We start from the raw sequence: 55,927 nt of genomic DNA on the forward strand, positions 1-55,927 counted from the left end.
GCTCGCTGCTGCCGGTGCCGGGCGGCGAGATCGCAGCCGGGTTCTCGGCCGATCTGCCGAGCGCCAAGGGGCCGGTCGCGATGCCGGCACCGCGTCTCGACGAGCGCTTCAGCTTCTGGGGCGAGGGCTTCGGGGCGCATGCCAACACCGACGGCGACGGCAATGCCGCCTCGCTCTCGCGCCGCACCGGCGGGGCAATCCTCGGCGCCGACCTGAAGCTCTACGACAGCGGCCTGAGCTCGTTGCGGGTCGGCATCGCCGGCGGCTACACCCGCTCGGATTTCGACGCCGATACGAGGCTGTCCTCGGGCCGGCTCGAGAGCGGCCATGTCCTGCTCTATGCCGGGGCGCGCCATGGCAACTGGCGGCTCGACGGCGGCGTCGGCTATTCCTTCGGCGAGACCAATCTGACCCGCCAGGTCCTGATCCGCGGCTTTGGCAACACGCTGCGCTCGGAGCGCGACACCGACGTGCTGCAGGCCTTCGCCGAACTCGGCTACGCCTTCCGCTTCCAGGGTTTTGCGCTCGAGCCCTTCGCCCAGATCGCCTTGCTGCGGGTCTCCTCCGGCTCGGCGATCGAGCAGGGCGGGGCGGCGGCGCTGCGGGTTTCTTCGCAGGATCAGTCGCTCGGCTTCACCACGCTCGGCCTTAGGGCCGAGGCGCAGCTCGGGGCGATGCCGCTGTTCGCGCGCGGCCTCGTCGGCTGGCGCTACGGCTTCGGCGATCTCACCCCGCAGGCAGGCACCGCCTTCGTCGCCGGCATCACCCCGGCCCGGGTCTATGCCGCCCAGATCGACCGCAACGCCCTCGTCGCCGAGGCGGGACTCGACTGGCGGATCAGCAAGGCGACGACGGTCGGCATCGCCTACTCCGCCGCGATCGGCGAACGCACCAGGGACCACGCCCTCAAGGGGCGGCTCGAGGTCAGGTTTTAGGGAGACCGGCGCTCAGCCGCCGAGGCGGTACTTCGCGAACCCCTCGCCGGCATCGCCCACGGCCTGCGCCTTCAGCCCCTCCGGCTTTCGGCTCGCGGCGGCCGGGGAGGTCGGGAATGTGACGTTGACGTTGGCCGGCAGCGGCACGAGCGACCAGTTGCCGTCGGCGGTCGGGTCGATCGTCTTCTTGTCGAGGATGTAGCGCACCACCACGTCGCGGTTGAGGTCCGGCGCTTCCAGCACGATTGTCGTCCTGGTCCCCGGGAAATTGCCGCCGCCCGAGGCGCGGTAATTATTGGTGACGACGAGAAACTGTGCCTTCTCGTCGACCGGTTTGCCCTGAAAGGCGAGGTCGACGATGCGCCGCGCGTCCGGCGCGACCAGCTTGCCGTCGAGGTCGTAGCGCGAGGGTTGCGTCACGTCGATTCGGTAGCTGACGCCGTCGATCACGTCGAAATTGAAGGCCGGGAAGCCCGTATTGATCAGCGGCTGTTCTTCGGACTTCGCGACGTCGATGCGGTTGAAGATGCCGGCCGAGCGCTCCAGCCATTCGTGAAGCTGCGCACCCGTGACTTTCACCACCTGCACCGTGTTCGGGTAGAGATAGATGTCGGCGACGTTCTTGATCGCCAGGGGCCCGGCCGGGATGTCGGTGAAGAAGCCCGGACCGCCGCGCCCGCCGGATTTGAAGGGGGCGGCGGCAGAGAGGATCGGCAGATCCTTGTACTGCGTCTGCGCCATCAGCGGCCTGGCATAGGCGATCTGGGCATCGGCGACGATCTGCACTGAAGGATCGTCGGCGACCAAAGCGAAGAAGCTGGTGATCGGCGCCGAGGTCGCGCCCACCGGCTCGCGCATATAGTCCAGCGTCGCCTCGTGATCAGCCTTTACCGTGGCGAGGATCGCGGGCTCCGCCTGCGCCTTCGGCACGATCTTGCGGTCGGGCGTGCGCTCGAAGATTGGCTTCGGATCGACCCTGAAATCCGTGATCTTCCAGCCGCCCTCGCGCTTCTCCAGTTCGAGGTCGAGAATGCCGATATGCGAGCCCCAGAAGCCGGGCTGGCAGGCGGGCTTGCCATGCAGCGAGCCCTTCTTGTTGTCGACCCCGGCAATGCCGTCGAAGGCCTTCGCCCCGGGGAAGACCAGATGCTGGTGTCCGGTCAGGATGACGTCGATGCCGTCGAGCTTCGCAAGATGCAGCGCCGCGTTCTCTTCGCCGCCTCGGCGCTCGCCACCGGCGATGCCGGAATGGCAGAGCGCGATCGTCAGGTCCGGATGGGCGAGCGCGACCTCCGGCAGGTATTTCTGCGCGGCTTCGACGATGTCGGTCGCGGTCACCTTGCGATCGAGATGGGCCTTGTCCCATTGCATGATCTGCGGCGGCACGAAGCCAATCACCGCGATGTTGAGGACATGCCTGGTGCCGGCCTCGTCCTCAAAACTCTGCTCGAAGATGCGCCAGGGCTCGATCAGCGTGCCGCCGCCGACCTTGTCGACATTGGCACAGACGATCGGGAATTCGGCGCGCGCGAGGCCGTGCTCGAGGAAGTCGAGCCCGTAATTGAATTCGTGGTTGCCGAGCGTGCCGCACTGATAGGGCAGGGCGTTCATTGCGGCGATCATCGGATGGGTCTCGCCCGCCTTCAGCCCCTTCTTGTAGGCGACATAGTCGCCAAGCGAGGAGCCCTGCAGGAAATCGCCATTGTCGAAGAGCAGGCTGTTCCTGGCTTCCGCCTGCGCCGCCTTGATCAGGTTCGCGGTCTTGGCAAGACCGACCGTGTCGTCCGGCGCGTCGCGGAAATAGTCGTAAGGTACGACATTGACGTGCAGATCGGTGGTTTCAAGCAGCCGGAGCTTCAGGCGCGCCGGGGCCTGCGCCGCGAGCGGGGCGGGCAGGGTGGCCGAGGCGGCGATCGCCGCTCCAGCCTTGAGCGTGTCGCGGCGGCTGAAACGGGGGGCGCGGTCCATCGTCGGTTCCTGAAGCGAGGTGCTGCGACAGACGCTAGCACCATGGCAGGACCGTGACATCGCAGAAGATGACTGTGCAGCGAGCCAGCTGACGGAGCCCCGGGGGAACCCTTCTCCCGTGTGGGAGAGGGGGTCGCGTGGCGGTTCTCTCTGTCTTATGAAATGGCTCTCTTCAGCGGCTCACGCCCTCCATCCGCACGCGGCCATCCGCGCCTTCGGTCCAGGCGGCGATCGCCCCGTCGGCCAGGCGCTTCGCCTTGACCACAAAGGGCTCGCCCGCGATCAGCGGGGCGAGGCCGCGATAGTCGAGCCGGATCGGCTCGCCGCCGGAGAGCGTCGCGATGATGTTCATGATCAGCGTCGCCTGGATCGGGCCGTGCACGACGAGGCCGGCATAACCCTCGACCCCGGTGACATAGGGCTCATCGTAATGGATGCGGTGGCCGTTGAAGGTCAGCGCCGAATAGCGGAACAGCAGCACCGGCGAGGCTTCGACCGTCCAGGTCAGTTCGGCAGGGCGAGGTTCGGCCGGCGCGGGGCTTGCCGGTTCCGCGCCCGACTGCGCGGCTTCGCGATAGACGATGTTGTGGCGCTCGCGCAGGGCCAGGCCTCGCGGCGTGACGAGCTCATGGTCGACGGCGACGAAGCAGAGCGGCCCGCTGCGTCCCTCCTTGTAGGCGATGTCGGCGATACGCGAGCGGCGGGTGACATCGTCGCCGGTCTGCAAGGGGGCGATCGTCTCGATCGTCCCGCCGGCCCACATCCTCCGCGGCAGGGGGATCGGCGGCAGGAAACCGCCCTTGGCCGGGTGCCCGTCCTCCCCGAGCGCGGCCATCGGCGCGATTGGCGGGGCGAGGCACCAGTGCAGGGCGAGCGGCGCCTCGCCTTGCCGGTACGGCGCCAGATGAGGGGCAAACGTCGCCGCATAACTCGCGACGAGCCGCGGCGTGACGAGGTCGGAAGCCTCTTCCGTCTTGCCGATCCAGGATTTGAGCTGGTCGATGTTCATGATGCTCCCTGCAAGGAAGGGCGCGGGGAACCCTCTCCTGGAAGGAGAGGGCAGGGTGAGGTGTAGGCCCTGTGACCAGTTCCGCGAGCGCTCACCGCGCGGCTGGGTTCAAGCCAACGTTTCCAGTCCGAACACCTCACCCCTGCCCCTCTCCTTCCAGGAGAGGGGTTCCCCGCGGGTGAGGGTCGATGTCGTTGTCTTCAATACGACCGCGGCATACCGAGCACATGCTCAGCAAGATAGGACAGGATGAGGTTGGTCGAGATCGGCGCGACCTGATAGAGCCGCGTTTCCCGGAACTTGCGCTCGACATCGTATTCTTCGGCGAAGCCGAAGCCGCCATGGGTCTGGATGCAGGCATTGGCCGCCTCGAAGGAGGCGTCGGCCGCGAGCATCTTGGCCATGTTCGCCTCGGCGCCCGGGTTCTCGCCAGCCTCGTAGAGGGAGATCGCCTCGCGCACCATCAGCTCGGCGGCGCGCATATTGGCGTAGGCTTTCGCGATCGGGAACTGGATGCCCTGGTTCTGGCCGATCGGCCGGCCGAAGACCTGCCGCTCCTTCGCGTAGGCCGACGCCTTCTCGATGAACCATTTCGCGTCGCCGACGCATTCGGCGGCGATCAGGATACGCTCGGCATTCATGCCCGAGAGGATGTAGCGGAAGCCCTTGCCTTCCTCGCCGACGAGGTTCTCCGCCGGCACGCGGACATTGTCGAAGAAGACCTCGGTTGTCGCGTGGTTCATCATCGTCCGGATCGGCCGGATGGTGAGGCCGGCCTTCAGCGCTTCGCGCATGTCGAGGATGAAGACCGAGAGCCCGTCGGTGCGTTTTTGCACCTGATCGCGCGGCGTCGTCCGCGCCAGCAGCAGCATCAGGTCGGATTGAGTCGCCCGGCTCGTCCAAATCTTCTGGCCATTGACGACGTAGTGGTCGCCGTCGCGCCTTGCGGTGGTGCGCAGGGCCGTGGTGTCGGTGCCGCTTGTCGGCTCGGTGACGCCGAAGGCCTGCAGCCTGAGTTCGCCCGAAGCGATCTTCGGCAGGTATTGCTGCTTCTGGGCGTCGGAGCCATGGCGCAAAAGCGTGCCCATCACATACATCTGGGCATGGCAGGCGGCGCCGTTGCAGCCTTGGCGCTGGATCTCCTCCATGATCACCGCAGCAGCCGACAGGGGGAGGCCGGCGCCGCCATAAGCCTCCGGGATCAGCGCCGAGAGGAAGCCGCTCTGCGTCAGCGCGGTCACGAACTCCGTGGGATAGGCCATCTCGCGGTCGAGCCTGCGCCAGTACTCGCCGGGGAAATCGGCACATAGCCTGGCGACGGCGTCGCGGATTTCGCTGTGGTCGTGCTGCGTCATCGGATCAACTCAGGCCGTGCGCGCTGCCTTGGGCGCGAATTCCCGGCGCAGCGCCGCTTCGTGCTCACCGAGCGCCGGCACGCGCCGCATCACGGTGCGCTTGCCGTCGACGATCGCGGGCGGCGCCAGCACCTCGACCGGCCCGTTCTGCGTCTCGACCGGCAGCGCCGTCGCGGCGGGATGGCTGATCAGGTCGCCAACATGCGAGACGGTGCCATAGGCGATGCGCGCCCTGTCGAGCGCGGCGGTCGTCTCGGCGAAGCTGCGCGGCGCGAGGATGACCTGGATCGCCGCGTCGAGTGCGGCGCGGTTGCGGACGCGCAGGACATTGCTTGCAAAGCGCGGGTCGTCGGCGAGGGCATCGTCGCGCAGCACGTCGCGGGCGAGGATGCGCCATTCCGGCTCGCTCTGCACCGCCAGCAGCACCTCGGCATCGGCCAGCCGGAAGACGCCATAGGGCGCGATCGAGGGATGGGCGAGGCCGAGCTTCGGCGGCTCGATCCCGCCATAGCGCCGGGTGAGATAAGGCACGTTCATCAGGTCGGCGATGGTGTCGAACAGCGAGAGCTGGATCTGCGAGCCCTGGCCGGTGCGCGCCCGCCGGAGCAGCGCCTCCAGGATCGCGGCATAGGCGGCGTTGCCGGTGGCGATGTCGGCGATCGAGACGCCGATCCGCATCGGCCCCGAGCTCTCGCTGCCGGTGATCGCCGAGAGGCCCGCCTCGGCCTGGATCAGGAGGTCATAGGCCTTGCGGTTGTAGTGCGGCGTACCCGGCGCATAGCCGGAAATGTCGCAGGTGATCAGCTTTGGATAGCGCTGGCGCAGCTCGGCCGAGCCGATGCCGAGCCGGCCGGTAGCGCCGGGTGCGAGGTTCTGGATGAAGACATCGGCCTCGGACAGCATCGTCTCGACCAAAGCGAGGTCGTTCGGGTCCTTGAGGTCGACCCGGCAGGATTCCTTGCCGCGGTTGATCCAGACGAAATAGGAGGACAGGCCTTCGGCGTAGTCGTCATAGCCGCGCGAGAAATCGCCCTCGGCCCGTTCGAGCTTGATGATGCGTGCTCCGGCATCGGCGAGGCGGCAACTGGCGATCGGCGCCGCCACCGCCTGTTCCAGGGCCACCACCAGGATTCCTTCGAGAGCATCCGCCATCTTGATTTGGTCCGCCTTCCGTTTCGGGCGAGACGCGCCGTTCGGCAGGGCGAAGTCAAATAGTCTTTTGCGATGGGGGCCATAGCGCTGCCGGCTCGCGGCGCGGGCGAGGGACTATAGAAAATCGCTATGGGCTTCATCGCTTTATCCTACTTGTGACCTCAGCGCGCCTATGCGCCCCTTCCGCCATGGTTCAGGCGCCGCAAAAGAGCGCCATGCCCGTTCTGCGGACATCAGGGAGGAGATCATGGTGAGGATGAAACTGGCGGCGGCGGGTGCCGTCCTGGCTGGCGTGCTGGCGTCGCTGCCGGCGCTGGCGCAGGACAAGCCGAAAGAGCTCGTGGTCGGCATCGCGACCTTCCTGTCCGGCCCGGCCTCGGTGTTCGGCGTGCCCGGCAGGAACGCCGCCGACCTCTTGATCGAGGAACTCAACGCCAAGGGCGGCATTCTCGGCGTGCCGGTGAAGCCGGTCTATGTCGACGAGGGCGCTGGCACCAACCAGCTTCTCTCCGAATATCGCCGTGTCGTGCAGGAGCAGGGCGCGCAGGTCATGCTGGGTGCGATCTCGTCGGGCTCCTGCAACGCGCTCGCGCCGGTCGCGGAAGATCTCAAGGTCGTCAACGTGATGTGGGACTGCGGCACGCAGACCATCTTCGAGGACGGCAAGTGGAAATACTCCGTCCGCACGCAAGGGCATGCCGGCGCCGAGATGATGGCGACGCTGCTCTACCTGATGAAGGTCAAGCCCGACTTCAAGTCGATCGCAGTGGTCAACCAGGACTACGCCTGGGGCCGCGAATCCTGGGCGCTGTTCCAGGCCGGGCTGAAGGCGCTGAAGCCCGATGTGAAGGTCGTCGCCGAGCTCTTCCCGAAATTCGGCGCGCCTGATTTCTCGACCGAGATCACGCGGCTCTCGGCGCTGCGGCCGGACGTCGTGCTCTCGACCTCCTGGGGCGGCGACCTCGACACCTTCGTCCAGCAGGCGGCGGCGCGCGGCCTCCTGAAGCAGTCGACCTTCGTACTGCCGCTGGCCGAAAGCTCGCTGGAGCGGCTCGGCAACGTACTGCCGGAAGGCGTCATCGTCGGCGCCCGCGGCGACCATTACTGGCTGCACCCGAAGACCAAGAACACCCCGGAGATGCAGGCCTTCGTCAAGAAGTACAAGGACAAGACCGGCGTCTATCCGATCTACCCGACCTTCCACATGCAGCAGGCCCTGACCGGCCTTGCCAAGGCCTATGAGAAGGCCGGGGCGTCGACCGGCGGCAAATGGCCGAGCAAGGAGCAGGTCATCGCCGCCTTCGAGGGTCTGGAGTTCAAGTCGCTGACCGGCACGATCACCATCCGCGCGGACCATCAGGGGCTGGAGGACCAGATGCTCGGAACGACCAAGCGCGTGCCCGAATACCCGTTCGCGGTCTACGACAAGATGGCGCTCTATCCCGGCAAGCTGGTGACGACGCCGGTCGGCGAGAAGTCGCTCGACTGGTTCGCCAAGGCAACCCAGGCCCTAGTCAACGACAAGTCGATCGAGACCTTCGACTACGCGAAGTGAGGCGGTTCCTCACCCTGGCCGTCCCGGACGCGCGGCAAAGCCGCGACGATCCGGGACCCATGCCCGATCATCGATTGGAGACCCCAGGCAGGGATCCCGGGTCTCCCTCCGGTCGCTCGGGATGACGGGGAGGGGCTTGGTTGAATCAGCCTCTCAGGCACTTGAATCAGTTTCTGAAGAACGGTCTGCATGCCCATTGAAATGCTTCTTCTCGCCGCGCTGGACGGCCTGGCCTATGGCTCGCTGATCTTCCTGGTCGCGGTCGGACTCTCGCTGATCTTCGGCGTGCTCGGCATCATCAACGTCGCCCATGGCTCGTTCTACGCGATCGGCGCCTATGTCGCCGCCGCCGGAGTCCTCGCCATGGGGGCGATGGGCCTGCCCGCCTGGCTCGCCTTTCCCTTCCTGCTGGTCGCCGCGGCGCTGGTCGGCACCGTGGTCGGCGGCCTCGTCGAGATCGTCCTGCTGCGCCGGGTCTACGGCAAGGAGGAGGTGCTGCAGCTGATCGTCACCTTCGCCGTCTTCATGATCCTGGAGGACGCGCAGAAGGTGGTGTTCGGGGTGCAGCCCTATTTCGCCAATGCGCCGATGAACTGGCTCGGCACGGTCGAGGTCTTCGGCATCTTCTACACCAAGTACCAGCTCATCCTGATGCCGCTGGTCGCGCTCGCGGTGCTCGTCGGCCTGCGCTTCTTCCTGCGCCGGACGCGCTTTGGCCGCGCCATCGTCGCGGTGACGCAGGACCGCGAGGCCGCGACGGCAATGGGCATCGACGCGGCCCGCGTCTACCTGATCACCTTCATCATCGGCGCCTCGCTGGCGGCGCTCGGCGGCGCTCTCGCCTCCGCCACCACCTCGCTAACCCCCGGCATCGGGGCTGGCACGCTGGTGCTCTCCTTCGCGGTCGCCGCGACAGCCGGGCTCGGGCGCATCGAGGGCGCGGCGGTCGCGGCTCTGCTGATCGGCCTCGGGCGCTCCGTCGCGGTCTATTTCGCGCCGGAGTTCGACGTGCTGATCCCCTATCTCATCATGATGCTGGTGCTGCTGGTGCGTCCGCAGGGCCTGTTCTCGACCGTGCAGACGAGGAAGGTGTGATGGCGCGCCAGCTCGTCCTCGGCCTCGCGCTGCTCATCGCACTCGCCGTCTTCCCGCTGTTCTCGCCCTGGTCGACGGTGATCCTGACCGTCGCGCTCTGCGAGGGGCTGGCGGCGCTCGGCATCATGGTGCTGCTGCGCGCCGGCCAGGTCTCCTTCGGCCACGGCCTGTTCTTCTCGTTCAGCGCTTATGCTGTCGCTTTCATGGCGGCGGCCCGGCTCGGCCATGAGGCATTGATCCTGATCCCGGTCGCGACCGCGGCATCGGGCCTGCTCGCCGCGCTAGTCGGCCTGTTCATCGTCCGCTACCGGGCGATCTTCTTCGGCATGCTCAACCTCGCTATCTCGATGGTGTTCTTTTCGCTTCTGGAGAAGCTCTTCCCGATCACCGGCGGCGCCGACGGCAAGCGCGTGCCGCGCCCGACGCTCGCGGGGATGGAGTTTGGCCGCGAGCAGTTCGAGCTCTGGATCTTCTACATCACGCTCGGGCTCTGCCTCGTCGCGGCACTCTTCGTCGCCCGTTATCTGGTCTCCCCCGGCGGCAAGGCGCTGGAGGCGATCAAGTCGAACGAGACGCGGCTCGAATATCTCGGCGTATCCCCGCGCAGGGTGCTGTTCGGCGCCTATCTGCTCTCGGGCCTGCTTGCCGGCCTCGGCGGCGCCGTCATCGCACTGGTCTCCGGGCATGTCACGCCGGAGCTGGCCTATTGGGTGCGCTCCGGCGAGTTCGTCTTCATCGCCATTCTCGGCGGCATAGGCGGCGTCGCCGGGCCCTTCCTCGGGGCGCTGATGTTCCAGATCATCCGCGGCTATGCGGCGGTCTACGCACCCGAGACCTGGCATGCCGTGCTCGGCGTCATGCTGCTCGTCATCATCTTCTTCGCGCCTGCCGGACTCTATGGCATCGCCACCGGCTCGCGCCGCAAGGAGGGCGGGCGATGAGCATCATCCTCGAGGCGAACGACCTCAATCTGCGCTTCGGCGGGGTGCAGGCGGCGAACGGCGCATCGCTCAAGGTCTCGGCCAATGAGCGTATCGCCATCATCGGCCCCAACGGCGCCGGCAAGACCACCTTCATCAATCTCTGCACCGGCTATCTCAAGCCGCAATCCGGCCGCGTCGTCTTCGCCGGGCAGGACATCACGGCGCTCTCGCCGCGCGCCATCACCAGGCTCGGCATCGGCCGTTCCTTCCAGATCCCGCAGCTCTTTCTCGACAACACGGTGATCGACAACCTGCTCCTCGCGCTCTCCGCCCGCGAGGGCTCCTGGTCGCCCTTCCTGGTGATGGAGCGCCATCCGAAGGCTCAGGAGATGTGGGAGCTGCTCGACATGGTCGGGCTGAAGGCGATCGGCGGGCGCATCGTGCGCGAATTGCCGGAGGGCATGCGCAAGCTCGTCGACATCGCCGTCGCGCTGGCGCTCGAGCCGAAGCTGATCTTCATGGACGAGCCGACCAGCGGCGTCTCCTCGACCGAGAAATTCGAGGTCATGGACACGCTGACGCGCGCCCTCGATGCGCGCGCCACCACGGCGATCTTCGTCGAGCACGATATGGACGTGGTCGCCCGCTATGCCAGCCGCGTCGCTGTCTGGTCCAGCGGCAGGATCGCGCTCGAAGGCTCGCCCGAGGAGATCCTGAACCATCCCGAAGTGCGCGAGACCGTGATCGGAGTGGGAGTCTGATCATGCTGGAGATCAAAGGACTTTCGGCCGAGATCGAGGGCGTGCAGGTGCTGCGCCGTGCGAACCTGTCGCTGGCCGAGGGGGCGACCGTCGCCCTGATCGGCCGCAATGGCGCGGGCAAGACCAGCCTGCTGCGCGCCATCATGGGCTTCATGAAGGTGACGGAGGGCGCGATCAGCTTCGATGGGCGCCCGCTCGACAGCGTCAAGGCGCATCTGCGCCCGCGCCTCGGAATCGGCTACGCGCCGGAGGACCGGCGGCTGTTCTCGAGCTTCAGCATCGAGGAGAATATTCGCCTCCCGGCCGAGGTGATGAAGCTGCCCGCGGCCGAGATCGCACGTCGGCTGGAGGGCATCTATGCCGTGCTGCCGGAGCTCGCCGAGCTACGTCACCGGCCGGCGGCGGGCCTCTCCGGCGGCCAGGGCAAGATGGCGGCGCTGGCGCGGGCCCTGATGGTCGGCAGTCGTGTGATCCTGCTGGACGAGCCCTTCCAGGGGCTGGCGCCGGTTCTCGCGAACCGCTATGCGGCGGCGCTGCGGACCTTGCGCGACAGCCATCCCGACATCGCCCTGCTGATCACCGAATCCAATCCGAGCCTGCTGCGTAATTTCGCCGAGAAGGCCTATGCTATCGAGCGTGGCGAGGTCAGCGAGGCTGCGCTTGCCGCGAGCTCGCTCGCTGCGGCCGGGCTGCATTGAGGGCCGGGCGCAAGTTCCTTTCCCGAGCCGGGCAGGGCGGGCGAGGGAGGCGACCTTTTACTGCCCGCAGCGATTCGTCGTGCGGCAAGCGCAAGGCGTCCGATCGCATGACCGACTATCCCTATCCCTGACGATCCCTCACAAGGGGCGCCACAGGTCGGGGCTCGCCTCACAGGACATGCCTCGCAGGACTTGGAAGGATTTTGCATGACCCAGCATTTCATCAACGGCCGCTATGTGGCCGGCCGCTCCGGCGAGACCATGGCCGTGCTCGCCCCGGCGACGGGCGAGGAATTCACCCGCATCGCCTGCGGCAACGCGCAGGATATCGACGATGCGGTGAAGGCGGCGCAGGCCGCCTATGAGGGTGCCTGGGGCAAGCTCACCGCCGCCGAGCGCGGCCGGCTGATCTCCAAGCTCGCCCTCAAGGTCCAGGACCATTTCGAGGAGCTGGCGAAGATCGAGGCGCGCGACACCGGCAAGCCGATGGCGCAGGCCAGGGCGGATATCGAGGCGACCGCGCGCTATTTCGAGTTCTATGGCGGCGCCGCCGACAAGGTGCACGGCCACATCATCCCATTCCTCAACGGCTACAGCGTCAACGTCGTCCATGAGCCCTATGGCGTCACCGGCCATATCCTGCCCTGGAACTATCCCGCGCAGATGATTGGCCGCTCGCTGACCGCTTCGCTGGCCATGGGCAATGCGGTCGTGCTGAAGCCGGCCGAGGATGCCTGCCAGAGCGCGCTGCGGCTCGCCGAACTCGCCTCGGAAGTCGGCTTCCCCGATGGCGCGATCAACATCGTCACCGGCCGCGGCCATGAGGCGGGCGAGGCGCTCTGCCGCAATCCCGGCGTCGGCTTCATCTCCTTCACCGGCTCGCCGCAGGTCGGCCAGATCATCCAGAAGGCCTGCGCCGACAATTTCATCACCTGCACGCTCGAGCTCGGCGGCAAGTCTCCGCAGATCATCTTCGACGACGCCGATTTCGACGCCGCGATCCCGACCGTCTGCAAGGCTATCGTCCAGAACACCGGGCAGACCTGCTCGGCCGGCAGCCGCGTGCTCGTCCAGAAGAATGTCTATGACGACTTCATCGGCGCCGTCGCGAAGGAGTTCACCAAGCTGCGCGCCGGCACGCCGGAGATGGACCTCGATTGCGGCCCGGTGATCAACGCCAAGCAGCGCGGCCGGGTCCAGAGCTTCATCGACCAGGCCCGCGAGCAGGGCATCCCGGTCCTCGCCGAGGGCGCAATCGCCCAGGGCGTGCCCAATGGCGGCTTCTATGTGACGCCGACCCTGTTCGGCCAGGTGCCGCGCGGCAACCGGCTGGAGCAGGAGGAGGTGTTCGGCCCGGTGCTCGCCGCCTTCTCCTTCGAGGACGAGGAGGATGCGGTCCGGCTCGCCAACTCCACGGAGTATGGCCTCGTCGCCGGCGTCTGGACCGGCAATGGCGGGCGCCAGCAGCGTGTCGCCAAGCGCGTCCGGGCCGGCCAGGTCTTCATCAACGGCTATGGCGCCGGCGGCGGTATCGAGCTGCCCTTCGGCGGCACCGGCAAGAGCGGCCATGGCCGCGAGAAGGGCTTCATGGCGCTCGAGGAGTTCGCGGTGACCAAGACCATCGTGCACAAGCACGGCTGAGCCCGGCCCTTGATCTCCCCGGCGCAGGATCCCCCGAAATCGGGTCTTGCGCCGGCATGCCGGCCGCGTATCCAATGACCGACATGGGCACCCGGCCGGCTGGCGACACCGTCGACATTCTCGCAGCGCTGCTGGCGCCCCTGCAGGATCGCCGCATCGTCGATATCGGCTGCGGGCGGGGCCATCTCTTGCATGCGCTGGCCGAGCGTGGCGCTCGCATGGCCGGCGTCGATCCCGACGAGGCGGCGCTGGAAGCGGCGCGCGCGCTCGTGCCCAAGGCGCAGCTCCACAAGGCCGGCGCGCTGCATCTGCCCTGGGGCGATGCCTCCATGCATGTGGCGATCTTCCTCAACAGCCTGCATCACGTGCCGGTTCTGGAGATGCTGCCGGCGCTGGAGGAGGCCGCCCGCGTCGTCGGCAAGGGCGGCACCGTCATCGTCGTCGAGCCGCTTTCGGAAGGTACCTTCTTCGATGCGCTGCGCCTGATCGAGGACGAGACCGAGGTTCGCCAGGCGGCCCAGGATGCAATCGTCAGGGCGATGCGTCGCGGCGTCGTCAGCGAGCAGCGCCGCATCGAATTCGATCGGATCGAGGCCTTCCCCGATCTCGCCGCCTTCGTCGCGCGTGCGGTCGCCGCCGATCCGGCGCGCCTGGAGCAGGCGGTGGCGGCGCGCGACAAGCTGCAGGCGCGTTTCGAGACCCTGTCGGAGCGCGACGGGCGCGGCTATCTCCTGCATCAGCCGATCCGGTTGCATCATCTCAAAGTGCCCGTCGGGCCGCGGCCGGTGGTCAATCCGGCTCTGTTCGGCTGAGGGGCCGGCTCAGCCTTTTGCTGTGCCGCCCGGTGCGCGCGGATCCTTGACCCGCCCGGGCCATTCCGCAGTGATGCCCGGCTGGACCGGCCGCTCCAGATAGGTCGAGAGCACGACATAGCTGCGCGTCGCGGTGACGCCGGGCACGTCGTAGATCTTCGCCAGCAGGCCTTCGAGCGCATGCGTGCTCTCGGTGCGGACCTTCAGCAGCATGCAGGTGTCGCCAGCGACCGAATGGATCTCCTCGACCTCGGGATGCGCCTCTATCGCCAGCAGCGTCGTCGTCTTGCCCCAGCCGGTGGTGTCGACATGGACGAAGGCGAGCAGCGTCTTGCCGGTGGCCTCCGGCTCGATCAGCGCCGCGATCCGCTTGATCGCGCCGGAACGCCGCAGCCGCTTCACCCGTTCATGCGCCGCCGGCGGCGACAGGCCCACGCGCTCGCCGAGTTCGGCGTAGCTCGCCGTCGCATCCTCGACGAGAACGCCTAACAGCTTTCGGTCCATCGCATCGAGCTCGCGCTTGGTGGTGCGGCCGCGCCGAACGCCATCTGTTTTTTCCAGCATTCGATATTCTCCGATTGAACCGGAATGCAGTTCGGTCATTTTGCCGAAATGGCGAATTCAGATCAAATCACCTCTCGGGTTCCGGCGGCGGCCTATGCGCTCTGTCTGTGCATCGGGCTGGTTGGCGCGAACTCCCTCGCGCTCGGCCCGATCGCCCCCCGGGTGGCGGAGAGCTTCGCCAGCGACGTGCCGGCGGTGATGACCGCCTCCGCCGCTTTCGGCATCGGCACGGCGGCGAGCGCGCTCCTGCTCGCCGGGCTGATCGACCGTTTCGGGCCGGGGCGGATGCTGCGCTATGCGCTGCTCGCTTTTCTCGCCGCGCTCGCGGCGAGCGGGGTGGCGCCCGCCCTGCCGGCCTTCGTCGGCGCGCAATTGCTGGCCGGGCTCGCGGCCGGCGTCGCGCTCCCCGCGATCTACACGCTCGCCGCGCTGGCATCGCCGCCCGGCCGCGAGAGCGACACGCTCGGCGTCGTCCTGTTCGGCTGGACGCTGAGCATGGTCGCGGGCGTCTCGCTCTCGGCGGTGATCGCCGATCTCTCCGGCTGGCGCACGGTCTACGGCATCGTCGTCATAGCAGGCCTAGCGGCCGTCGCCGGAACCTCGAATCTCACTGCTGGCGGCAGTGCGGCCGGCCGCGCTGCGCCATCGCCACTCTCCGCCTTGCATGTTCCCGGCATCGCGCCGCTGCTCCTCGCCTGCGCCGCCTTCATGGCCTCGTTCTACGGCGTCTACGCCTATGTCGGCGACCATCTGCACCGGGTGCTGGGTCTCCCCGTAAGCGCCGCCGGCCTGCTCGCCCTCTGCTACGGCCTCGGCTTCGGGGCGACCGCCTTTCTAGATCGTTGGATCGATCGCCTCGGCCCGGCCCGGCTGCTGCCGCTGTTCTTCGCGGTGGTCGGCTGCGTCTACCTGCTGATGAGCCTGGTCGCCGGGTCCTATCCCGCGCTGCTCGCCGTGGTGTTCTGCTGGGGCATGGCCAACCATGCGGCGCTGAACGTGCTGATCCTACGGCTAGCGGCGCTCGATCCCAGCCGCCGCGGCGCGATCATGGGCCTCAACAGCGGCGTGACATATCTCGCCCTCTTCGTCGGGACGACGGCCTTCGGGCCGCTCTATGCCCGTGCCGGTTTCGCGGCGCTTGGGCTGACGGCGGTCGCTCTGATGCTGACAGCGGCGCTCGCCACCGTGCTCACCTCTCGCACGGCAGCGGCAGGCAACCAGCCCGCTGAATAAGCCTCACATCTGGATGATGTGCCGGATCGTGCGGCCTTCGTGCAGCGCGTCGAAGCCCTCATTGATACCGTCGAGCGAGCTCGAACTGGTCCAGAGCTTGTCCACCGGCAGCCGGCCGCGCTGATAGAGGTCGATGAAGCGGGGAATGTCGCGCACCGGGATGCAGGAGCCGACATAGGAGCCCTTCAGCGTCCGCTCCTCGCCGACGAGCCGCACCGGCGCCAGCGACATCGTATGGGCGGGGTTGGCAAGGCCGGCAGTGGTGGTCGTGCCGCCGCGCCGGGTGATCTGGTAGGCGAGTTCGAGCGCCTTGACCGAACCGGCCATTTCGAGGCCGTGGTCGACGCCGCCCTTCGTGGCGGCGCGGATCGCCTCGACGACATCCGGCGCGCCGGCGTTGAAGGTGTCGGTGGCGCCGAGTTCGCGCGCGATCTTCAGCTTCTCGTCCGAGAGGTCGACGGCGATGACGCGGGCAGCACCACAGGCGGCGGCCCCGAGCAGAGCCGAAAGCCCGACGCCGCCGAGCCCGACCACGGCCACTGTTTCGCCGGCACGGACCTTGGCGGTGTTCACGGCGGCACCGACCCCGGTCAGCACGGCGCAGCCGAACAGCGCGGCGACTTCGTGGGGGATATCGGCCTCGATCTTGACCAGCGAGTGCCGCGACATCACCGCATGCTCGGCGAAGGCGGAGACGCCGACATGATGGTTCACCGGCTTGCCGTTCTGCGAGAGCCGGCGGCCGCCGGCCATCAGCTCGCCGACGCCATTGGCGGCATTGCCGGGCTCGCACAGGGCAGGGCGCCCCTCGCTGCAGGGCGCGCAATGGCCGCAGGACGGCACGAAGACCATGATGACCCGGTCGCCTTTCTTGAGGTCGGTGACGCCCGGGCCGACCTCCTCGACCTCGCCGGCGGCCTCATGGCCGAGCACCATCGGCACCGGGCGCGGCCGGTTACCGTCGATCACCGAGAGGTCGGAATGGCAGAGCCCGGCGGCCCGCACTTTGACCAGCACCTCGCCCATGCCGGGCGGGGCGAGCTCGACCTCCTCGATCCGGAGAGGCTTCGATTGCGCATAGGGGGCGGCGACGGGGCTGGCATGGAGGACGGCGGCACGGGTCTTCAAGGCGTATCCTCGCATCGAATGCTTCGTTGAGCTCAGCCCTCATCCTGAGGAGCGATCGCAGATCGCGTCTCGAAGGATGGACGAGTTGTCTCCAGAACCTCCTGGAGCATCCTTCGAGACGCCGCTGCGCGGCTCCTCAGGACGAGGGCTGAGGATGGTTGCGCGAGTGTTCGGCTTCGTCGGCATCCTGTCAAAGACGAAATGTCGATCAGCCATATAAGGCCGGTTGATCGCCGTCCTCGCCGAGCGTCGCGGCCCAGCTCTCATCGGTGACGAGGCCGCGCAGGATCTCCCAGGAGAGCTGGCCGATGGCGCGCGCCGCCGCCGGCATCGGCCGCTCGGTCGAATAGGCGAGATAGACCTTGCGATAGAGCGAGGGCCGCTCGATCGGCCAGGTCCGGAAGATGCCGGCCTTTTCCTGCGCCCTCACGGCCATGCGCGGCAGGATGCCGTAGCCGAGGCCGCGTTCGGCGAGGCGCTTGATCTGCGCATAGGATTCGATCTCGACGGCGGCGTGGACCGTGGCGTTGATGCCGGTGGCTGCTTCGTCGATCTGGTCGCGCAGGCCATGGCCAGGCCCCGGCAGGATCAGGTCGAGCCCCGCCGCCTCGGCCAGCGTCACCGGCTCCCCCGGCGGCGTTTCGAGCGCCGTCAGCGCCGGCACGCCGAACAGGCAGAGTTCCTCGGTCAGGACATGGTGGATGCCGAGCCCCTTGGGATCGGAGGTCGAATAGATCACGGCGAGGTCGACCTCGCCCTTGCGCAGCCAGTCGAGCACGAAGCCGCTCATCGCCTCGGCGATGCGGATGCGCACCGCCGGGTAGCGCTCCTTCGCAGCCTCGATCAGCGGCACGCTGAACTGTTCGCTGACGGTCCCCGGCAAGCCGATGCGGACCTCGCCGGTCGGGGCGACCGTCTCGCCGCGTACGCAGTCGCGCAGTTCCGCGAATTCGGCGAGGATGGTACGGGCCCGTTCCAGTAGACGCTCGCCCGCCTCCGTCGCCACGACCCCGCGCGTGCCCCGGTGCAGAAGCGCGACGCCGAGCTCGTCCTCCATATGCCGCAGATGCTGGCTCAGCGCCGGCTGCGCCACACGCAGCTTGGTCGCCGCCTTCGAGAAAGAGCCCTGTTCGACGATGGCCGTGAAATAGCGCAATTGGCGCAGATCCATCGCCGCTCCTGCTTCCCGATCTCTGATCAGCGCCCTGCCGGCCCGGCGGGCGGCGGCAGCTTTCGCTTATGCAGACTAGAGCGAAGGCTTATTGGCCGTCCACTGCCCGGGCGTGCAAGCTGCCCGTGCGGCAAGGCCGGGCGCCCGCCCAGACCCGGCGTCGCTCTCAACCAGGAGGAACGCCATGTCGAAGCTCATCACATCGCCGACCAGCCGCCGCGGCTTCCTCTCCGGGGCGGCGGCGCTCGCCGTGGGAGCAGGCCTGCCGGCTGCCGGGCCGGTGCTCGCCAAGGCGCCGCTCGCGGGCAGTCAGGCGCCGTACTTCTATCGCTTCATGCTGGGCCAGGCCGAGGTCAGCGTCGTCTCCGACGGGCCCCTGCCGCTCGGCGATCCCGGCACCAACTTCGCCGGCGTCCCCAAGGAGGACGTCTACAAGATGTTGGAGACGAACTTCCTGCCCAAGGACAATGTCGTGCTCGAGCAGAACATCCCGATCGTCAATTTCGGCGACAAGCTGGTGATGTTCGACACCGGCATGGGCTTTTCCAAGGCCTTCGGGCCGACGACGGGGCGGCTCTTGAAGAGCATGCAGGAGGCCGGCATCAATCCCGGCGACATCGACGCCATCGTCTGCAGCCACGCCCATATCGACCATATCGGCGGCATCTGCTCGGCCGAGGGCAAGACCCACTTCCCGAACGCCCAGATCTATCTCAGCCAGACCGATTTCGACTTCTGGACCGATGAGAGCAAGCTCGGCTCGCCGCTCAAGGCCTTCATCGAGCATGCGAGGGCCAATCTCCTGCCGGTGCGCGACCGCATCGTCTTCTTCAAGGACGGGCAGGAATTCCTGCCCGGCGTCCAGGCCATCGCCGCACCCGGCCATACCTTCGGCCACCACATCTTCGTGGTCTCCTCCGGCGGAAAGTCCTTCGCCTTCCTCGGGGATCTCACCCATCACGCCGTGCTGCTGCTGGAAAAGCCGCTGATGGAGTTCGCCTATGACAGCGACCCCAAGCAGGCGGCGCAGTCGCGCGTACGGCTGCTCGGCATGCTCGCCGAGAACAAGACGCCGGTGATGTCCTATCACTTCGCCTGGCCGGGCTTCGGCAATCTCGCCAAGGCCGGCGAAGGCTTCCGCTACTACCCGGCGCCGATGCAGATGCTGCGGGGCTGAGCGGAGCGAGCCGATCCGCTCAGGGCAGGGGAGCGTGCGCGAAGAGCGCACGCGCGCTTTCGCGTGGCCGGGGTAGCGGCGGTTCCGGCCATGCTGTGTTGTCGTCCTTGCCGTGCCTCTTGCGGTCGCCGGGCGAAACCTGATCGCGCATTTGTGCGACCGCACGGCGAGCCTGGACGGAGTAGTCCGAATGCCCCCCGCGGGAGCGGGGCTTTGCCATTCCCGCATGGTTAAGATGTGTTACCAAATTTCCCGATGCACCCGTTCGTCTCCCGTTGAGAGGCGGCCGCCGGCCGGTGCTGGCTGGTCCCGTCACTTCCTGCATGGAGTATCGTCATGCTCATGGGGGTCGACGGCTTTGCACTGACGCCGACCGCAAACTTCCTCGCTTATCCAAGGCTCCACGACGAATGCCGCTTTCCGCCGGGCTGGCAACTCGTGGCGCGCGGCGAGATGATCGAGGCATTGGTGCTGACGGCCGCCGTGCCCGATCACGCGCTGCGGACGATCCTGGCGCATATCGGCGATCCGCTGGTGCCGATCGTCAGTTTGGTTCCGGACGAACGGCAGGGCATCGATGCGGCCGGGCAGGGCGAGCAGTTCGCCTGGGAACGCGCCTATGCGATCCAGGCCAAGCTGCGCGAGCTGCCTGTCTCGATCCGCCACAGTTCCGAACCCGAGGACATCCTGCTTGCCAGGGTCTATTCGCGCGATCAGGGGCTTGTCCCGATCCATGATCCAGGCTTGCGAGACCTGGTGCGCTATCCAGTCGCCGGGGCGCTCGACAATGTCTCGGAGCTGGCGGCCGGTCTCGACAACAAGGGCTACCTGAGGCGCCGCTTCTTCGACCGGCTGTTCTGTTGCCCGCAATGCCGTTCCGCGCATTTGTCGGTGCGGGAGGAATGTCATTCCTGCCGCTCCGCCAACATCAGCGAAGAGGTCGTCGTTCACCATTTCCAGTGCGCGCACGAGGCACCGGAATCGCAGTTCCGCAGCCATGGCGGCTTCACCTGTCCGAAATGCGCCCGGCCATTGCGCCATATCGGGCTCGACTACGACAAGCCGGGCTCGATCACCCGCTGCTTCGAGTGCGGAGCGATCAATGACAAGCCTGCGGTCGGCTTCAAGTGCATCGACTGCGGTGCTCATCACGCGCCCGACCAGGTCCCGGCTCGGACCTGGTACGCCTACAGCCTGACCGCTGTCGGCCAGCGCCGGGTGCTGCGGGGCGCGGCCGATGAAAGCCTGCCGGCTCAGCCCGGGCTCGATCGCTTCCAGCTCCTGCTCGATCACACCAGGAAGGAGCAGCGGGAATTTGGCTCGCCCTATCAGGTCGCAAACGTCACCTTCACCAATCGAGAGCTGATCGCAGAGCAGGATTTGCGGCTCTGGGAACAGAGCCTGCAACTCGTCGGCGACACCCTGCACAGCGCACTGCGTGAGGTCGACGCCGTGCGTGAGCATGGCGAGGGCTTCCTCATCCTGATGCCCCGCACTGGTCCACACGATGCCGCGCGCGCGCTGCAGCTGGTCGCCGGCAGGATCAGGAGCGTCCTCAAGGTCGATCCGGGCTTTCGCTTCACGCTGGTCGATGACGTCGTGCTCGAAGGCCTCCGCAGCCGGCAGGGTTGAACATGATCGACCTCGACGCTCCCTTGGTGATGCTGGGGCAGTTCGACTGGGCCACCTGGTTTTCCATGTTCTGGTTCATGGTGCTCCTCGAGGTCCCGCGCTACACGCTGTCTGCCATCGCGGTCTTCGCCGCGAGCTTCGCCAAGGCCGCCGTGCCTACGCCGGCCGAACAGCGCCATCTCGACGGGCTGAAGCTCAGCATCGTCATCGCCGGCCACAATGAGGCGGATGCCATCGAGCGCTGCCTGCGATCGCTCGGCGAGCAGACGCGCAGGATCGACGAGATCATCTTCATCGATGACGGCTCGACCGACGGGATGCGCGAGATCATCCACAAGTACCGGCTCCTGGGTCAGATCGACATCGCCCTGTCCAATCAGGTGCGCAGCGGAAAATCGGCCTCGTGCAACCTCGGCTTCTCCCTGGCCAAGGGCGACATCATCATCAATCTCGACGCCGATTGCTCCTATGACTGCGACGCCATCGAGCGGCTGATCGAGCCCTTCATCGATCCCAGGGTCGGCGCCACGACCGGCTCGATCGGGGTGCGCAATTACGACTACTCCGCCGTCACCGCCTATCAGGCGATCGAGTACATCGTCTCGATCGGCATGGGTAAGCGCGCCCTCGACATGCTCGACATGGTCGTCTGCGCCTCGGGTGCCTTCGGCGCCTTTCGCCGCGAGGCGATCCATCAGGTCGGCCTGCTCGCGCCCGGCCCGGGCGAGGATTTCGACCTGACCCTGCGGCTGCGCCGTTGCGGCTGGAAGATCCGGTTCGCCGCCAATTCCTGGTGCTTCACCGATACCCCGGCGACCCTTGCCGCGCTGATACGCCAGCGCCGCCGCTGGGACCGCGACACCCTGCGCACGCGCCTGCGCAAGTTCCGCGACACGTTCCATGCCAGGCGGCGCCGGTTCGCGCTGCTGGAGACCTTCGAGCAGTGCGAATGGCTGGTGATGAACGGGCTCGTGACGCTGGTCTTCCCGATCTACGTCGCCTGGCTGTTCCTGTGCTTCGGCCTCGGCGCCCTGAACATCCTGATCGCGGTCGCGCTCGTCTATCTCGTCCTCGACGCCATCGGCTTCCTGATGGCTCTGACGATCTGCCGGCGCTACAGCGCCGGGATGGTCTGGACCATCGCCCCCTACATCCTGACCTTCGGCCTCTACAACGGCGTCTTCATGCGGTGCGTGCGGCTCCATGCCTATTGGGAGGAGTGGATCTATCGCGCCTCGGCGCGCGACTCCTATTCGCCATCCCGCGTCTCCCACCAAGCCCACTGGAAACGGTGACGCCATGATCACGCAGCTGAGAGACCATGAGCGCGCGGACAAGTTCCTCAACGACGTGCGCGCCAACCAGAAGGCGAGGCGCAACTACGGGCGCTATGTCTACATCGCGGCCGTGATCGCGACCTTCCTCTATCTCGGGGACGTCCTGGTCGGAAACCTGCTCTGGCTGAGGGCGGAAGGCCTGATCCTGTCCGATCATGTCATCGTGGCCTCGCCCTATGCGGTCCAGGTCACGAAGATGGCGGCGCAGCCCGGACAACTGGTGAAGCAGGGCGATGTCCTGGCCACGGTCAGCTCACCGCAGATCATGGAGGCCATGGCGACGCTGACCTCCAGGGCTGCCGAGACCACGGCCCGGCAGGCCGAACTCGCGATCAAGCTCGAAGTCGCCAATGCGGTGATGAAAACGGCCGAGGAGCGGCTCAAGGAGACCGAGGTGCAGTTGCGGAAGGTCAACAGCTCCCGCGCCGGGCTTGGCTTCGTCTCGGACGCCTTTGCCGCGAACGTCCAGAAGGACCGCTATGCCGCCATGCAGGAGAAGGTCTCGCGCGAGGCCGAGCGCCGCGGCGCGATCGAGCAGCTCGCCCAGCTCGACCTGTCGTTGGGCGAGGCCCGGCAAGCCCTGGAACAGCTGCGCCGGAGCTACAATGACGGCATCATCACCGCGCCCGCCGACGGAACCATCGGACCGAAGACAGCGGTCCAGGGCGACGTCCTGCGGCCGGGCGACAATTTGATGCAGCTCTATGTCGGCCATAAATTTGCGCTGGTCTATCTGGAGACCGGGACCTTGTACGAGGTCAAGGTCGGCGACCCCGTGAAGGTCGCCGACGGCTTCAAGCAGACGGACGGCACGATTTCCGAGATCCAGCCGATCACGGTCCCGCTCCCGGCGGAGTTCCAGCGCGCCTTTCGCCCGCCCTCGCGCGGGCAGGTCGCAAAAATCCGGCTCGACGCCGAAGCGACCTTCCCACTGGCATCGAAGGTCACGGTGGCTGGTCGGTCCTGGTGGTGATGAAAAGGGTTAGGCCGGCGCGGTCTTGGCGCGCTTTGCGTCTGCCCCGCGTCCGGGCGCCGGCCTGTATGCAGCCGGGCGGCCTTCCGGCGGGGCTGCGGCCTCCTTAGGCTCCCTCCCAACGACGCCCGGACGGGTCCGGGCCATCCACGGGAGGTTCCATGGCGCTCATCAGCAAGGTCGAGGCGGGCTTCTACCGCATCCCGCTCGAGGTAGCGGTCAGCGACAGCATGCATGGCGAAATGCTGGCCTTCGAGCTCAACACCGTCCGCATCACCGATGCCGACGGCGCGGTCGGCGTCGGCTACACCTATACCTGCGGCCGCAACGGCGCTGCCATCGACGCCATCCTGCGTCGCGAATTGCCGGAGCTGCTGATCGGCGAGGATGCCGACCGCATCGAGCATCTCTGGAACAAGATCTGGTGGGCGCAGCATTATGGTGGCCGCGGCGGGCCGACGGTGCTCGCGCTCTCGGCCGCCGACATCGCGCTCTGGGACCTGAAGGGCGTGCGTCTCGGCCAGCCCCTGTGGAAGCTGCTCGGCGGCAATGCCGACCGCGTCACCTGCTATGCCGGCGGCATCGATCTCGACTACCCGCTGGAAAAGCTGCTGGCCCAGACCGACGGCAACCTGAAGAAGGGCTTCCGGGCGATCAAGATGAAGGTCGGCCGCAAGCGCCTGTCGGAGGATGTCGAGCGCGTCGCGGCGATGCGCCGGCACCTCGGCGACGGCTTCCCGCTGATGGTCGACGCCAACATGAAGTGGAGCGTCGACGAGGCGATCCGCGCCGCCCGCGCCTTCCAGCCCTGTGAGCTGACCTGGCTGGAGGAGCCGATCATCCCCGACGATGTCGCCGGGCACGCCCGCATCGTCCGCGAGGGCGGCCTGCCGGTCGCCGCCGGCGAGAATCTGCGCACGCTCTGGGAGTTCAAGCAGCTCGTCGCCACCGGCGGCGTCACCTTCCCCGAGCCCGACGTCACCAATTGCGGCGGTGTCACCGCCTTCCAGAAGATCGTCCACCTTGCCGAGGCCTTCAACCTGCCGGTGACCTCGCACGGCGCCCACGACGTCACGGTGCACCTGCTCGCCGCGGCGCCGAACGGGGCCTTCCTCGAAGCGCACGGTTTTGGGCTCGACCGCTACATCGCCGAGCCCCTGCGCATCGAGGAGGGGTTCGCCATCGCTCCGTCGCGCCCGGGCCACGGCATCGCCTTCGACTGGCAGGGGCTGGAGGCGCTGCGGGCCTGAACGCGGCTTCAGCAGGTTCGGGTCGGCTTGTCCGGCCCGTCCATGCGCGCCTGGAAGGCCTCGCCCCAGGCGCGCATGCTCAGCAGCACCGGCTCGAGCGAGCGGCCGAACTCGGTGAGCTCGTATTCCACCTTCGGCGGCACTTCCGGATAGACGATCCGGCGCAGCACGCCGTCGTTTTCCAGCTCGCGCAGCTGCAAGGTGATCATCCGCTGCGTCGCCCGCGGCGTCAGCCGGCAGAGGGCGTTGAAGCGCAGCTTGCCGCGCAGCAGATGGAAGAGCAGCACCGGCTTCCACACGCCGCCGAGAACCGAGAGCGTCGCCTCGACCCCGCAGCCGGTACGGCCGGCGGGGCGCCGTCTCGGCCTCGTCTCCGCCGCTTGGGGCTCGATTTCAGTCTGGACACTTACATTCATGATATTACATGTTCTCTTTGTACGTACTTGTACAATGTAAACCATGGCAGCATTTGCCTGCTTTCGCAAACGAGCAGGAGCACGGCGATGAAGGCAGCATGGTACGAGCGCAAGGGCCCGGCACGCGAGGTTCTGCAACTGGGTGAGCGGCCTGATCCGGCGCCGGCACCGGGCGAGTTGCTGGTCAGGGTCCGCGCCAGCGGCATCAATCCGTCGGACTGGAAGGCGCGTGCCGGCTGGCTCGGCCGCGACCAGATGCCATTCCCGCTGATCATCCCGCATCAGGACGGTGCCGGCGAGGTCGTCGCAGCCGGCTCGCCGGAGCTGGAGCACCGTGTCGGCGAGCGGGTCTGGTTTTACGAGGCGGCGCTCGGCCGCCCCTTCGGCGGGGCGGCGGAATACGTCGCGCTGCCGGAGCGGCAGGTCCAGCCGTTGCCGGACAGCGTCTCCTTCGAGGAGGGCGCCAGCCTCGGCGTGCCGGCGATGACGGCGCATCGCTGCGTCTTCGCCGACGGGCCGGTCACCGGCAAGGTCGTCCTCGTCACCGGCGGTGCCGGCGCGGTCGGCCGCTATGCGATCCAGTTTGCCAAGCAGGGCGGAGCGCGGGTGATCGCCACGGTCAGCCGGGAGGAGCAGGCGCGCTCGGCCAAGGCGGCCGGCGCCGATCTCGTGCTCAATCGCCTGACGGATGACTTGGTCGCCGGCATTCGCGCCTTCGTCGGCACGGAACGTGGCGTTCACCGCATCGTCGATGTCGCCTTCGGCGCCAATCTCGACGTGACCATGCAGATGCTGGCGCCGCGGGGTGTCGTCGCGACCTATGCCTCGGACGCGATCCCGGATCCGGCCGTGCCGTTCTGGCCGCTGATCACGCTCGATGCGACGATCCGCTTCGTCCTCGTCTATGTCATGGACGAGACGGCGCATGATGCGGCAGCCGCCGCCATCGGCGAGGGACTGCGCCAGGGCTGGCTCAGCCATGAGGTCGCCGCGCGCTTCCCGCTGGAGCGCATCGCCGAAGCTCATGAACTGCTCGAAGGCGGCCGCCTCGTCGGCAAGGTGGTCGTGACGATCTAGTCCTCGCGAAGGGGGCGCGGCACCGTCACCGGCCGCGCCTCTCTCGCCTGTGCGGCGAGACGGACCGGCGCGTTGACGGCGCCGAAGCCGGAATAGCCGCCGCGGCGCTCGACGATCTCAAAGAAGAAGCGCTGCGCGAAGACATGGGTGTAGACCTGCAGGAACTCGGCCTCACCGTCACGGTCGTAGAGGATGTGGTGCTCGCGCAGGCGCTCGAGGAAGTCCGGATCGAGATCGTAGCGGGCTTCGAGGTCGTCGTAATAGTTCTCGGGAATGTCGAGGAAGGACAGGCCCGCCTCGCGCATCGTCGTCACCGCCGCGAAGATGTCGGGGGCCGAGAAGGCGATGTGCTGGACGCCGGAGCCGAAATGTTCGGAGACGAAGCGTGAGGACAGGGTCCGCGTCGCCTGCGAGCCGTTGAGGATGAAGCGCAGGCTGCCCTCGGCATTGACCAGCGGCCGGCTCTCCACCAGCCCGGCGGGGTCGGCGATGGCGAGCTGCGGAATCCGGTCCAGCGAAAACAGCGAGGTGTAGAACAGCAGCCAGGACAGCATCTCGTCATAGTCCATGGACTGAGAGATGTGGTCGACGCCGGCCAGCAGGGGAGGGCGGCCGCTGTCGTCTTCGACCGGCAGGAAGTCGTTCTCCCAGCTATGTGCTCGGTCGCCGGTGGGCTCGGTGAAATAGATCAGGCTGCCGCCGACGCCGCGGATCGCCGGGATTTCCATCTCGCCGGGGCCGACCGGCTGCTCGAAAGTCGGCACCTTCAGCGCCCGCGCCCGCGCCATCGTCGCCTCGACATCGGCGACCCGCAGCGCCAGCGCGCAGACGCCGGGCCCGTGCATGATCGCATGCGACTGGGCGAAGCCATCCTTCTCGGTATTGATGATCAGGTTGACGCCGCCCTGGCTCCAGCGCGTCACCGCCTTGCTGCGATGCGTTCCGCTCTGGCGGAAGCCGAGGGCGGTGAAGAGGGCGGCGAGTTCATGCGCCGGCTCCTCGTCGAGCGCGAACTCGATGAACTCGACGGCGAGGCAGGGGGCGCGATCAGGCATCTCGGACCGGGCCGGCGTCTCCAGCCGCGCGACCTTGTCGCCGAGCTGGATCAGCGAGCGTAGCCCGTCAGTGGCGAGGCGCCTCGTCGAGCCCGCGCGAAACTGGTCGTTGAAGATCTCCAGCGAGAGCGGGCCGGAATAGCCGGTGGCCTCGACTGCCTTGACGAAATCGACGACCGCCAGGTCGCCCTGGCCCGGAAAATTGCGGAAATGCCGGCTCCAGCTCAGCACGTCCATGTCGAGCTTCGGCGCATCGGCGAGCTGGACGAGGAAGATCCGGTCGCCCGGTATGCTGGCGATCGGCTCCAGCGGCGAACGGCGCGCCAGCGTATGGAAGGAATCGAGGATCAGCCCGATGCGCTCATGATTGGCGCGGCGCACGATCTCCCAGGCATCGCGGTAGTCGTTGACGTGCCGGCCCCAGGCCAGCGCCTCGTAGCCGACCCTGACGCCGTGCTTGGCGGCGAGCTCGCCGAGCTCGGCGAAATCGGCGGCTGCCCGGTCGATACCGCCCAGGGATTGCGGCGAGACATTCGAGCAGATCAGCATCAGCTCGGCGCCGAGCTCGTTCATCACCTCGAACTTGCGGGCGGCACGGGCGAAGGTCCGGGCCCGCAGCGGCTCCGGCATGCCCTCGAAATCGCGGAAGGGCTGGAAGGCGTAGATCTTCAGGCCGAGGTCGGAGACCATCCGCCCGACATCGCGCGGGCCGCCATCGAAGCTCAGGAAATCGTTCTCGAAGACCTCGATCCCCTCGAAGCCGGCGGCAGCGATCGCTGTCAGCTTCTCGGCGAGGTCGCCGCTGATCGAGACGGTGGCGATCGAGGTCGGGTTCATCGGTGTCCTCAGCTAGCCAGAAACAGTGCCGTGGTGCCTCTTGGTCGTCCCGGACAAGCCGCGTCAGCGGCGCCGATCCGGGACCCATGCCGGAACGGTCCAGGCATGGATCCCGGGTCTACGCTGCGCTCCGCCCGGGATGACCGGAAGGGGGAGCCAAACAGGCTGAGGTCCCATCACGCCGCGTCCGTCATCGCGCCGCCGAGGAAGAGTTGGCCGACGCGCGGATCGGCGAGGATTTCGGCGGCCGGGCCCTGCATCCTGGTCTGGCCGAGTTCGAGCACCAGGCCTTCGTCGGAAATTTCCAGTGCAGAGCGGGCGTTCTGCTCGACCATCAGGATGGTGACGCCCTTCGCGCGCAGGTCCTTCAGGATGCCGAAGGTCTCCTGCACCATCATCGGCGAGAGCCCGATCGAGGGCTCGTCAATCAGCACGAGCTGCGGGTCGAGCAGCAGGCCGCGGACGATCTCGAGCTGCTTCTGCTCGCCGCCCGAAAGGGTCGATGCCTGTTGGTCGGCCTTGCGCCGGAGCGCCGGGAAGCGGTCGAGCGCCGCCTCCAGCCGCTTCGGCATATCGGTGATGCCGGCGCCCGCCGCGACGCTGCCGAGCTCGATATTGTGGCGTACCGAGAGCTCGGGGAAGATGTTCCGCCCTTGCGGGACATAGCAGATCCCGGCCTCCAGCAGCTTGCGCTGGTTCCAGTTGGTGATGTCCCGCCCATCGAGCCGGATATGGCCCTCGCGCACCTTGAGCAGGCCGAATATCGCCTTGAACACGGTGGACTTGCCAGCGCCGTTCGGGCCGATCACGGTGGTGATCGCGGCGCGGCGAACCTTGAAGGTCGTGCCGTTGAGGATGGTCATGGCGCCATAGCCGCCTACCACGCCGTCGAGTTCGAGGATGGGGGATGTGGTCATGGCACCGCTCCTCAATGCCCGAGATAGGCTTCGATCACCGCCGGATTGGCCCTGACCTCGGCCGGCGTGCCTTCCGCCAGTACCTTGCCTTCGGCCAGCACGAGGACGCGCGTGCACAGCGACATCACGAAATCCATGTTGTGCTCGATGACGACGAAGGTGGAGCCTTGCTCGGCATTGATGGCCCGCAGGCGCTCCTTCAGGTCACCGAGCATGGTCAGGTTGACGCCGCCGGCCGGCTCGTCGAGCAGCACCAGCCGCGGCCCGGCCATGAAGGCCATGGCGGCGTCGAGCAGCTTCTGCTGGCCATAGGACAGCCCGCCGGCCTTGGCGTCGATCAGATGGCCGAGCTTGAAGAAGCTGATCATCCTGTCGGCGGCCTCGCCGAGCCCGGCATCGCGGGCGCCGAAGAAGCGCGACAGCATCGAGCCCTGATGCTCCTGCCCGGCGAGGATCAGGTTCTCGCGCACGGTGAGTTCGGGAAAGACCTGCAGCAGCTGGAAGGTGCGGCTGACGCCGAGCCGGTTGAGCTCGGAGGGGCGCATACTCGTGACCTCGCGGCCGTCGAGCTTCACCGTGCCTTCGGTCGGCTCGAGCTGGCCGAGGATGCAGTTGAACAGGGTCGACTTGCCGCAGCCATTGGGGCCGATGATGCCGAGGATCTCGCCTTCATTGACCGAGAACGAGACCCCGTTCACCGCCTTGATGCCGCCGAAGGCCTTATGGAGGTTGGTGACTTCGAGGACCTGTGTCATCGGCTGCCTCCCGCCTTGTTCCGGCCGGTGATCCAGGCCCAGCCGCGTTCGATCAGCCCGCTCATCCCCTGCGGGCAGGCGATCAGCAGCAGCATGACGATGGCGGCGAAGATGATCAGGTAGAGCGAGCCGGCAAAGCGCAGCCATTCCGGCAGCACGACGCCGAGCAGCGCGCCGATGAACGGCCCGAGCAGGTAGCCGGCGCCGCCCGCGACCACCATCAGTAGCAGGAAGAAGCTCTGCGACAGCGAGAAGGGCGAGGGGTCGATGAACTCGACCAGCGGCGCGTAGAGCGCGCCGGCAAAGCCGGCATAGGCCGAGCCGATGGCGAAGGCGAGCAGCGTGTACATCCGCGTGTCGATGCCGAGGCTCGCCGCCCGGATCGGGTTCTCGCGCAGCGCCGTGAAGGCACGGCCCCAGGGCGAGCGGATCATCCACCAGAGCAGCACCGCGAGCAGAAAGGTCACCACCACGACGAAGCGATGGAAGGCGAGCGCTCCGTCGAGCTTGAAGCCGAACAGCGAGGGCCGGGGGATGTTGGAGAGGCCGAAGACGCCGCCGGTCAGCCATTGCTCGTTGCGCATCACCAGCCAGACCAGGGTCGAGAAGGCCAGCGTCACGAAAGCGAGGTAATGCGCCTTGACCCTCAGCGCCGGGAAGCCGAGCAAGAGGCCGACCGCGAAGGTGACGATGCCGGAGATCGCGAAGGCGGCGTACCAGGAGATGCCGGTCTTGGTGGTCAGGAGCGCGGTGATATAGGCGCCGATGCCCATGAAGGCGGCCTGCGCCAGCGATTTCAGGCCGGCATAGCCGAGCGTCAGGTTGAGGCCCATCACGGCGATCGCCATCACCAGCCAGAGCGAGAGCACATAGGTGCCGTAGCGGCCCATGCCGGAAGGGGCGAACCACAGGATGACGGCGCCGATCACGAGGGCGATCAGAGGTCCGTCGGCGAAGCCGCCGAGGGCGGCCGAGCGGGCGGGCGCGGCCTGGACGGCGGCGCGGCTTGCGGGCGCGGTCATACGCGGCGCTCCTCTCTGCGTCCCATCAGGCCTTCCGGCTTGAGCAGGATGATGATGATGAGCAGGACGAGCGGCACGGCGAGCTTGTACTGGCTCGAGAAGTAGCCAGCCGCGAGGCTGTCGACGATGCCGACGATCAGGCCGCCGACGAGGGCGCCGCGCACCTGGTTGAAGCCGCCGACGATCGCCGCGATGAATGCGAACAGGCCGATCACCTCGCCATTCGAGAATTTCGCCAGATAGATCGGCGAGATCAGCACCGAGGCGACCACGGCGAGCGCCGCGTTGATCACGAAGGTCAGCAGCACCATGCGCTCGACGGGTATGCCGAGGATGCGGGCGACCGTCGGGTTCTGCGCCGTTGCCTGCATCTGGCGGCCGAGCCTGGTGCCGCCGACGAACCATTGCAGCGCGCCGATCACGGCGAAGGCGACCGCGATTATCGCGAGGTGCTGCAGCGAGATCGCCGCGCCGAAGATCGAGAGCGTGTCGGTCGGCACGAAAGAGGGGAAGTTCTGGGCCTCGGCCGAGAACCCGTCCTTGGCGCCTTCCTTCATGATGATCGAGAGCGCCATGGTGGCGATGGCGAGCGGCAGCACGCCATGGCGGATCATCGGGTCGACCACGGCGATCTTGAAGCCGACCCCGAAGATCAGGATGAAGGCCGCAATGCCGATGATCGCGGCGAGCCAGATCGGTGCGCCGAACAGTTTGATCGCGAGCAGCACCAGCACCGCCGGCAGCATCACGAACTCGCCCTGGGCGAAGTTGATCGTCTGCGAGGTCTGCCAGACCAGGGTGAAGCCGATGGCGGCGAGCGCGTAGATCGCGCCCGTCGCGACGCCGGCGATGAGATAGGCGATGAATTCGGCCATGGCGGTGTTCTCGCTCGGTTCGTTGAGCGTTGCGTTCAATCTGCTCGCGTCATCCCGGCCGCAGGCAAGCGGAGCGCCGGGATCCATGCAGCCGTGCCGCCCTTCGATCGATCCCGGGTCGAGCCTTGCTCGCCCGGGATGACGTCGAGGGTGGAACGGTCCTTACGGCTTGATCTTCGGCAGGGTCGCGTTGATCACCTGCTTGCCGTCGATGACTTCGGCGATGAAGCTGACGCGATCGAGGTCGCCATTGGGCTCGATCGTGGTCTCCATCAGGATGCCGGGCTCCTCGGAGGGCTTGATCGTGGCGCCGCGCAGCGTGTCGGCAAGGCCCTTCTTGTCGAACTTCTTCTGCTTCTCGGTCGCCCACTTGATCATGTAGACGCCCATATAGCCCTTCATGCCGTTATGGTCTGAGGCGTAGTTGTACTTGGTCTGGAACTTCTTGCCGAACTCCTGGAAGGCCGGGATCGGCGCGTCGATCGAGAGACCGACATGGCCCTTGGCGCCGTTGGCGGCGTCGCCGGCGAGCTCGATCACCTTGGCGCCGAGCAGCGTCGTCTCGCCGACCATCGGCTTGTTGACGCCCTGCTGCTTGGCGGCGCGCAGGAAGCGGGCGCTCTCCTCCTCGTTGAGATAGACGAAGACCGCGTCGGCATTGGCGTTCTTGATCTTGATCGCGTCGGCCGAGAAATCGGCCTGGCCCTGCTCGGTCGAGACGTCGGCGGCGACCTTGATGCCGGCCTTCTCGAGCTCGGGGATGATCGCGTCGCGGCCGCCCTTGCCGAAGTCGTTGTTGACCCAGACCACGGCGACGGAGTTCGCCTTGACCGTGTTCTTGAGATAGTTGGCGATCTTCGGCATCGCCGCCGCCTGGCTGAGCGAGGTGCGGAACAGGTACTGATTGCCCTGCTTGGTCAGGCCGGCCGCCTCGCCGCCGACGATCTGGGCGATCTCGGCGCGCTGGGCGATCTGCATCGAGGCGCCGATCGGGCCGGAGAAGACCGGGCCGAGCACGGCATAGGTGCCCTCGTCGATCGCGCGCTGCACGGCGGCGCGGGTGTTCCCCGGATTGGTCTGGGTATCGTAGTGGATGATCTCGATCTGCTTGCCGAGCAGGCCGCCCTTGGCGTTGATCTCGGCCACGGCGAGGTCGATGCCGTTCTTGAAGTTGGTGCCGGCCGTCGCGCCCGCGCCCGAGAGCTCGACGACGTTGATCAGCTTGACCTTGTCCTGCGCCGAGGCGGGCAGGGCGATGCCGGCGCTGAGCGCGGCGGCGATGATCCAATGCGACTTCATGGTCTTACGTCTCCTCCAACCGTTTCGTTTCTTTGTTTCTTGTCGTCCCGGTCGTACCGGTCCGTCTTCTTATGCCGCACGTTCGCCGGTGCGCTCCGCCATGGCGGCATCGAACGCACTGCTCATCGCGGTTTCCGATGCTTCCGCGCCGGTGAACAGCGTGAAGGCGTCGAGAGCCTGGTTGATGGCGAGCTCACGCCCGCTCATCACCGTTGCGCCAATGCTTTGCACAGCCTTCATGAGCGGTGTCCAGAGCGGATGGTAGACGGAATCGGCGATCCATTGCGCTGGCTGCAAAACGCTGGCCGGAACTGGCATTTCGCGGTTCGGCGCCATGCCGAGCGGGGTGCCGTTGACGATGCCGGCTGCGCCCTCCGCCGCAGCGGCCGCGCTGGTCGCGATCTCGATTCGGGCGCGGCCGGTGAGCGCCTGCGCCAGCGCCTCACATTTGCCGCGGTCGATGTCGTAGAGCCGCAAGGCCTGGACGCCGCTGCCGGACAGCGCGAAGGCGATCGCCTTGCCGACGCCGCCGGCGCCGATGATCGCGACCGGCCTGTCGCCATCCCGGCGGCCGAGCCTGCGATAGGCTGTGGCAAAGCCGCTCGCATCGGTGTTGTGGCCGGTGAGGCGCCCATCGGTAACGACGATAGTGTTGACCGCGCCCATCGCCGCGGCGTCCGGCGAGAGCGCGTCGAGCAGCGGCACCACCGCTTCCTTGTAGGGGTAGGTGACGTTGATGCCGGAGAAGCCGAGCCGGCGGACGCCGTCGAGCATGGCGGCGAGATCGCCCGAGCCGGCGCCTTCGACCTCGATCAGATGATAATGCGCCTCGAAGCCGGCCGCACGGGCGGCCGCCTCCTGCATCGCCGGTGTCGCCGAATGGGCGATCGGGTAGCCGATCAGCCCGAGCAGGACCCGCTTGGCTTTCCTGGCGTTGACGCTTGCCGGCATGTCCGTCCCTTCCGGGCGCGCCCGTCTCTGCAGGCGGCGCGATGGCGAAAGATAAGCCGATGTCGCGCGCTAACGCGATAACCAATCTATCGCGCAGACCTAACTCGATGTTATCTTTTGGGCGCAGGCGAAGCCGTATGGTGCCCCTGCGGTACCACGACCGCATTCATCTCCTCGCGCAGCAGCTTGACGAAGCTCTCGGCATAGAGGGAAGGGGCCTTGTCCTTCTTGATCGCGACATAGGTCTGGAACTGCGTCGGTTCCGCGATCGGGATCGCGACGATCCCCGGCATCGCGCCATGGGCGACGGTGAACTGGTCGATGATTGCGATGCCGAGCCCCGCCTTGACCAGCGCGCAGACGGTGGTGCCGAAGCGAGCCTTGATCGCCATCTCGAAGCTGAGCCCGCTGCGGACGAAGATCTCGCTCATGATCCGACCATAGGGATCGTTCGGATCGATGCCGATCAGCGGGTGCGCGACGATCTCGCTGGCCGAGACCCTGTCGCGCCCGGCCAGCGGATGGCCCTCGGGCACGATGCAGAGCAGCTCGCCCATCGCCAGCGGCACGAAGTCGAGGCCGGGATGGTCGAGCCGATAGCTCATCGCCGCGATCTCGCCCTTGCCGAGCAGGAGATAGTCGAGCGCCTCCTCGATCTTGAGGATGTTGATCTCGATCCGCAGGTCCGGGTGCTTGCGCTTCAGCCGATCGATCGCGCGCGGCACCATGACATTGCAGATGCTCGGCACCGAGCCGAGCCGGAGCTCGACTCCGCCGCCCCGATCGATCCGCGCCAGCGTGTATTGGAGGTCGTCGACCTTCTGGTAGACGCCGTTGATCTGCTCGAAGATGTCCTTGGCTTCCGGTGTGGGCACGTAGCGCCCGTGTCGACGCTCGAACAGCCGGAGCCGCAGGGCCCGCTCTGTGTGCTTCATCAGCCGGCTGATGCCAGGCGCGGATACGTTCAGCAGCTTCGCGGCGCCGGCGACCGTGCCGGTGATCATGATCGCCCGAACCACCTCGATCTGGCGCAGCGTCAGCATGGCAAGGCGGTCCCCCGCGCCGGTCTTGTTTCACCAGCGGAAGCGAGCGCGGGAAAACTGTCAAGCGGGGGCGATCCGCTTGCCGTCAGCGACCGATGGGACGCAAAGGCTGGCTTGCCGCCCAGCCTCGGCCTTAGCGCCGGCCGGACCGTCCCGAGACGTGCGGCCGGGTGTTCTCCGGCGGGGGCGGCGCAGCGCTGCCGGGCGACCGAAACGCTTCGACATTGGCCGCCCCGCCGCGCATCATCTCATCCATGCGCCCGTCATGCATCATGCCGTAGTTCTCGTTCTGAAACTCGTGGATGCAGCCATCCATCCGGTTGCAGGCGGAGGCGGCGGTGATGCCGGTGCCGCCTCCGAAGGCGGCGAGGACGAGCGCTGCGGCTATGGCGCGCTTGATCATCAGCATTCTCCTGTCGGTCTCATGGCCAAGGCGCTGCTCCTCGCGCCGTTCACCCCCCGCCCTTCTTGTAGGCGGCATGGAACTCTTCGGCCATGGCGCGCAGGGAACGGCCGATCCTGGCGTATTCGTACTCGTTGAGATTGGCGAGCGAAGCCCGGCCGGCCGGCTGTTTCGTCCCGAAGCCGCGCCCGGGCAGCAGCACGATCCCGGTCTCGTCGGCGATGCGGAACAGGAAGTCGCCGGATTGCGAGCGTTCGAGCACCCAGGCCGCGAAATCGTCGCCATAGAGCTTGCGCGAAATCGCCTCGAGATCGAGCAGGGTGTAGTAGTCGACGGCGTTCGGATCGCTCTCCTGCTCGATGCCGAGCTCGCGATAGAGCGCCGCCTCGCGGCGGCGGATCAGCTTCTTCAGCTCGGCCTTGTAGCTGTCGCTCTCGTCCATCAGCGCGAACAGCGAGAACAGCACCATCTGGACCTGCTGCGGCGTCGACAGCCCTGCCGTGTGGTTGAGGGCGACGGCCCGGCTGTCGGCGACGATGCGGTCGATGAAGCGCAGCGACCTCACATCCGGCAGCAGCGAGCCGTAGCGGTGGTCGAGCCCCTTCTTGGCCTCTTCGGGCAGCGCGTCGAGGGCGCCGTCGAAGACGTTCTGCTTGTGCGTGGCGATCACGCCGAGACGCCAGCCGGTTGCGCCGAAGTACTTGGAGAAGGAATAGACCAGCATGGTGTTCTGCGGACAGGTCGCGAAGAGCGAGCGGAACCCGTCGGCAAAGGTGCCGTAGACATCGTCGGTCAGGATGAACAGGTCCGGCCGATGCTCCCTGACGATCGCCGCGACACGGTCGAGGCTGCGATCATCCATCTTCACCGAAGGCGGGTTGCTCGGATTGACGCAGAAGAAGATCTTGATCGCCGGGTCCTTGAGCTTGTCGAGCTCGCTGTCCGGGTACTGCCATTCCATGGCGGGGTCGGCATTGATCGCGACCTCGACCAGCCCGTACTCGTCGAGCTCCGGGATCTCGATATAGGGCGTGAAGACGGGCAGGCCGATCGCGACCTTGTCGCCGCGTTTGAGCAGCCCGTTCTGCTTCAGCGTGTTGAAGATGTAGGCCATCGCGGCCGTGCCGCCCTCGGTGGCGAAAAGGTCGATGCTGCCGGCCGGCAGGAAGCCGCCGATCATCTCCTTGACGATGTATTGTTTGACGATTTCCTCGCTGATCCGGAGCATGCGCGGCGGCACCGGGTAGTTGCTGCCGAGGATGCCTTCGACCATCTCGTGCAGGAAGTCCGAGGCGGACAGGCCGAGCTGGTCGCGGACATAGCTCAAGGCCCGGCCGAGGAAGACGACGCCCTGCTGGTCGCGATGCTCGGCGGTGAAGCGCTCGAACCGTCCCTCGATGCCCTCGATCTTGGGCAGGCCTCCGACGCCGTTTTCCATGTAGGAATAGGACAGCTCGGCCTCGGCAACGGCGAAAAGGCCGAGGCGGAAGAAGGCCCGGCGAGGCAGGGTGGCGAGGAAGTTCGGGTTGCCGCGGCCGGCATTGAGCATCAGGCGGTTCGCCTTGCCGGAGGCCAGCTTGATCAGCTCGTCCTTCAGCTCGAACGGGCTGAGCTTCGCATATTTCGCGTAATCGGTGGTCATGGGCGGTCTCCGATCGGTTCAGACGAAGGCGACGACGAGAGGTCCGAGCAGGGTCAGGAAGACGTTTGCGAGTGCGTAGGTGATGGCGAAGGGGGTGGTCGGAATCGAGTTGCCGGCCTTGTCGAGCACCTCGCCGAAGGCGGGATTGGCGCTGCGCGAGCCGGACAGCGCGCCGGCGAAGACCGCGGTGTTGTCGTAGCGCAGCACGTAGCGGCCGAAGACCATGGTGATCAGCAGCGGCAACAGCGTCACAACGACGCCGATCAGGAAGATCGACAGCCCCTTCTCGGCGATGGTGGTCACCGCCTGCTGGCCGGATTGCAGCCCGACCACGGCGACGAAGCCCGCCAAGCCGAGATCGCGCAGCAGCGTCGAGGCGGCGGTCGGCATATTGCCGAGCGCCATGTTGCGGCTGCGGTACCAGCCGAAGGCGAGGCCGGAGAGCAGGGCGCCGCCGCCGCTGCCCAGGGTCAGCGGGATGTCGCCGAAGCGGACCACCACGAGGCCGATGAGCAGGCCGACGACAAGGCCGAGGCCGTGGAAGACGAAATCGGTCTTGTCGCTGGGGATGATGATGCTGCCGACCTGGCGGGCGGCGCGCTGCACATCCTCGGAGGTGCCGTAGAGCGTGACGACATCGCCCGGCTCGATCACCGTATCGTCCTTCAGGGACAACCGAACCCCGGCGCGCTTCACCTCGACGACATAGACGCCGTGGCGCATGTCGGCGGCCGTCGAGGAGCGGATCTCGGCGACCGTGCGCTTGACGAAAGCGGGAGCGGTGACCGCCACTTCGCGCGTCACGACGATCACGTCCATCCCTTCCGAGGACTGGAGCTCGGGGCCGAGCTTCGAGGACAGGCCGACGACGCCGGCGCGCCGGCCGACCACGAGCACGATGTCGCCCGCCTGAAGTTTGAGCGAAGGCTCGGGCCCGATCAGGGCGCCATCGCGCTTGACCCGCTCGATGCTGATCGGCAGCGCGGCACCGCCCTCGACCTCACTGACCGTGCGGCCGGCAGCACTGTCGATACGGTAAATCCGGCCGACGAGATCGGGCGCTGCTGCATATTCGCCGACGCCGAGATTTCGCGCGCCGGCCAGCATTTCGGCCTCGGCCTTGATCGCGTCGTCGCGAATGCTGCGGCGCATGAACCAGGGCAGGATGTTGACGCAGACGATGATCGCGCCGAACGAGCCGAAGATGTAGGTGACGGCGTAGCCGATCGCGACATTGGCCTGCAGGCGCTGGGTCTCGTCCGCCGCGAGGCCGAGCTTGCCGATTGCCGATCCGGCCGTGCCGATGATCGCTGACTGGGTCAGGCCGCCCGCCGCGATGCCGGCGGCGAGGCCCTTGTCGAGGCCGAACATGCGGGCGAGCACGACGACGGTGATGAGCCCGCTGACAGCAAGCACCGTCGCCATCGCGATCTCGCGCAGCGACTGGCGCCCGAGCGAGCGGAAGAACTGCGGGCCACTCTCGAAGCCGACCGCGTAGATGAACAGGGCGAAGAGGACGGCCTTGATGCCGTTGTCGATGGAGACGCCGACCTGGCTGATGATCACCGCCGCCAGAAGCGAGCCGGCGACGCCACCAAGTTGAAACTTGCCGAACTGGAATTTGCCGACCCAATAACCGATCGCCAGTGACAGGAACAGGGCGATCTCGGGGGATTGATTGAATAGAGCATGGAGCCAAGACATGGACGCTTTCCCTCGACATCGAAACGTCTACGGCAGTCAGTCATGTTGCTTTGGATTCTGGATAAAATTCTATTGAGTGCGTGTCTGGAAGTTTTCTAGAAAAACTGTACAGATCTCGACCATCCGACCGTAGCATTCGTCGGTAGGCCTGTTAAACAAAAATCTGATGACGCTGCCTTGCGCGCAGCGCAACGCTACGGCGGGCGCCGTGCGGTGCTTCGGTTTCTGCTTCCTGGTGGGGCTGCCGCGGGCGCGCCTCAGAGCACGTCCCAGACCCGCAGCCGCGTCGAATCCATGTGGAGGCGAATGACTTCCATCAGCGCGTCGACGTCGCGCTTCTCCAGCGATTCGATCATGGTCTCATGCTCGGCGACGGCACCCGCCCATTTTTCCGGGCCTTCATTGCCGATGAAGCGCAGCCTCTTGATGCGGGCCTGGAGCGTGCCGTGCATCTCCACCAGGACATCGTTGCCCGAGGCGGCGACGATGGCCGAATGGATCGCCTGGTTGAGCTTGAAGTATTCGAGCCGGTTCCTGACGCGGTACTGCTCCATCATCTCATCATGCAGCGCCCGGATCGCTGCGATCGTCTCGTCGCTGGCGTTCTCGCAAGCCATGCGGCCGCCGAGCTGTTCGAGGCTCTTCAGCACCTCGAGAATATGGCGCATATCGGTCGAGCTGAACTTGCGCACGATGGCGCCCTTGGCCGGCTGAATCTCGACGAGGCCTTCGCTGGCGAGCGTCTTGATGGCCTCGCGCAGGGGTGTGCGCGAGACGCCGAGCTGCGCCCCGATCAGGCCCTCGTTGATGCGTTGGCCAGGCGCGAGCGTGCCCTCGATGATCATGTCGCGCATGCGCTCGAGCACCTCGTCGTGCAAGGTCCGGCGCTGAATGCGCGGATAGGCCTCCTGCGCTTCGTCCAACGTCCCGGCTCCGCTCGTCATAGACGCTCCTTTTCCGTCATCCTGTACGGCATGGCCACTTCCCGGTGTCAACGCGCGGGAAGGCGCAGCCGCGGAAGCTGTGGAAACGCATGCCTGCGGCCTCTGGCCGGTCTGCCGGCAGCGTCTCCGAGACCATTCTACGCCACTAAAATTATGCTGCATACAGAATACTTGCCTAGCCATTGGGCGCATGTTAGGCCAAAGCCATGTCGCCGGCTTCTTGACCGGATCGAGGGAGGATTGTTTGGAAACGCAGGCGCAAACCGCCCAGCCGGTCATTGCGGTCGCCATGGGCGACCCGTCCGGCATCAGCCCTGAGCTTACTGTTCGCATTCTCGCCGAGGCCGATCTGCGCTCGGCCGCGCGCTATGTCGTCTTCGGCGATCTGCGCCTGCTCGAGCTCGGCGCTGCCGATGCCGGCCTCAAGGCCGATGTGCACGTGGTCAAGGACGGCGAGGCCCTGCCGGCCGATGCCGGCAAGCCGGTCTTCGTCGATCTCGCCAACCATGATCCGGCCGATCTGCAGCGCGGCAAGGCGACCCTCGCCGGCGGCAAGGCTGCGACCGAGAATTTCCGCCGTGCCTTGCAATTGGCTGCTTCCGGCAAGGCTGATGCGGTCTTCTTCACGCCCTTCAACAAGGCGGCGATGCGCTTCGCCTATCCGGGCTATGACGACGAGATCCGCTTCGTGCGCGACGCCATCGCCTTTGATGGGCCTGCGAGCGAGTTCAATGTGCTCGACAAGCTCTGGAACGCCCGCGTCACCTCGCATGTCCCGCTCTCTGAAGTTGCGAAGAACGTCACCCAGGAGCGCATCCTGCGGGCGCTCGATCTCGCCGACAAGAACCTGCGCGCTGCCGGCTTCAACCCGCCGCGCATCGCGGTTGCGGGCATCAATCCCCATGCCGGCGACGGTGGCAATTTCGGCCGCGACGAGATCGACACGATCGAGCCGGCGGTGAATGCGGCCAAGGCCAAGGGTTATACGGTCGAAGGGCCGTTCCCGTCCGACACCGTCTTCCTGCGCGCCAAGAACGGCGACTTCGATGCCGTGCTGACAATGTATCACGACCAGGGCCAGATCGCGATGAAGCTGATGGGCTTCGATCGCGGTGTCACGCTGATCGGCGGCTTCCCGTTCCCGATCTGCACGCCGGCCCATGGCACGGCCTACGAGATCGCCGGCAAGGGCATCGCCAATCTCGGCGCGACCCGGGCGGCGCTGTCGCTCGCCATCAAGATGGCGAGCGAAGGGAAGGCGGCGCGCAAGGCGGCCGCCTGAGACGTTCCGGCAGGGCGGCCGTCAAGAGCCGCCCGATCATTCAAGGAAAGGGAGAGAACAGCATGAAGAAGTTCACGATCGCGGCGAGCTTCGTCGCCGCGTCCTTCGCGACGGCGATGCCGGCGCAGGCCTGGCAGCCGACCAAGCCGATCGAGTTCGTCGTGGCCTCGGGCCCCGGCGGCGGCACCGACAACTTCGCCCGCGTCATCCAGTCGATCATCACCAAGCACAAGCTGGTCGAGCAGCCGATCGTCGTGCTCAACAAGGGCGGCGGCAGCGGCGCCGAGACCTTCGTCTATGGCAAGGGTGGCAAGGGCGACGCCCACAAGGTCATCTTCGGCACCAACAACGCCTATCTGCTGCCTTACGTCGCCAAGCTCGGCTACAAGTTCTCGGATCTCACCCCGGTCGCCGCGCTCGCGCTCGACGAGTTCCTGATCTGGGTCAACGGCAACTCGCCCTATAACGACGCCAAGGCCTATATCGACGCGGTGAAGGCGAAGCCTGGCGGCTTCAAGATGGCCGGCAGCCAGTCCAAGGACACCGACCAGACGCTGACCGCGATGATCCAGGAGGCCACCGGCGCCAAGTGGATCTACGTACCCTTCCAGGGCGGTGGCGCTGCCGCGACGCAGCTCGCCGGTGGCCATGTCGACTCCAACACCAACAACCCGAACGAGAATCTCGGCCAGTGGAAGGCCGGCCAGGTCAAGCCGCTCTGCGTCTTCTCGCCGGTGCGTCTCGCCAAGGGCGAGCCGGTTCACAACGGCAAGGGCTGGGGCGATATCCCGACTTGCAAGGAAGCCGGCCTGCCGCTCGAGTCGTTCCAGATGCCGCGCACCGTCTGGCTGCCGGCCGAGGTTCCGGCCGATGCCGTGACCTTCTATGCCGACGTCATGGAGAAGGTCAGCAAGACCCCGGAATGGGCCGAGTTCGTCGCCCGCACGGCGCAGACCGCCCGCTTCATGAAGGGCAAGGAACTCAACGACTTCGTCGCCAAGGACGAGGCCGCCAACGCCAAGACCTTCAAGAACGAAGGCTGGGTCGTCAACTGATCGGCTGAGCGGCGATGCGCGGGCACCGCAACAGGTGCCCGCGAGCCATCGCAGTTCGGTCCAGCAAGACTTCGGGAGGCGGGCCTTTCGTCCGCCTCCCGCCACAAGAACCGACAGGGATGGAAGGCTGCCGATGATCACCCGCTTCCAGGCCGAAATCGCGACAGCCCTGGCGACGCTCGCCTTCGGCCTCGTGATCGTCAACGGCGCCCGTGAGTTCGGCGTCGGCTGGGACTCTTCCGGTCCCCAGCCCGGTGCCTTTCCGTTCTATTGCGGTCTGCTGATTGCGCTCGCCAGCGCCGGGACCGTCGTCACCACGATCGGCCGGCGCATCGGCGGCTCGGCCGGGCTCGCCGAGACCTTCCTCGATCGCGAGCAGGCCAAGCGCGTCCTCTCGTTCTTCGTGCCGATGCTCGCCTTCATCGTGCTCAGCGTCACGCTCGGCATGTATGTCGCGATGGTGCTCTACCTCGTTTTCGCGATGCGCTTCCAGGGCCGCTTCGGCTGGTTGCCGACCCTCGCGACCGCCTTCGGCACCGCTGCCTTCTTCTATTTCGGCCTCGAGAAGTTCGCCCAGGTTTCCCTGCTCAAGGGGCCGGTCGAGACGATGCTCGGCCTCTGACCTTCGCGAGCGGATCGACCCATGGAAAATTTCGCCTCGCTCCTTCACGGCTTCGAAGTCGCGCTGACCACCCATCACATCGCGCTGATGATGGCCGGCGTGCTTCTCGGCATCCTCGTCGGCGTGCTGCCCGGGCTCGGCGCCCCGAACGGCGTCTCGCTGATGCTGCCGCTGACCTTCACCATGGACCCGGTCTCGGCGATCATCCTCCTGACCTCGCTCTACTGGGGCGCGCTGTTCGGCGGTTCGACCACCTCGGTGCTGTTCAATATTCCCGGCGAGCCGTCCTCCGTCGCCACCACCTTCGACGGCCATCCGATGGCCAAGCAGGGCAGGGCGGCCGAGGCGCTGTCCTTCGCCTTCCTCTCGGCCGGCTTCGGCGCCATGGCCGGCGTCATCCTGATCACGCTGCTCTCGGGCTGGGTCGCGCGCTTCGCGCTGAAATTCTCCTCGCCGGAGTATTTTGCGGTCTATTTCATGACCTTCGCCAGCTTCGTCGGCCTTGGTGGCGCCTCGCCGCTGAAGACCCTCGTCTCGATGGCGATGGGCTTCACCTTCGCCTCCATCGGCATGGACTCGGTCTCCGGCAATGTCCGCCTGACCTATGAGTTCGACGTGCTGCTCGCCGGCGTCAGCTTCCTGATCGCGGTGATCGGCCTGTTCGGTCTCGGCGAACTCCTGCAGACCATGGAGGACGGGCTGCGCTTCGACGGCGTGAAGGCCAAGGTCCGCCCGCGCGACGTCTTCCTGACAGCGCTCAAGCTGCCGCGCTACTGGTTCGCGCTGCTCCGCTCCAGCATCATCGGCATCTGGATGGGCATCACGCCGGGCGGCCCGACGGCGGCCTCCTTCATGAGCTACGCCATGGCCAAGCGCTCCTCGCGCAATCCGGAGAAGTTCGGCAAGGGCGAGCCGGAGGGCGTAATTTCGCCCGAGACCGCCGACCATGCCGCCGGCTCCGCCGCCATGCTGCCGATGCTCGCGCTCGGCATCCCGGGATCCGCGACTGCCGCCGTGATGATGGGCGGGCTGATGATCTGGGGCCTCAACCCCGGCCCGATGCTCTTCGTCGAGCGTCCCGACTTCGTCTGGGGCCTGATCGCCTCGATGTATCTCGGCAACGTCGTCGCCGTCGTCGTCGTGCTGGCGACCGTGCCGCTCTTCGCCTCGATCCTGCGCATCCCCTTCTCGATCATCGGCCCGGCGATCGTCGTCGTCTGCTTCATTGGCGCCTACACCGTCGCCAGCAAGGAGTTCGACATCTGGCTCGCGCTCGCCTTCGGCATCCTCGGCTACTTCTTCAAGAAGCTCGACTATCCGATCGCGCCCTTGGTGCTGGCCATGGTCATCGGCGACAAGGCGGAGGACGCCTTCCGCCAGTCGATGATCTTTAGCCAAGGCTCGCTCTCGATCTTCTGGTCGAACCCGCTGGTCGCGTCGCTGATGTCGATCGCGCTCGCCCTTCTTCTCTTCCCGCTGTTGGGTTCGGCCAGGCGCGGCATCCGCAAGCTGACGACCGCCCGAGCCGCAAAGGCCTGACAGCTCCACCGCCGCAGAGAGACCTGCCATGACCGAAGCCTACAAGGGCATTTTCCCGATCGCGCCGACGATCTTCCACGACAATGGTGACCTCGACATCGAGGGCAACAAGCGCGTCATGGACCTGATGATCGACCAGGGCGTCGATGGCATCTGCATCCTCGCCAACTATTCCGAGCAGTTCCTGCTGACGGACGAGGAGCGTCACCAGGTGATGCTGCTCTCGATCGAGCAGGTCGCCGGGCGCGTGCCGGTGATCGTCACCACCTCGCATTTCTCGACCCGCATCGCCGCCCAGCGCGCCAAGGCCGCCGCCGATGCCGGCGCCAAGATGCTGATGATGATGCCGCCCTATCACGGCGCTCTGCTCAAGGCCGACGAAGACGGCATGATCGAGCATTTCGCGCGCGTCGCCGACGCCAGCGGGCTGCCGATTATCCTGCAGGACGCGCCGCTCGCCGGCGTCAACATGAGCGTGCCCTTCATGGTCCGGCTGGCCAAGGAGGTTCCGCTCGTTTGCTATTTCAAGATCGAGATTGCCGGCACCGCCAACAAGCTGCGCGCGCTGATCGAGGCCGGCGGCAAGGCGGTGGTCGGTCCGTTCGACGGCGAGGAGGCGATCACGCTGATGGCCGATCTCGATGCCGGCGCCACCGGCACGATGACCTCGGCCATGATCCCCGATCTGATCAAGCCGATCGTCACCGCCCATGCTGCGGGTGATCGCAAGAAGGCCGCCGCGCTCTATCGCGACGTCCTGCCGATCATCAATTTCGAGAACCGCCAGTGCGGCCTGCGCGCGACGAAGTCGCTGATGAAGGAGGGCGGCGTGATCAAGAGCGAGGCCGTTCGCCATCCGCTCGTGCCGCTGCACCCGAAGACCCGTGAGGGCCTGATCGAGCTCGCGCGCGAACTCAACCCCCTGGCGCTGCGCTGGGGCAAGTAGCACAGGCCATCACGGCGTTGCATCAGGCGAGGGAGGCTCAGGGGCGATCAGTACGCCCCGATGCCTCCCGATGGCGGCGGCAGGTTGCCGCGCCGGTCCTTGGTGATGAAGTCGGGGCTCACCTGGAGCGCCCGGGCGAGCCAGGTGATGTAGGCTGACAGCAACTGCATGACGGCATGCATGACGCGCCTCCACATTTGCGGAGGCGATCCTACCACGAAAACCGGCTTCCTGGCCGCGATTTGTGACGAAAGGGCTCAGCCCTTCGTCCAGACCGCGAGCTCGTAGCCGTCCGGGTCGGCGAAGTGGAAACGCCGGCCGCCGGGAAAGTCGAAGGCCGGCTGCACGATCCGCCCGCCCGCCGCCTCGATCGACGCCTGGATGGCGGCGAGGTCGTCGGCATAGAGCACGATCAGCGGCCCGCCCGGCTTGGGCGTACCCTGCGTGGTGAAGCCGCCTTCCAGCCGGCCATCGGCGAAGGCGCAGTATTGCGGGCCGTAATCGGTCATCGTCCAGCCGAAGGCGGCTTCGTAGAAGGCCCGCGCCCGCGCAAGGTCGGCGACGACGAATTCGACATAGTCGATGCGGCGGTCGTTCTCGGATCTGGTCATCGAATCTCTCCTGTTTCCTCTCTGTGCGTCCTTCCTAGCGCGGAGCCGGCCCGCGCATGGCGGCAGCCGCCCCGGCGCCTGAAGAATTCCCATTCGCCGACCGATGCTGTAGCCAGTGAGCTTTACGAGGCTGCTGCGACAGGAACCCAGCACGATGGCGACGACGATTGATACCCTTGCCGAGGCGCTGACCGCCGCACGCCGCGGCCACAGCCTGGTCGACATCTCGACCTTGCCGGTCCCGGCCGATATCGATGCCGCGCTCGCCGTGCAGGCCAAGGTCCAGAAGGCGATGGGCTACGCAGATGCCGGCTGGAAGGTCTCGATCGCCGAGGGCGGCAGGCCGATCGCCGCCCCGATGCCGGGCCCGTATCTGAAGTCGGGCGACACGCATCGCTCCGCCCATGGCGCCGAGCTGCGCGTCGAGATCGAGCTTGCGGTGCGGCTCGGCCGCGACATGCCGCTGCGGCCCGGCAACCCCTACACGCGCGCCGAGCTGATCGACCATTGCGACGCCGCGCTGGTCGGCATCGAGATCGTCGAGAGCCGCATCGCCGACTGGACCCATGTCGCCTTTCCGCTCTGGCTGGCCGACGCGCTCGGCCACGGCTCCTATCTGCTCGGGCCGGAGGTTCCCTTCAGCATCTTCGACGACGTCTCGGCCCTGACCTGCAGCGTCGAGCTCGATGGCGATGTCCTCTATGAGCGCCCGGCCGAGCACGCCAATGGCGACCCGCTGGTGACCGCGCTCGCTTGGGCGAACCGCCCGGCCGAGACGCCGCTCGGTGGCCTCAAGGCGGGCCAGATCATCACCACCGGCAGCCTCTGCGGCGGCGTTCTCGCGCCGACGCTTGGGCCGGTGATCGCCCGGCTCGATCCGGTCACGGCGATCTCGTTCGCGCTGGCGTAGCCGGGCTTGCGCTCGCGGGAAACTCTCGCCCGCGAGCGCTTTCGTTGCGGCGACGTAACGGTACGTTTACTTCGCCGGTGCTCGGATCATGCTGCGGACCGGCAGCGTTGAATTGTGATCAACTGACGGCAGGATCACAAAAAGAACTCATTTTCTGCATTCTAGTCGCGTTGCGTTGGAGGTTTGATGCGGTCGAGACGGAGTAGGGGGCTCGGTGTTGCGGGCGGGGGCTTATGCGCTTTCGTCGCGATGCTTGCGGCCGAAACTCCGCCGGCCCGCGCCTTCGACCTGTCCTCGCTCGACGTCTTCGGACTGTTCGGCTCGAAGGAGAAGCCGCCGGCGGTCAGCGCCACCACGCTGCCCTACGAACTCAGCTTCGAACTGGGCGATACGCCCGATGCCAGCGCGCTGACCCGCAATCTGCAGGATGCCTCGCTGCTCTATCGCTTGCGGCAGGATCCGCCGCCCGACGGCGATAGCCTTGCGCGCCGGGCCAGCGCCGATATCGACCCGATGCTCGATGCGCTGTGGGCGCGCGGCTATTTCAACGCTCAGGTGACGATCGCGGTCGATGGTGCGGTGGTCCGCCAGGCGGGTGAGCCGCCTCCGGGCTTCGCTGCGGCGGCCGAGCGCTTTCGCAACCGCGCCCCGGCGCCGGTGGTCGTCACCGTCAATCCTGGGCCGCTCTTCACGCTCCGCAATGTCGACATCGTCCCTGGCGCGAAGCGCGATCCGACTGCGGTGATCGCCGATCCCGGCAAGGTCTCCGGGCTGAGGCCGGGCGACCCGGCCGCGTCGGCTTCGTTGCGCGCGGCGCAGGCGGCGCTCGTCGACTATTGGCGCGCCCGCTCGCGCCCGCTCGCCAAGGTCGTCGAGATCCGGCCCGTGGTCGACCATGCCGCAAAGATTATGGATGTCGCTATCGTCGTCGACCCCGGTCCGGTCGCAGGCTTCGGCGACTTCAGCATCGGCGAGACCGGCGACATCCCCGAGCCGGTGATCCGCTCCTTCATCTACCTCGAGCCCGGCGACCCCTATTCGCCCAAAGCACTCGCCGACACCCGCAAGTCGATCGCGCAGATCCCTGCCGTCGGTGCGGTGCGGATGCGGGAGGGCACGGCCCTCGATGCCCGCGGCAACCTGCCGATCTTCGTCGAAGTCAACGAGCGGCCCAAGCGCCTGCTCGGCTTCTCGGCGCGCTATTCGACCATCGATGGCCCGACGGTGCGGACCTACTGGGAGCATCGCAACCTGTTCGGTGGGGCCGAGCGCTTGCGGCTGGAGGGCGACCTCTTCTTCGCGCCGCGGATCGACGGCACCAAGATCCAGCGCTTCGGCGACTTCCTGCCGTCCGATCTCGGCGCTCGTTTCTCGATCGGCTTCATGAAGCCGGCGCTTGGCGGCACCCGTAACGATCTGCTCGTCGATGTCGTCGCCACGCGCGAGCGCGTCGGCACCAATCGTTACGGCGGCTATACCGCCCGCTACGTCAACGCCACCGCCGCCATCCGTCACCGCTTCAGCGACGTCTTTTCGATCCAGGCCGGGCTGGAGGCCGAGCGCGGCCAGACCAGCGACGTGCTCGGCCAGGTCGACTACACGATGTTCGGTGTGCCGCTTTCGCTGCGCTACGATTCGACCGACAGCCTGCTCGACCCGACGCGGGGTATCCGCGTCACCGCTTCGGTCGCGCCCTACTACTCCTACGGTCATTCGGCGGCGCCCTTCTTCCAGAGCAAGGCTGCGCTGTCCGGCTATTACTCGCTCGACGAGGATAGCCGCTATGTGCTGGCCGGCCGCATCGGGCTGGGTTCGGTCGCAGGCGCCGATCTCGATGAAATCCCGGCGACGCGGCGCTTCTATGCCGGCGGTGGCGGTTCGGTGCGCGGCTACGCCTATCGCTCGCTGGCGCCGCTCGGGCCCTACTACCAGCTGACCGGCGGGCGCAGCCTTTTCGAGGCTTCGGTCGAGGCCCGCATCAAGATCACCAACACGATCGGCATCGTGCCCTTCTTCGATGCAGGCATGGCTTTTGAATCGCAGGTGCCGAACTTCAAGGAGCAGCTGCAGTTCGCCGCCGGCCTCGGCCTGCGCTACTATACGCCGATCGGGCCGATCCGCGTCGACGTCGCGGCGCCGCTCAACCCGCGCAAGGGCGACAAGCCCGTCGCCCTCTATATCAGCATCGGGCAGGCCTTCTGATGGGCGCGCTCCGCTTACCCCGGCTGGTGCTTTTCCTCGCGGCGCTCCTGATCGCCGGGCTGCTGATGTTCGTTTCGGGTTTTGGCCTGCATGCTCAGAACTCGGGCGAGCGCGGCGTCCTCGCCGACCTGATCTCCAAGGCGCTCTCGACAGATGGCAGCCAGGTCTCGATCGGCGCCGTGGACGGGGCATTGTCCTCGGACGCTTCGATCCGCGACATCGTCATCTCCGATCGCGACGGCCCCTGGCTCCGGCTCGATCGGGCGCGCCTGATCTGGACGCGCTCTGCCCTGCTGCTGCGCCGGCTCGAGGTCAACCGGCTCGAGATCGGCAAGCTCGAGATCCTGCGCAGGCCGCTGCCCGATCCGGCGACCGCGGCCGCACAGGCCAATGACGGACCGCTCCTGCCCGAATTGCCGCTGAAGGTGATCATCGAGGCATTCCAGCTCGGCGAACTCGTACTCGGCCCGACCGTGATCGGTGCGCCGGCGCGCCTGTCGGCGACAGGTTCTGCCCGTCTCGGCCCGCCCAATGAGGGGCTCGACCTGCGCCTTGCCGGCCGTCGGCTCGACATGGGAGGCACGCTCGACGTCAATTTGCGCTTCGTGCCGCAGACGACGCAGCTCCAGCTTGCGGTGAAGCTCGACGAGCCACAGGGCGGCCTGCTTTCGACCATCGCCGATCTGCCGGACCGCCCGCCGGTCAAGCTCGATCTCTCGGGCGATGGCCCGCTCGACCGTTTCAAGGCGACGCTCGCCTTCAATGCCGGGCCGAGCATCGGCGCTGACGGCACCGCCGACCTGTCGCGGCGCGGCGCCGGGCGCCGCCTGTTGCTCGCGCTCGATTCCCGTATCGCCGGTCTGATGCCGGCTCCGGTCGCTCCGGTCTTCCAGGGCTCGACCAAGCTCGACGGTGCCGTCGCCTTCGCCGATGACGGGGCGGTCGCCGTCGAGGAACTGGCGCTGGTTTCGGCCCTGGCCCGACTCGACGTGAAAGGTCTCTACGGCGCCGACAAGAATCTCGATTTCACGGTGACCGCGGCGGCAAGGCCAAATGCCGACGGCCGCACGGTCGCCTCCGGCACCGAGATCGCCAAGCTCGCCTTCGACGCCAGGATCCAGGGACCGGCGGCCGGTCCGCGCGTCAATGCCAGCCTGCAGGCCGAAGGTGCCTCGGTGCCGGCAGGCAAGCTCGGCAAGCTCGACCTGACCTTCACCGCGACGCCGAACGGAGCGCTTGGCGATCCTGCGACCCGGACCGTCTTGGTCTCGGATGGCGAGGCTTCGGGTATTGCGCTCGCCGATCCCGGTCTCGCGCGCTTCGTCGGCGACCGCGTCCGCTTCACCCTGCGCGGCACGGCGAGCGAGGGCGGTGGCGGCGAGTTCGAGACGTTGAAGCTCGCCTTCGGCGGCGCGGAGCTCGACTATGTCGGCCAGCTCGGTCCCAAGCGCATCCTCGGCAAGGTCCAGGCCCGGCTGCCTGATCTGTCCCGCCTGAGCGGCCTTGCCGACCGCAAGCTCAAGGGCGCCGCGACCCTGGCCACCGCGGTCGATGCCGAGCCGCATCGCAAGAGCTATGCGGTGAAGCTCGACGGTTCGGCCGAGGCGCTCGGTCTCGATCAGGAGGCGCTCGATCGTCTGCTCGCCGGCAAGCTGACGCTCGGCGGCGAAGTCCGTGTTCCCGGCAGCGGCGGGCTCGTCGTCAACGGCCTGCGCATCGCCGGCACCCATGTCACCGCGGCCGCCGATGGCGCGCTCGGAGCCCAGGGGTCTGACCTGCGCGCCAACATCGCGATTCCCGATCTGCGCCGCGCCGACCCGCGGCTATCGGGGCAGGGCGCCTTCGATGCCACCCTGTCCGGCCCGCTCGACAAGCTCGACGCGACGCTGCGCGCGGCCATCACCAACGCCACGGCGCTCGGCCGGCCGGTGCCGCGCCTGGCGCTCGACGCGGTGCTGCGTGACCTGCAGGGCGCCCTGACCGGCGACGCGAAGCTCTCCGGAGAGGTCGAAGGCAAGCCCGCGACCGGCAGGTTGCGCTTCGCCAAGCGCGATCCCGGCGGCTGGAGCCTGCCGCAGCTCGATATCGCCATCGGTTCGGTCACGCTGAACGGCGCACTCGATCTCGACGCTGCCAATCTCGCGGAAGGCAGTCTGAAGCTCGCCGCCCGCAATCTCGACGATCTCTCGGCCCTGGCGCTGGCCAAGCTCGGCGGCCGCATCGATGCGGATCTGCGCCTCGCCTGGCCGAATGGCGGCCAGAACATCGACCTCAAGGCCAATGCGCAGCGCCTGTCCGCGCCGAGCCTGACCCTCGAGAAGCTAGATGCCACGCTCGCCATCGTCGATGCGCTCCGCAAGCCGCGCATCGACGGTAATGTCCAGATCGACCGGGCCGTCATCGCCGGCGAGCCGGTCAGCGCCATCCGACTGGTGTCGCAGGGGGCAGCCGAGACCAGCGATATCAGCCTCGATGCCACGGCGCGCGGTTTCGCGCTGGCGGCCAAGGGCAGGCTCTCCGTGTCCGAGCCGCTGCGCTTTGACCTCGCCAGCTTCACCGCCAGCCGCGACGGACGCCGCATCGCGCTCTCCAAACCCGCGAGCTTCACCGCCATCGAGGGCGGCGTCGCCATCCGCGATCTCGCGATCGCCGTCGATGCCGGCCGCATCACGCTCGACGGCGCAGTCGGTCGCGCGCTCGACCTGCGCTTCCAGGCGCAGAACGTGCCGCTCTCTGCCGCCAGGCTCGCCGCGCCGACGCTCGATCTGTCCGGCACGCTCGACGCCGAGGCGACGATCAAGGGAACGCCGGAAGCCCCGACCGGCCCATGGCGGCTGAAGATCGCTCGCCTCGTCGCGCCGCAGACTCGCCAGGCCGGACTGCCGCCGCTTGAGATCGCCGGGCAGGGGACCTTGAACGGCCACCAGACCAGCCTCGACGCCAGCCTCAATGGCGGCCGCTTCATCGCGCTCACCGCGAAGGGCACGGTACCGCTCGGCGGCAATGGCGCGCTCGATCTCGCCGTTCAGGGCCGGGTCGACGCAGCGCTCGCCAACACCCAGCTCTCCGCCGATGGCCGGAACCTGACCGGGCAGATCGCCATCGATATGCGGGCTGGCGGAACAATGTCCGCACCGCAGCTCTCCGGTGGCGCGACGCTCACCAATGGCAGCTTCAGCGATGCGCTTCAGGGCGTCAGGCTGACCGGGATCGAGGCGCGACTCGCCGCGCGCGGTCCCGAGCTCGCGATCGAGCGCTTCTCGGCGCAGACACCGGGCGGCGGCACGCTCTCGGCCCGGGGCAATGTCCGGCTCGATCCGGAAGCGGGTTTCCCAGGGACGATTCGGATCGAGGGGAAGCGCGCCCAACTCGTTGCCAACGGGCTGGTGACCGCGGTGGCCGATCTCGGGCTCGACCTCGCCGGGCCGCTGGCGCAGCGCCCGCGCATCGCCGGGCGGATCGGCGTCGTCACGATCGAGGTCGCCGTACCGGACCGGCTGCCGTCGAGCCTGCGCCCGGTCGACGGCATCAGGCATGTCAACGCCAAGGGCCAGGCTGCGCAGCGCCTCGCTGCCCAGCGCAAGGCCCGCGCCGCCGCGCAGCGCAAGGGCTCGCGCGCGCCGGCCTTCGATGCCGTGCTCGACATCACGGTTTCAGCCCCGGGACGTGTCTTCATCCGTGGCCGCGGCATCGACGCCGAGCTGGGCGGCGAGCTGCGTGTCGGCGGTACTTCGGCGAATCCCGTGCTGAATGGCGGCTTCGATCTGCGCCGCGGACGCTTGAGCGTTCTGAGCCAGCGCCTCGATTTCAGCCGCGGTCGCGTGACCTTCTCCGGCGATGTCATGCCGGAGCTGGATTTCGTCGCCGAGACGCGCGCCGCCGACGTCACGGCCAGGATCATCGTCAGCGGCCAGGCATCGGCGCCGGAATTCACCTTCACCTCCTCGCCCGAGCTGCCTCCGGACGAGGTGCTGTCGCGGCTGCTCTTCGAGCGCGCTTCCGGCTCGCTCTCGCCTTTCCAGGCGCTCCAGCTGGCCCAGACCGCGGCGCAGTTCTCGGGCGCTGGTGGCGACGACGTGTTCGAGAAGCTGCGGCGCCAGCTCGGTGTCGACAATCTCGACGTGCAGATGGGCCCGGACGGGCCGACGGTCGGCGTCTCGCGCGCCTTGTCCGACAACATCACCATCGGCGTGAAAGCGGGTGCCAAGCCCTCCGAAAGCGGGGTCTCGGTCGGCATCGACGTGACAAGGCGGCTGAAGCTCCAGGCCGAGACCAATGCCGACGGCAGCGCGGCGGTCGGCGTCGGAGCCGAGTGGGAATACTGAGTCGGCAGGCAGGGAATCGCCGCCGCTGCCCAGGGCCGAAGATTCGCCTCATAGGAACGCCAGAATGCGCTCTGGGAGCAGCGATCCTGGCTCGGCCGGTTAACAGCGTCTTAAGTTCCGCGCTCAAAGCGTGGCCGACGTGCAACACCGGGGTCCAAAGCGCCCCGCCGAGCCTTACCCCGACGTGATGAAGGTTGATCGCGAGGCGGGCATTCGTAATGGTGACTGTGCGGCGGGACATTCCCGGTCGCTGTTTTTCAACTTCGCTTCTGAGTGGTTCGGGAGTGGGGGGGGAAGACCGGGATAGGCGGGTTCGCCGGTGGGGTCTCCTGGGGCCGTCCGGAAAACGAGTTCGCCGAAGCCCGAGGGTCTCGAAACTCTTTTGGAGGTTATCAAATGAAGCTCGTTAAGAGCCTCCTCCTCGGTTCTGCCGCCGGTATCGCCGCGGTTGCCGGGGCTCAGGCCGCCGACCTTCCTTCGCGGAAGGCCGCTCCGGTCGAATACGTTCGCGTCTGCTCCGCCTACGGCGCTGGCTTCTTCTACATCCCGGGCACCGACACCTGCCTTCGCGTTGGCGGTCGTGTCCGCGCTGAGTACACCGTCGGCACCCGCTACGGTAACGGTCAGGACGCCTACGGCACCCGCGCTCGCGGTCGCTTGAACGTCGACGCCCGTACCGCGACTGCCTATGGCACGCTGCGCACCTTCTTCCGCTACGAGCTGACCAACAGCACCGGCATGTACGCTGGCGCCATCGGCGGCAACCAGGGCATCATCGCCCCGGGTCAGGGTCGCTTCACGACGGCTGCGACGACCTCGCTGGTCGACCTCGCCTTCGTGCAGTTCGGTCCGATCACCGCTGGTCGCGCTCAGTCGTTCTTCGACTTCTACGCCAACGACTTTGGCTTCTCGACCCTGCGCACGGCTGATAGCCGTCTGAACCTGTTGGCCTACACCGCCACCTTCGGTTCGGGCTTCTCGGCCACCGTCTCGCTCGAAGACCGCAACTCCGGCACGGGTACCCGTGAGAACGGCGCGTTCTTCCGCAGCGGCCTGCTCGGCGGCGCCGCCTTCGACGGCACGGCTGTCGCTCTTGAAGGCCAGGACTTCCCGGACGTCGTCGCCTCGCTGCGCGTCGATCAGGGTTGGGGCTCCGCTCAGCTGTCGGGTGCTCTGACGCAGCGTAGCGTCGGCAACCAGCTCGGCACCCTCACGGTCCCGGCGATCAACAGCGGCGACGAGCTCGGCTGGGCCATCCAGGGTGGTGTCAAGATCAACCTGCCGATGCTCGCCGCTGGCGACGTCCTCTTCCTGCAGGCTGCCTATGCTGACGGCGCTCTCGGCTATCTCGGCTGGGGTGGTCAGTTCGGTTCGGGCCGCATCACCTCGGCGACTGCCCTCAACCAGCTCGTGATCGGCGACATCGGCATCAATGCCCTTGGCGGCGTCAAGAACTCGACCGGCTGGTCGATCGTTGCGGGTCTCCGCCACTTCTGGACCCCGACCCTGCGTTCGGAGCTCTACGGCTCGTACTCGGAGCTGAAGCTCGGCTACAACGCTCCGACCGGCGTCTACGCCGCTGGCGCGCCGATCCGCTCGCTTGATCCGAAGGAAGCCATCATCGCTGGTAACCTGATCTGGTCGCCGGTTTCGGGTCTGGATATCGGTGTTGAGGTTCTCTACACCCGTACCGAGCTCGCCTCGCGCGTCCTGGCCGTCAACAACGTCGGTGGTCGTGTTGCTGGCACCAGCATCAAGTCCGACGACGCTTGGGCTGGCCGCTTCCGCATCCAGCGCGACTTCTGATCGATCTTCCGATCGTGAAGACGGAAGCCCCGGGGAAACCCGGGGCTTCTTTCGTTTTGGCGGGTGCCGGCGCGCTGGCGATGTCCCCGGGAGGCTGGAGCGCTCGACCATGTCGACGTCCCCGGAGGCAATGAATTTCGGGGTAGAACCTGCCCGCTTTGCTTGACTTGATCATGGGATAGGGCCTGATTCTTGCGGTGCCGTAAGAGCCGGAATCGGTTCGATTCGGTGGCAGGGGCGAGGGTCGGGGATGGCACGGCAGGCCGGTTGGCTGTGGGGGTTCGTTCCACTTGCGGTTTTGTGGAGCTCGGCCAATCTGATCCAGGCGGACGCGGTACGCCGCGATGTCGAGGGCAGGGCGCTCGCAGCCGGTGCGCTCGCCGGTGCGGCGCCGGGAATTCGCGAAGTGACGGTCAAGGTCGACGGTCGCGACGTCTACCTCGACGGCGAAGCGACGAGTGCCGACGGCGCTGCCCGGGCATTGGCACAGCTCGGCTCCGAATTCGGCGTCCGACGCGTCATCGGCGGCCTGACCCAGGTGGTCGCCCAAAAGCCCTATAGCTGGTCTGCGAGCCGTGACGCGAAGCGCGTGACGCTTGCCGGCCACGTGCCCGACGAGGCGACGGCCAAAGCCAATATTGCCGCTGCCCGGGCGCTCGGCAGCGATCTGCAGATCGACGATCAGCAGAAGATCGCTTTCGGCGCGCCGACCGGGTTCGCCGCCCTGACCGCGACGATGATCGCCGATCTCGGCCGGCTCTCGGCCGGCAAGGTCGCGCTCGACGATGCCCGCTACTGCGTCGAGGGCACGGCCTCGTCTCCGGAAGCCTACCTTGCGCTACGCGCCGCCGCCGCCACGGCGGCTCCGACCGGCTTCACGCGGGTCGACTGCACACTCAACCCGCCGACCGTCGCGCCCTATGTGTGGACTGCCGAGAAGAACGCCGCAGGGGCCGTCACTGTTTCCGGCTACTACCCGTCGGAAGCCGTGAAGCGCGAGCTTGCCAGCTTGCTCGCACGCGCCTTTCCGGGCGATGGCAGGATCACCGATCGGTCGCTGCCGGCTGCCGGCGAGCCCCCGGCTTTTCTGACGCAGATCGGACGCGCGATCTCGGAGTTGGCGCGGCTGCATAGCGGCAAGGTCGAGATCGATGGGCCCCGTTACCGGATCGGCGGCGAAGGCCCCAAGGATTTCGCCAGCTGCGAGGCGCTGCGGCTCAATATCGCCCAGGCCGACGGCCCGGAATCGGTCGCGGTAGCGACGATCGCCTGCCCGCCGCCACCGCCGCCCCCTCCCGCGCCGGCGCCTCCGGCATGGGC

General features: G+C 67.1%; 47 protein-coding genes. 25 read left to right on the top strand and 22 right to left on the bottom strand.

Annotated features, from left to right (window positions below; genetic code table 11):
- A partial coding sequence (locus RKE40_RS20160; RefSeq protein WP_316020004.1) for an autotransporter outer membrane beta-barrel domain-containing protein occupies positions 1-935 on the top strand: 935 nt, incomplete at its 5' end.
- A 12-nt stretch (positions 936-947) separates the two neighbouring features.
- Here RKE40_RS20160 and RKE40_RS20165 read toward each other — a convergent pair.
- The 4 genes from RKE40_RS20165 to RKE40_RS20180 form a co-directional block, all read right to left on the bottom strand.
- Positions 948-2,903 carry a bifunctional 2',3'-cyclic-nucleotide 2'-phosphodiesterase/3'-nucleotidase gene (locus RKE40_RS20165; RefSeq protein WP_316020005.1) on the bottom strand — a complete coding sequence of 652 codons (1,956 nt, stop codon included), beginning with the start codon at positions 2,901-2,903 and terminating at the stop codon, positions 948-950.
- Between the two features lie 172 nt (positions 2,904-3,075).
- The gene (locus RKE40_RS20170) at positions 3,076-3,912 is read right to left on the bottom strand and encodes an HTD2 family dehydratase (protein WP_316020006.1); all 837 of its coding nucleotides are present in this window, start codon (positions 3,910-3,912) and stop codon (positions 3,076-3,078) included.
- Positions 3,913-4,112: 200 nt separating this feature from the next.
- Positions 4,113-5,267, bottom strand: a complete 1,155-nt coding sequence (locus RKE40_RS20175) for an acyl-CoA dehydrogenase family protein (RefSeq protein WP_316020007.1) — start codon at positions 5,265-5,267, stop codon at positions 4,113-4,115.
- Positions 5,268-5,276: 9 nt separating this feature from the next.
- Positions 5,277-6,419: a CaiB/BaiF CoA transferase family protein gene (locus RKE40_RS20180; protein ID WP_316020008.1), complete on the bottom strand. Its 1,143-nt coding sequence runs from the start codon at positions 6,417-6,419 to the stop codon at positions 5,277-5,279.
- Between the two features lie 247 nt (positions 6,420-6,666).
- On the opposite strand from RKE40_RS20180, the gene RKE40_RS20185 reads away from it, so the two are divergent.
- The 7 genes from RKE40_RS20185 (at position 6,667) to RKE40_RS20215 (ending at position 13,904) form a co-directional block, all read left to right on the top strand.
- Complete coding sequence (locus tag RKE40_RS20185) at positions 6,667-7,974, top strand: ABC transporter substrate-binding protein (protein ID WP_316020009.1); 1,308 nt, start codon at positions 6,667-6,669, stop codon at positions 7,972-7,974.
- Positions 7,975-8,163: 189 nt separating this feature from the next.
- Positions 8,164-9,069, top strand: coding sequence for a branched-chain amino acid ABC transporter permease (locus RKE40_RS20190; RefSeq protein ID WP_316020010.1), 906 nt, complete (start codon positions 8,164-8,166; stop codon positions 9,067-9,069).
- Positions 9,069-10,010 carry a branched-chain amino acid ABC transporter permease gene (locus tag RKE40_RS20195; protein WP_316020011.1) on the top strand — a complete coding sequence of 314 codons (942 nt, stop codon included), beginning with the start codon at positions 9,069-9,071 and terminating at the stop codon, positions 10,008-10,010. Before RKE40_RS20190 ends, RKE40_RS20195 begins: the two co-directional genes overlap by 1 nt.
- Entirely contained in the window at positions 10,007-10,753 is a 747-nt protein-coding gene (locus RKE40_RS20200; RefSeq protein WP_316020012.1) for an ABC transporter ATP-binding protein, read from the top strand. Before RKE40_RS20195 ends, RKE40_RS20200 begins: the two co-directional genes overlap by 4 nt.
- Positions 10,754-10,755: 2 nt before the next feature.
- On the top strand, positions 10,756-11,451 hold the full coding sequence (locus tag RKE40_RS20205; protein WP_316020013.1) for an ABC transporter ATP-binding protein: 696 nt from the start codon (positions 10,756-10,758) through the stop codon (positions 11,449-11,451).
- Positions 11,452-11,658: 207 nt separating this feature from the next.
- On the top strand, positions 11,659-13,092 hold the full coding sequence (locus RKE40_RS20210; RefSeq protein ID WP_316020014.1) for an aldehyde dehydrogenase family protein: 1,434 nt from the start codon (positions 11,659-11,661) through the stop codon (positions 13,090-13,092).
- Between the two features lie 74 nt (positions 13,093-13,166).
- Positions 13,167-13,904, top strand: coding sequence for a class I SAM-dependent methyltransferase (locus tag RKE40_RS20215; RefSeq protein WP_316020015.1), 738 nt, complete (start codon positions 13,167-13,169; stop codon positions 13,902-13,904).
- 9 nt (positions 13,905-13,913) lie between these two features.
- Here RKE40_RS20215 and RKE40_RS20220 read toward each other — a convergent pair whose 3' ends face one another.
- Positions 13,914-14,468 carry an Lrp/AsnC family transcriptional regulator gene (locus tag RKE40_RS20220; protein WP_316020016.1) on the bottom strand — a complete coding sequence of 185 codons (555 nt, stop codon included), beginning with the start codon at positions 14,466-14,468 and terminating at the stop codon, positions 13,914-13,916.
- A gap of 48 nt (positions 14,469-14,516) precedes the next feature.
- Between RKE40_RS20220 and RKE40_RS20225 the strand changes: the two genes are divergently transcribed.
- Complete coding sequence (locus RKE40_RS20225; RefSeq protein ID WP_316020017.1) at positions 14,517-15,701, top strand: MFS transporter; 1,185 nt, start codon at positions 14,517-14,519, stop codon at positions 15,699-15,701.
- Between the two features lie 3 nt (positions 15,702-15,704).
- On the opposite strand, the gene RKE40_RS20230 is transcribed toward RKE40_RS20225, so the two are convergent.
- Positions 15,705-16,829 carry a zinc-dependent alcohol dehydrogenase family protein gene (locus RKE40_RS20230; RefSeq protein ID WP_316020018.1) on the bottom strand — a complete coding sequence of 375 codons (1,125 nt, stop codon included), beginning with the start codon at positions 16,827-16,829 and terminating at the stop codon, positions 15,705-15,707.
- 208 nt (positions 16,830-17,037) lie between these two features.
- On the bottom strand, positions 17,038-18,000 hold the full coding sequence (locus RKE40_RS20235) for a LysR family transcriptional regulator (protein ID WP_316020019.1): 963 nt from the start codon (positions 17,998-18,000) through the stop codon (positions 17,038-17,040).
- 196 nt (positions 18,001-18,196) lie between these two features.
- Here RKE40_RS20235 and RKE40_RS20240 point away from each other — a divergent pair, with 196 nt between their 5' ends.
- The 5 genes from RKE40_RS20240 (at position 18,197) to RKE40_RS20260 (ending at position 24,369) form a co-directional block, all read left to right on the top strand.
- Complete coding sequence (locus RKE40_RS20240) at positions 18,197-19,177, top strand: MBL fold metallo-hydrolase (RefSeq protein WP_390893466.1); 981 nt, start codon at positions 18,197-18,199, stop codon at positions 19,175-19,177.
- Between the two features lie 336 nt (positions 19,178-19,513).
- Positions 19,514-20,809: a TackOD1 domain-containing metal-binding protein gene (locus tag RKE40_RS20245; protein WP_316020021.1), complete on the top strand. Its 1,296-nt coding sequence runs from the start codon at positions 19,514-19,516 to the stop codon at positions 20,807-20,809.
- A 2-nt stretch (positions 20,810-20,811) separates the two neighbouring features.
- Complete coding sequence (locus RKE40_RS20250) at positions 20,812-22,104, top strand: glycosyltransferase family 2 protein (RefSeq protein ID WP_316020022.1); 1,293 nt, start codon at positions 20,812-20,814, stop codon at positions 22,102-22,104.
- Between the two features lie 4 nt (positions 22,105-22,108).
- A complete protein-coding gene (locus tag RKE40_RS20255) occupies positions 22,109-23,119 on the top strand; it encodes an HlyD family secretion protein (protein ID WP_316020023.1) in 1,011 nt (336 codons plus the stop codon).
- Positions 23,120-23,280: 161 nt separating this feature from the next.
- On the top strand, positions 23,281-24,369 hold the full coding sequence (locus RKE40_RS20260) for a mandelate racemase/muconate lactonizing enzyme family protein (protein ID WP_316020024.1): 1,089 nt from the start codon (positions 23,281-23,283) through the stop codon (positions 24,367-24,369).
- A gap of 8 nt (positions 24,370-24,377) precedes the next feature.
- Here RKE40_RS20260 and RKE40_RS20265 read toward each other — a convergent pair whose 3' ends face one another.
- The gene (locus RKE40_RS20265; RefSeq protein WP_316020025.1) at positions 24,378-24,785 is read right to left on the bottom strand and encodes a winged helix-turn-helix transcriptional regulator; all 408 of its coding nucleotides are present in this window, start codon (positions 24,783-24,785) and stop codon (positions 24,378-24,380) included.
- Positions 24,786-24,872: 87 nt separating this feature from the next.
- On the opposite strand from RKE40_RS20265, the gene RKE40_RS20270 reads away from it, so the two are divergent.
- Positions 24,873-25,862: an NADPH:quinone reductase gene (locus tag RKE40_RS20270; RefSeq protein ID WP_316020026.1), complete on the top strand. Its 990-nt coding sequence runs from the start codon at positions 24,873-24,875 to the stop codon at positions 25,860-25,862.
- Here the strand turns inward: RKE40_RS20270 and RKE40_RS20275 are convergent.
- From RKE40_RS20275 to RKE40_RS20330, 12 genes are all read right to left on the bottom strand, one after another.
- Entirely contained in the window at positions 25,859-27,754 is a 1,896-nt protein-coding gene (locus RKE40_RS20275; protein ID WP_316020027.1) for a bifunctional sugar phosphate isomerase/epimerase/4-hydroxyphenylpyruvate dioxygenase family protein, read from the bottom strand. The genes RKE40_RS20270 and RKE40_RS20275 overlap by 4 nt on opposite strands.
- Positions 27,755-27,930: 176 nt before the next feature.
- Positions 27,931-28,671 (bottom strand): ABC transporter ATP-binding protein, encoded by a 741-nt coding sequence (locus RKE40_RS20280; protein WP_316020028.1) that lies wholly within the window; start codon positions 28,669-28,671, stop codon positions 27,931-27,933.
- 11 nt (positions 28,672-28,682) lie between these two features.
- Positions 28,683-29,426 carry an ABC transporter ATP-binding protein gene (locus tag RKE40_RS20285; protein WP_316020029.1) on the bottom strand — a complete coding sequence of 248 codons (744 nt, stop codon included), beginning with the start codon at positions 29,424-29,426 and terminating at the stop codon, positions 28,683-28,685.
- The gene (locus RKE40_RS20290) at positions 29,423-30,448 is read right to left on the bottom strand and encodes a branched-chain amino acid ABC transporter permease (RefSeq protein ID WP_316020030.1); all 1,026 of its coding nucleotides are present in this window, start codon (positions 30,446-30,448) and stop codon (positions 29,423-29,425) included. Before RKE40_RS20290 ends, RKE40_RS20285 begins: the two co-directional genes overlap by 4 nt.
- The gene (locus RKE40_RS20295) at positions 30,445-31,323 is read right to left on the bottom strand and encodes a branched-chain amino acid ABC transporter permease (RefSeq protein WP_291647821.1); all 879 of its coding nucleotides are present in this window, start codon (positions 31,321-31,323) and stop codon (positions 30,445-30,447) included. The genes RKE40_RS20290 and RKE40_RS20295 overlap by 4 nt, the downstream gene beginning before the upstream one ends.
- Before the next feature lie 162 nt (positions 31,324-31,485).
- Positions 31,486-32,622: an ABC transporter substrate-binding protein gene (locus tag RKE40_RS20300; RefSeq protein ID WP_316020031.1), complete on the bottom strand. Its 1,137-nt coding sequence runs from the start codon at positions 32,620-32,622 to the stop codon at positions 31,486-31,488.
- Positions 32,623-32,691: 69 nt separating this feature from the next.
- A complete protein-coding gene (locus RKE40_RS20305) occupies positions 32,692-33,573 on the bottom strand; it encodes a shikimate dehydrogenase (RefSeq protein ID WP_316020032.1) in 882 nt (293 codons plus the stop codon).
- Positions 33,574-33,683: 110 nt separating this feature from the next.
- On the bottom strand, positions 33,684-34,616 hold the full coding sequence (locus RKE40_RS20310) for a LysR family transcriptional regulator (protein WP_316020033.1): 933 nt from the start codon (positions 34,614-34,616) through the stop codon (positions 33,684-33,686).
- Positions 34,617-34,749: 133 nt separating this feature from the next.
- On the bottom strand, positions 34,750-35,019 hold the full coding sequence (locus RKE40_RS20315; protein ID WP_316020034.1) for a hypothetical protein: 270 nt from the start codon (positions 35,017-35,019) through the stop codon (positions 34,750-34,752).
- A gap of 49 nt (positions 35,020-35,068) precedes the next feature.
- The gene (locus RKE40_RS20320) at positions 35,069-36,661 is read right to left on the bottom strand and encodes a bifunctional aspartate transaminase/aspartate 4-decarboxylase (RefSeq protein ID WP_316020035.1); all 1,593 of its coding nucleotides are present in this window, start codon (positions 36,659-36,661) and stop codon (positions 35,069-35,071) included.
- Positions 36,662-36,679: 18 nt separating this feature from the next.
- Positions 36,680-38,365, bottom strand: a complete 1,686-nt coding sequence (gene aspT / locus RKE40_RS20325; RefSeq protein ID WP_316020036.1) for an aspartate-alanine antiporter — start codon at positions 38,363-38,365, stop codon at positions 36,680-36,682.
- 257 nt (positions 38,366-38,622) lie between these two features.
- On the bottom strand, positions 38,623-39,309 hold the full coding sequence (locus RKE40_RS20330; RefSeq protein WP_316020037.1) for a GntR family transcriptional regulator: 687 nt from the start codon (positions 39,307-39,309) through the stop codon (positions 38,623-38,625).
- Positions 39,310-39,598: 289 nt separating this feature from the next.
- Here RKE40_RS20330 and RKE40_RS20335 point away from each other — a divergent pair, with 289 nt between their 5' ends.
- The 5 genes from RKE40_RS20335 to RKE40_RS20355 all read left to right on the top strand — a co-directional run bounded on the left by RKE40_RS20335 (position 39,599) and on the right by RKE40_RS20355 (position 44,753).
- Entirely contained in the window at positions 39,599-40,591 is a 993-nt protein-coding gene (locus RKE40_RS20335) for a 4-hydroxythreonine-4-phosphate dehydrogenase PdxA (RefSeq protein WP_316020048.1), read from the top strand.
- A 62-nt stretch (positions 40,592-40,653) separates the two neighbouring features.
- Positions 40,654-41,646 (top strand): Bug family tripartite tricarboxylate transporter substrate binding protein, encoded by a 993-nt coding sequence (locus RKE40_RS20340; protein ID WP_316020038.1) that lies wholly within the window; start codon positions 40,654-40,656, stop codon positions 41,644-41,646.
- A 133-nt stretch (positions 41,647-41,779) separates the two neighbouring features.
- Positions 41,780-42,268: a tripartite tricarboxylate transporter TctB family protein gene (locus RKE40_RS20345; RefSeq protein WP_316020039.1), complete on the top strand. Its 489-nt coding sequence runs from the start codon at positions 41,780-41,782 to the stop codon at positions 42,266-42,268.
- Positions 42,269-42,289: 21 nt separating this feature from the next.
- A complete protein-coding gene (locus tag RKE40_RS20350) occupies positions 42,290-43,807 on the top strand; it encodes a tripartite tricarboxylate transporter permease (protein WP_316020040.1) in 1,518 nt (505 codons plus the stop codon).
- Positions 43,808-43,835: 28 nt separating this feature from the next.
- Positions 43,836-44,753 carry a dihydrodipicolinate synthase family protein gene (locus tag RKE40_RS20355; RefSeq protein WP_316020041.1) on the top strand — a complete coding sequence of 306 codons (918 nt, stop codon included), beginning with the start codon at positions 43,836-43,838 and terminating at the stop codon, positions 44,751-44,753.
- A gap of 47 nt (positions 44,754-44,800) precedes the next feature.
- Here the strand turns inward: RKE40_RS20355 and RKE40_RS20360 are convergent, their stop codons facing one another.
- Complete coding sequence (locus tag RKE40_RS20360; RefSeq protein WP_316020042.1) at positions 44,801-44,935, bottom strand: hypothetical protein; 135 nt, start codon at positions 44,933-44,935, stop codon at positions 44,801-44,803.
- Between the two features lie 75 nt (positions 44,936-45,010).
- Positions 45,011-45,364: a VOC family protein gene (locus RKE40_RS20365; RefSeq protein WP_316020043.1), complete on the bottom strand. Its 354-nt coding sequence runs from the start codon at positions 45,362-45,364 to the stop codon at positions 45,011-45,013.
- Positions 45,365-45,518: 154 nt separating this feature from the next.
- Here RKE40_RS20365 and RKE40_RS20370 point away from each other — a divergent pair, with 154 nt between their 5' ends.
- From RKE40_RS20370 to RKE40_RS20390, 5 genes are all read left to right on the top strand, one after another.
- The gene (locus tag RKE40_RS20370; RefSeq protein WP_316020044.1) at positions 45,519-46,274 is read left to right on the top strand and encodes a fumarylacetoacetate hydrolase family protein; all 756 of its coding nucleotides are present in this window, start codon (positions 45,519-45,521) and stop codon (positions 46,272-46,274) included.
- 249 nt (positions 46,275-46,523) lie between these two features.
- Positions 46,524-48,476 carry an autotransporter assembly complex protein TamA gene (locus RKE40_RS20375; RefSeq protein ID WP_316020045.1) on the top strand — a complete coding sequence of 651 codons (1,953 nt, stop codon included), beginning with the start codon at positions 46,524-46,526 and terminating at the stop codon, positions 48,474-48,476.
- Positions 48,476-52,801, top strand: coding sequence for a translocation/assembly module TamB domain-containing protein (locus RKE40_RS20380; RefSeq protein ID WP_316020046.1), 4,326 nt, complete (start codon positions 48,476-48,478; stop codon positions 52,799-52,801). The genes RKE40_RS20375 and RKE40_RS20380 overlap by 1 nt, the downstream gene beginning before the upstream one ends.
- A gap of 396 nt (positions 52,802-53,197) precedes the next feature.
- Positions 53,198-54,607 (top strand): porin, encoded by a 1,410-nt coding sequence (locus RKE40_RS20385; protein ID WP_316020047.1) that lies wholly within the window; start codon positions 53,198-53,200, stop codon positions 54,605-54,607.
- Positions 54,608-54,857: 250 nt separating this feature from the next.
- A partial coding sequence (locus RKE40_RS20390; protein ID WP_390893465.1) for a hypothetical protein occupies positions 54,858-55,927 on the top strand: 1,070 nt, incomplete at its 3' end.

Origin of the sequence: Allobosea rubneri, from assembly GCF_032464875.1 — a bacterium.
In the GTDB taxonomy this organism is placed as follows: Bacteria; Pseudomonadota; Alphaproteobacteria; order Rhizobiales; family Beijerinckiaceae; genus Allobosea; species Allobosea rubneri.

What these genes read in the sequence shown, in the direction of transcription:
- RKE40_RS20270 (WP_316020026.1), top strand. Translation starts at nt 24,873, where the DNA reads ATGAAGGCAGCATGGTACGAGCGCAAGGGCCCGGCACGCGAGGTTCTG.
- RKE40_RS20250 (WP_316020022.1), top strand. Translation starts at nt 20,812, where the DNA reads ATGATCGACCTCGACGCTCCCTTGGTGATGCTGGGGCAGTTCGACTGG.
- RKE40_RS20380 (WP_316020046.1), top strand. Translation starts at nt 48,476, where the DNA reads ATGGGCGCGCTCCGCTTACCCCGGCTGGTGCTTTTCCTCGCGGCGCTC.
- RKE40_RS20320 (WP_316020035.1), bottom strand. Translation starts at nt 36,661, where the DNA reads ATGACCACCGATTACGCGAAATATGCGAAGCTCAGCCCGTTCGAGCTG.
- RKE40_RS20185 (WP_316020009.1), top strand. Translation starts at nt 6,667, where the DNA reads ATGGTGAGGATGAAACTGGCGGCGGCGGGTGCCGTCCTGGCTGGCGTG.
- RKE40_RS20175 (WP_316020007.1), bottom strand. Translation starts at nt 5,267, where the DNA reads ATGACGCAGCACGACCACAGCGAAATCCGCGACGCCGTCGCCAGGCTA.
- RKE40_RS20295 (WP_291647821.1), bottom strand. Translation starts at nt 31,323, where the DNA reads ATGGCCGAATTCATCGCCTATCTCATCGCCGGCGTCGCGACGGGCGCG.
- RKE40_RS20285 (WP_316020029.1), bottom strand. Translation starts at nt 29,426, where the DNA reads ATGACACAGGTCCTCGAAGTCACCAACCTCCATAAGGCCTTCGGCGGC.
- RKE40_RS20330 (WP_316020037.1), bottom strand. Translation starts at nt 39,309, where the DNA reads ATGACGAGCGGAGCCGGGACGTTGGACGAAGCGCAGGAGGCCTATCCG.
- RKE40_RS20305 (WP_316020032.1), bottom strand. Translation starts at nt 33,573, where the DNA reads ATGCCGGCAAGCGTCAACGCCAGGAAAGCCAAGCGGGTCCTGCTCGGG.
- RKE40_RS20345 (WP_316020039.1), top strand. Translation starts at nt 41,780, where the DNA reads ATGATCACCCGCTTCCAGGCCGAAATCGCGACAGCCCTGGCGACGCTC.
- RKE40_RS20365 (WP_316020043.1), bottom strand. Translation starts at nt 45,364, where the DNA reads ATGACCAGATCCGAGAACGACCGCCGCATCGACTATGTCGAATTCGTC.
- RKE40_RS20235 (WP_316020019.1), bottom strand. Translation starts at nt 18,000, where the DNA reads ATGGATCTGCGCCAATTGCGCTATTTCACGGCCATCGTCGAACAGGGC.
- RKE40_RS20190 (WP_316020010.1), top strand. Translation starts at nt 8,164, where the DNA reads ATGCCCATTGAAATGCTTCTTCTCGCCGCGCTGGACGGCCTGGCCTAT.
- RKE40_RS20245 (WP_316020021.1), top strand. Translation starts at nt 19,514, where the DNA reads ATGCTCATGGGGGTCGACGGCTTTGCACTGACGCCGACCGCAAACTTC.
- RKE40_RS20255 (WP_316020023.1), top strand. Translation starts at nt 22,109, where the DNA reads ATGATCACGCAGCTGAGAGACCATGAGCGCGCGGACAAGTTCCTCAAC.
- RKE40_RS20275 (WP_316020027.1), bottom strand. Translation starts at nt 27,754, where the DNA reads ATGAACCCGACCTCGATCGCCACCGTCTCGATCAGCGGCGACCTCGCC.
- RKE40_RS20350 (WP_316020040.1), top strand. Translation starts at nt 42,290, where the DNA reads ATGGAAAATTTCGCCTCGCTCCTTCACGGCTTCGAAGTCGCGCTGACC.
- RKE40_RS20385 (WP_316020047.1), top strand. Translation starts at nt 53,198, where the DNA reads ATGAAGCTCGTTAAGAGCCTCCTCCTCGGTTCTGCCGCCGGTATCGCC.
- RKE40_RS20165 (WP_316020005.1), bottom strand. Translation starts at nt 2,903, where the DNA reads ATGGACCGCGCCCCCCGTTTCAGCCGCCGCGACACGCTCAAGGCTGGA.
- RKE40_RS20375 (WP_316020045.1), top strand. Translation starts at nt 46,524, where the DNA reads ATGCTTGCGGCCGAAACTCCGCCGGCCCGCGCCTTCGACCTGTCCTCG.
- RKE40_RS20170 (WP_316020006.1), bottom strand. Translation starts at nt 3,912, where the DNA reads ATGAACATCGACCAGCTCAAATCCTGGATCGGCAAGACGGAAGAGGCT.
- RKE40_RS20355 (WP_316020041.1), top strand. Translation starts at nt 43,836, where the DNA reads ATGACCGAAGCCTACAAGGGCATTTTCCCGATCGCGCCGACGATCTTC.
- RKE40_RS20195 (WP_316020011.1), top strand. Translation starts at nt 9,069, where the DNA reads ATGGCGCGCCAGCTCGTCCTCGGCCTCGCGCTGCTCATCGCACTCGCC.
- RKE40_RS20310 (WP_316020033.1), bottom strand. Translation starts at nt 34,616, where the DNA reads ATGCTGACGCTGCGCCAGATCGAGGTGGTTCGGGCGATCATGATCACC.
- RKE40_RS20265 (WP_316020025.1), bottom strand. Translation starts at nt 24,785, where the DNA reads ATGAATGTAAGTGTCCAGACTGAAATCGAGCCCCAAGCGGCGGAGACG.
- RKE40_RS20290 (WP_316020030.1), bottom strand. Translation starts at nt 30,448, where the DNA reads ATGACCGCGCCCGCAAGCCGCGCCGCCGTCCAGGCCGCGCCCGCCCGC.
- RKE40_RS20260 (WP_316020024.1), top strand. Translation starts at nt 23,281, where the DNA reads ATGGCGCTCATCAGCAAGGTCGAGGCGGGCTTCTACCGCATCCCGCTC.
- RKE40_RS20280 (WP_316020028.1), bottom strand. Translation starts at nt 28,671, where the DNA reads ATGACCACATCCCCCATCCTCGAACTCGACGGCGTGGTAGGCGGCTAT.
- RKE40_RS20370 (WP_316020044.1), top strand. Translation starts at nt 45,519, where the DNA reads ATGGCGACGACGATTGATACCCTTGCCGAGGCGCTGACCGCCGCACGC.
- RKE40_RS20315 (WP_316020034.1), bottom strand. Translation starts at nt 35,019, where the DNA reads ATGATCAAGCGCGCCATAGCCGCAGCGCTCGTCCTCGCCGCCTTCGGA.
- RKE40_RS20215 (WP_316020015.1), top strand. Translation starts at nt 13,167, where the DNA reads ATGACCGACATGGGCACCCGGCCGGCTGGCGACACCGTCGACATTCTC.
- RKE40_RS20340 (WP_316020038.1), top strand. Translation starts at nt 40,654, where the DNA reads ATGAAGAAGTTCACGATCGCGGCGAGCTTCGTCGCCGCGTCCTTCGCG.
- aspT (WP_316020036.1), bottom strand. Translation starts at nt 38,365, where the DNA reads ATGTCTTGGCTCCATGCTCTATTCAATCAATCCCCCGAGATCGCCCTG.
- RKE40_RS20300 (WP_316020031.1), bottom strand. Translation starts at nt 32,622, where the DNA reads ATGAAGTCGCATTGGATCATCGCCGCCGCGCTCAGCGCCGGCATCGCC.
- RKE40_RS20200 (WP_316020012.1), top strand. Translation starts at nt 10,007, where the DNA reads ATGAGCATCATCCTCGAGGCGAACGACCTCAATCTGCGCTTCGGCGGG.
- RKE40_RS20205 (WP_316020013.1), top strand. Translation starts at nt 10,756, where the DNA reads ATGCTGGAGATCAAAGGACTTTCGGCCGAGATCGAGGGCGTGCAGGTG.
- RKE40_RS20180 (WP_316020008.1), bottom strand. Translation starts at nt 6,419, where the DNA reads ATGGCGGATGCTCTCGAAGGAATCCTGGTGGTGGCCCTGGAACAGGCG.
- RKE40_RS20225 (WP_316020017.1), top strand. Translation starts at nt 14,517, where the DNA reads ATGGCGAATTCAGATCAAATCACCTCTCGGGTTCCGGCGGCGGCCTAT.
- RKE40_RS20335 (WP_316020048.1), top strand. Translation starts at nt 39,599, where the DNA reads ATGGGCGACCCGTCCGGCATCAGCCCTGAGCTTACTGTTCGCATTCTC.
- RKE40_RS20220 (WP_316020016.1), bottom strand. Translation starts at nt 14,468, where the DNA reads ATGCTGGAAAAAACAGATGGCGTTCGGCGCGGCCGCACCACCAAGCGC.
- RKE40_RS20210 (WP_316020014.1), top strand. Translation starts at nt 11,659, where the DNA reads ATGACCCAGCATTTCATCAACGGCCGCTATGTGGCCGGCCGCTCCGGC.
- RKE40_RS20360 (WP_316020042.1), bottom strand. Translation starts at nt 44,935, where the DNA reads ATGCATGCCGTCATGCAGTTGCTGTCAGCCTACATCACCTGGCTCGCC.